Raw genomic sequence first — 56,445 nt, forward strand, 5'->3', positions numbered from 1 at the left:
CTACGGAGCCGTGGGGACCACTACTTGGCCACCAGCGGCGACACGCACTTGGCCGTTGACAGCATCGGCAGGTGGGTGGTGATGAAGTTCTCCACCGGATCCGAGTATCCCGCCCAGCCGTCGTACTTCCACCCCGCCTGTTGAGCTTCAGCGTCGATCTGGCGTAATGCCGCCGCCAGACGCCGGTCGTCACCGGAGAAGATCACCTGGCGCATGCTCGGTTCGTGCAGGAGCAACTCGGTCACCGGGCGCGTGCGCCAGGTCTCGAACGGGGCGAAGTTCGGGTAGTAACCAGCGCGCAGGTGGCATCCCACCAGGCAGGCCAGGAAGTCGAACTGGGTCAGGCTCGTCAGGATTCGTTCGTCTTCACCCGGGAGGTCGGGGTGCAGGCAGGTCAGCTGGCGTACCACGGCGCGGGCGCGGCTGAGCAGGAACACTGCGCCTTCGGTCTGGTCTTTCAGCAGCTCGGCGCGATTGATCATGACCCCGGTGTGGTGAATCCAGGTGCGCTGGCTGGTGTCGCTGATGGGGATGCGATGCGCGGCCAGGACCGCTACCGCCGGCCAGTTCCTCAGGCGCACCGCCAGGGAACCCAGCGCGAGAACGCGTTCACACACCATCAGCCAGAAGGCCGCGATCGGCGAAGGGACGTAGCTGCGCCCGATGCCCACCGCCTCCAGCGGCAGATCATAGATCGAGGCCAGCGTTGCGATGGCGCGCTCGAACCATTGCGGGCGCTCCAGCGTGAGGAAGGTCGCCGCCAGGCACGTCACCCGGTCCACCAGCCCGGTCAGCGCGGCCACATCGCCCTGGGCCAGCAGGTGGCGCGCCTGGGTGCGGGCGTCGTTGAGCAGCAGCCGCAGCGGGATGTCATCACCCGCGCGCAGCAGCTCGATCGCCGCGGCGGTGAGTACATCGACCTCCAACGTCAAGTTGAAGGCCGCCGCGGGTGCGCGGGTAATCTGCTGGCCGGCGCCGCCGGTGGTCAGTTCGTGGGCCAGGCGGCGAAACTCGGCCGCGTGCTCGGCTTCCCACCGGGCCCGTTCGCGCTGCACGCGCTGGGCGATGACCTGCTCCAAGCCCTGCTGGGACAATCGGCGGCTTTCGGTGCCCTCTCGGTAGAACACCTCCCCCTGGCGAAAGATCGTCTTGCTGTCCTTGCCCTGGCCGTATTGGCCGTCAGCGCGGAAGAAGGCGCACCCGGCCGGGTTGGGCGCGATATAGATCACAACGACGTGCTGCCCGTGAACCTCGTGAGACTGCGTGCGGATCTCCAACGTCTCGGGCAGCCAGCGCAGCAGCACCGGCCGTAACTGCGCTTCGTCGAAGGCCGCAGCGTGCGCGGGCGTCATCTCCCCCGTGGGCACACCGTGCCCATCGACGCCGCCCACGATGAACCCGCCGCGCACCGACATCGCGCCGACATCCTTGGCCAGCTCCACCTGGTTTCGCTGGCGGTCAGGGCATTGCTTGCGCAGATCACAGGAGGCCTTGTAGTCCAGCGTCGGGTACTCGGTCTGCAAGGCCAGCAGGTGCAGGAGCTTCTCCCGGTTGACCACCGGCTCAATCACAACAGGCTCGATCATTTCTGGCTCGACCACGCGCTCACCGTAGTCGAGAAGCAGGTGCCGGTGAGTGATGATGTCGATGGCGCCGAGGTGGGCGCCACGCAGGGTAGTGGCGCCCACCCCCCGGGCGATGCTGAGAACATCATGTTCTCTTCCCGGATCGGAACGCTGCGACTTCGCAGGCGCGCTCTGGAGGGGCCTGGGGCGCCCCGCGGGAAGGGACACATGATGCCCAGGCGCTGGGGGTCAGGTGTGCGGGAGAATGGCCGCGTCCGCCGCGATGAGCGAGCCGTCTGCGATCATCGCGGCGATCTGCCGGGGCCAAGGCCTCGCGTTCGCTGCCGGGCCAGGTCACCTCGCAGTCGGGAGCGAGCGGGTGGCGGTGTTCGAACAGCCATGGGGTGGCAGGCCGAAGAGCGGCGGGGAGGGCCATAGGTGGGTGGCGGCGCTGTCTCAGCGCATTGCGGTGGGTGAGGTCATGCCCAGCGGCGTTGGAGCCATGCGATCGTCGCCCGCCGGGAGTACTCGCGGCGGTCGCGCAGATGCGGGGCGTGCGCCAGTCCCGGAAGGGCGGCCGTGTGGGTCCAGTAACTGGCCAGCGCGACAAGGAACCCGTCGACGTGCCCGGGGTCGGCGGCTTGGCCGGCCGGGTGAGCGGCGAAGATCTCTTCGGGGTCGGCGTCGCCGAGATCGGACTGCAGCAGCAGGCAGACCAGGTCGCTCCAGGCCGGGCCGGTGCAGGCGCGTCCCCAGTCGACCAGCTGCGCGGTACCGCCGGGGCTGATGAGGATGTTGTCGAAGCGGGGATCGAAGTGCAGGAGCGTCTCGCCGACCGCGAGCTCGACCCATGTCGCCTCCACCGCGGCGAGCCGGGACAGGTGAGCGCGTTCCCACGCGCCGATGCCGTCGACGGTGAGCCCGCCCCAGACACCGTGGCGTTCCAGCGCCCGCCACGTCTCACACCGTCCGGCCATCCGCCCGGCCAGCGTCGGCAGGCCGCCGATCGGTGACGGTGTCAGCTCCCGGGCGCACACGGCCAGCGCTTCCAGCGCGGCAGCCAGCTCGCCGGGCCACCACGGTTCGTGCGGCAGGTCGCCGGGCGCCAGGTCGAAGCAGAGCAGCAGCCATCCGGCTTGCTCGCAGGTGAATCGCAGCCGGGGCGTGGGCACCGTGTCCGGCAACGCCGCCGCGACGACCGCCTCGGTCCGGTAGTCGTGCGCGTTGGCCGTATCGTCGGTGACGGCCTTGATGAACACCTGCTCGCCGGTGGACAGCGTGGCGACACCGAGAACCCCGAAGGAGAACCCGCCCGGGCGCTCCTCTAAGCTCTGCACAGCGGCGCCCAGCCGGTGGTCGACGTCCTGTCTCACGACATCCGGCAACTCGATCCAAGGGCGCCGCTGGGTCCTCATGTGCTCCAGCCAACCAGGAGCCGCCGGCCGGCAGCCAGCCATTTACGGAGGGGCATAAGGCCGCTCGGTGAGCTCCGACCGTGTACCCGGTGCTGCGACGAGATTCCCGGAGGCTTGCGGGGCTCTATCACCGCTCATCTCGGTTCCGGTGTCGTCACCGCCGCCGCTCATGGGCGGCGGCTTCCCCCTCGGTGAACCAGCTCGGGTGATCGCCCGCCACCGAGGGTGATCCACTGCCCTTGGGCGCTGCCGATGATGCGGGGAAGACTCCCGACCATGAGTACCCCTGTTCCTTTCTCCCGGGTGAAGATCCGCGTCGGCGCCGTGGTCTTCTGCGGCGGCGATGTCGCCCTGATCCGCCGTGATCGATCGACCGGTCCGCACTACACCCTGCCGGGCGGCAACGTCGAGACCGGAGAGGACCTGCTCGGCGCGCTGCGGCGCGAACTCGCCGAGGAACTGCGCCTGAAGGCGGGCCAGGCCACCGAACCCGAGCTGTGCTGGATCCAGGACCAGATGGTCACCCGGCCCGGCCCCACCCCGCCGCCCCGAAAACTCCACCTGATCTTCCGGTGCCACCTCTTCCCGGGCGTGCGAGTCACGCTCGCCACCGTCGAGTACGACGAGGTGCCCGGCGGCGGCCACGAGCCTGGGGCCATCGAATGGGTCGGCTACCGCACCACCGCCGAGCTGCCGCTGTTCCCACTGGTCGGCGGAGTGCTGTCGGCGCTGCCCCACCCGCAGGCACCTGTCGGGAACCCGTGGCTGGCGCCGATCACGGATGCCACCTACACCTGGGTCTGACCGGCAACCGCCTGCCCGCGCATCCGCGGGCAGGCGGTTGCCGGTGCGGGTGTGCGGTGGCCAGACCGCCAAGGGGGGTTCCGCGCCGCTGGTCGTGTCCGAGTGCGAAGCTGCGCATCGGTCATCACCGCATGCCCGGCAAGTGAGCCCGAGACGATCGGCTCCATGCCCGCACCGGCCCTGTGCCAGGCCGTCCGCGTCATCACCCTCGACGAACACGACCGCGTCCTGTCGCTGCGCTACGACGGAGACGACGGAGTTCAACCGCCCCGCCAGGACGACATCGTCAGCGATCTAGGCCTTGGCCCAGCGCGGCCTGCGCGTCAGCGACACGGACGTTGCACGCCTGCGCGATGTCGGCCCAGGAGACCCCGTCTGCGCGCAGGGTCTGCACCGCGTGGCGCAGCGCCGTGTCGTAGCGCAGGCGCGCCATGGCGAGCTCGTCGAGTTCGGCGGACTGCGGGCGCACCTGCACGGGCGGGACCTCATGGGTGCCCAGACGCAGGGCCAGCGCCTGTTGCGCGCTGGCCTGGAGGCCGCGCAGGGTACGGCCGTGCACGACGATGCCATGGTCATCGGCTCGCGTGATCCATCGTCGTTCCCGCCGGACGGCCGACACCACGACGACGCTCCCGTCGGTCGCGAGCTCGTCGGCGCGTTCGTCGCCGGTCACGCGCCCGCTCCCAGGAGGGCGATGACCTCATCGGCCACCGCGGCCGGAAGCTCTCCACGAGGCAGGACGAGCCGGCGGCCCGCGACCTCGTACAGGAGATGGGTGTCGCTCTCCCGCACCGGTGTGAGCCGGATCCCGCGCTGGGCGGCGGCCGCGTTCACCCGCTCCCAGCCCGAGATTCTCCGCTCCCGCAGACGCGCGGTCACCAGCTGCGTCTCCCGCCACTCCCCCAGCGGCACGATCACCGGGTGGGCCGGCTCGCGAGACCACACCCAGTCGGCGATGGGGTTGCTCCGGCCACGGTTGGTGCGAGCTGCGCACCGGTTGAACACCTGATAGCCGGTGTATTTAGGCTGGGCGAGCATCCGCTGGACCCGGGCCCGCCGCCACAGCACCTGCCCCTCTGCCAGCGGATGCCGATCAAGGTCGGCGGCCAGCATTCGGAGGATCTCGCCGTCCCCCAGCCGTTCGACTCGGCGGAGCCGGAACACCTCCTGCACAGTTTCGACGCGACGCGAGTCCGGGTGCAACGTAAGACGCATCTTGGGCCGGCCCCCGCCGAACCGGTTGGCCGCCGGAGGCGCGTCCGGGTCCACCACGGCGATGTAGCCGTAGCAGGGTGGGCCGTGCCGGTACCCGTTGGCGGCGTGCTGGCGCTGGCCGCGCATGGACATCTCCAGCAGCTCGTGCCGGGTGATCTCGGCCCGGACCTGTTCTGCGCGGCGCAGCCCCAACTGCCCCGTGGTCATGCCGCCGCGGGGTTCATTCGCGCACTCCAGCGTCACCCCACGCGAGGCCAGGTGGTGTTCGACTTGAAGGCTGGGCAGCATGTCGCGGGCGACGCGGCCGATGCGTTCGCACACCACCCGGTCGATCTCGCCGCGCTCAACCCATTCCAGCAACTCGCGCAGTCCGCCGTCGCGGGGCACGGGCACGCCAAGGCGTGCGTAGTCGTCAGCGGAGCCCTGGCTGCGCTCGTCCAGGCCGAGCATGCCCGACTCCACGTCCCAGAAGTAAGCGGCGAACTCCTCATCGGGCGTCAGCAGCGCGGATGCTTCGGCGAGCTGCCCGGCGATTGAGGAGCGGGGGTCTTGGTTGTCTTTGGTGGAGCAGCGGCCGATGAACGCTGTCCTGGCCGGCCGCGTGCTGGCGGCGGTCTGGTAACCAGGCAGGTCACTGAGGTCGATCGGGGCATCGAACATGGGTGGGCCCGTCCTTGCGTGGTCGAGGGGACGCCGAGGAGAGCCATCGTTCGATGATGGCTCCACCCCCACATGCGTGGGGAGCATCCCCGCGACGGCGGGGCCGATCGGCGGCCGAGGCAGCGGCCGCCGGTGATGTCCGTGCATCATGCCCGGCATGCGGGGTGTGATCGCGAGCGGAACGAGCCTTACGGTGCCATGGGTGCCCCGCGCATGGCAAGCGCCGCAGGCACCCTGTGCCCTCTTTCCCAGTTGACGGCACTGGTCGTAAGGGTTGTGCCCTCAGCGCGCGATGCGTTCGGGCCGCCGCTGGAAGGTCATCGGCTGGAAGAACGGGAAGTCGATGACGCCTCATAGGTCGTCTCCGGTCCGCTGCGGTCGTTGGCCGGGTGTGCGGCGGGCAGCGATCAGGCGTCCCGGGCGTCACCGACAGGGCGCCCCTCGGTGGCCAGCCAGGAAAGCCACGCTTGGGGGTCCTGCCACGCGGAGACCGGTACGCCGGCCTGATTCAGCGCGCCGGGGTAGGCGCGGTCGTAGGCCGCGGCCCAGGTGATCGCGCAGTCCGGTGGAGCGAGCATCCACGAGGCCATGACCGCATCTGGATGCAGGACGCCGAAGATGGTGGTGTCGTCGAATCGGCCTGCTGCCAGGCCGCGTTCCAGCAGGCCGCGCCAGCAGATGGTCAGGGTCTCAGGCGCGATGTGTTCACCGTGGGGGGTCGCGTCGCCGAAGGTCACCTCCAGAGGGAGCACATCTTGGCGGATCTCCGCCCAGACGGCGGGCAGACCGAGCAGCCGCGCGGTATGCAGCCGGTGCGCGCCGTTGCTGCCCAGGTGATACAGCGGTCCTGCCGGGCCGGGGACGCGCACGATATCGATGGGATCGTCCAGCAGGCTCCAGACATTCAGCGCATGCTCCAGGTCACCGCTCAACAGTGCCTCGGTCATTGCTGGCACCGTTGCGGGGCGATGGTTGGCGAAGTCGTTCCACTGGCGGGAACCGGTGTGAGCTTGCTCCGCTTTGGCGGACACCTTCGGTGGTCACGTCCAGCGAAGTGGTGTATGAGCCGGCCTTCGCGTGATCCTGTTTCTGCAGGTTAAGCGGTAAGTGTCTGCGGCAGCGGATTCTGCCCCGGTGTGTCGCCCGCGATCAGGCGCAGCCGGACTTTGGCCAGCACGTCCAGCCCCATGTAGCGGCGGGCCTCGGTCCACTCATCGGTCTGCTCGGCCAGCACCGCACCCACCAGGCGCACGACCGCAGCCCGGTCCGGGAAGATGCCGACCACGTCGGTGCGGCGGCGGATCTCCTTGTTCAACCGCTCCTGCGGGTTGTTCGACCACACCTGCCGCCAGACCTCGCGCGGGAAGGCGGCGAAGGCCAGCAACTCCTCCCGGGCCGCGTCCAGATGCGTCGCCGCGGCCGGATACTTCGCCTCCAGCGCCTCGACGACCCAGGCATGCTGGGAGCGCACGGCCTCAGCCGCAGGCTGGTCGAAGATCGTGCGCACCAGGGTCGCCACCCACGGCTGCGCCGACTTGGGCACGCTCGTGAGCAAATTCCGCAGGTAGTGCGTTCGACAGCGCTGCCAGGCCGCACCCGCCAGCACCGCACCGACCGCCTCCACCAGACCGGCGTGGGCATCGGAGACCACCAGCTGCACCCCCGACAGGCCCCGCGCCACCAGACTGCGCAGGAAGCCCAGCCAGCCCGCGCCGTCCTCGGCCGAGGTCACCTCCAGCCCCAGGATCTCCCGGCGGCCGTCGGCGTTCACGGCGGTGGCGACCAGCACGTGCACGTTCACCGTGCGCCCGTCCTCGCGGACCTTCTGCGTCAGCGCGTCCAGCCACACGAACGCATACGGGCCACCGTCCAGCGGCCGGGTCCGGAAGGCTTCCACCTGCCCGTCGAGCACCTTGGCCATCTCCGAGACCTGGCTCTTGGAGATGTGCTGCACCCCGAGTTGCTCGATGAGCTTGTCGACCCGGCGGGTGGAGACGCCCAGCAGGTAGCTGGTGGCCACCACGCTGATCAGGGCCTGTTCGGCCCGGCGGCGGCGCTGCAGCAGCCAGTCCGGGAAGTAGGTGCCCGAGCGCAGCTTGGGGATGGCGAGCTCGACGGTGCCGGCGCGGGTGTCCCAGCCGCGGCTGCGGTAGCCGTTGCGCCGGTTGACGCGGTCTTCGCGGCGCTCGCCGTACGCGGCGCCGCACAGGCTGTCGGCCTCGGCCGACATCAACGCCTCGGCCATGGTCTTCACCATGGAGCGCAACAGATCCGGGTCGCTGGTCTGAATCTGCTCCGCCAGCCAGGCGGCAGGGTCCACACTGTTGGGCACGGCCATCGCTTTCTTCCTTCGATCTTGATGTCGCAATCACGAAGGATCACGCGATGGCCGTCTTCATGTCCGGCGGCACGCCTGTGTGCTGGGGAAACTCTTACACCACTTCCATGGACGCAACCCGGGTGGCCGACTGCACGGTCAACGACCGCGACCTGGCCGCAGCGCTGTATGTCGTGCCGCCCTACCGGCCTCAGGACGCCGACGCCAACGCCGCGGCGCTGGCCGCCTTCTGTGATGGGCTGGGTGCGCACTTCGGCACCGCGCGGCGGGGACTGGTCCTGGGCGAGATCAAGGAGATCAGCGTCACCGCCTACGGTCGGCAGATCAAGCTGTGTCACCTGCGGACGCCGCTCTACCTGCGCAGCGAGCTGATGGAGCGCATCCGCGCCTCTTACCGGCCGGTGTTTTCCGCGGCCGCCGGGACGCGGGCCCGCCAGGTGGTGCTGGCCGCGGTCGAGCGCACCCCCAAGGGCGCGCTGAAGGTGGTGGACATGGCCGCGATGCTCACCACGGCGGCCTACGTTCCCGTCGAGTCCTCTCACGAGCTGCGCATGGCCGAGGCGCTGGACGCCGCGCGCCGCTGCTACCTCAAGCCGTTGCGCTACGGCGGCCAGGAGGTGTTCCCGGACTTCGTGCTGACCGACGTCGCCCCGCGGGTGTATGTGGAGGTGTACGGGGTGCGCGGCCGCGAATCCTATGAGGTGCGCAAGCGTGTCAAGCAGGAGCACTACCGCACTGCCGGCGTCAATGTGATCGAGTGGGAGGTCGCCGAGCCCCTGCCGGATCTGTCTCGCCGGTAGGCCGGGTGCGATCTGCAGGGGTGGCCAAGCGTTCGGATCGCGCTTGGAGCGCGAAGGGCGTCAGGGATGCGGCCGTTGGGTCAAGATGGCGTCGACCTGGCTGTAGCGGCGCACCCAGTCGGCCAGCTCGACATCGATGTAGCCGAGCAGGACGAGGATCGCCTCGTGGTCGGCCTGCAGGTGCCGGTGGTGGATCGGGCCGTGGTGGGCGATCTTGTTGCGCAGCACCCGCAGGTAGTCCAGCTGCCGGTGCAGGTCTCTGCGGCCGCCCCGGTAGCCGGGAAAGGCCCGATACAGTCCCGTGCGCCACAGCCGCTGGTCGTAGTTGTTGCCCGGGCCCAGCAGGGAGACCCAGAACCCGAACGACAGCTCGCTGACGATCTGCTGGGCGGTGGCGGGGACACCCTGGCGGCGCAGCTGGGCCTTGAGGTCGCGGATCTTCTGCTGGGCGCCGAAGTGCAGGTTGGCGGCGGGTTCATCCCACCAGGCGTCCGTACCGAACAGGGCGTGCATCTCCCGGTCCAGCACGCTGCGCACCGCGAGCTCGAGGTACTGCAGGCTCGGATAGAAGGCTGCGCTGATCTGGGTGTTCCAGCAGTGCAGCCGCAGCGCCGCGATGGTCTGCCCGCCGCACAGGGCCTCGTACTCGCCGAGGCGTCCCTGCGACAAGATCCCTCGCAGTCGCTGGGCTTCGGCGTCCTTCACTCCGTTGACCTCTCCCCCACCGATCGTCGTCCGGGTGCTACCATGGCCGCATAAGCCCCGGTCTTGCCTCTGCGAAAGCACGCAGCCGGGGCACAGCCATTTCTGGGCGGTCCGATCCCATCACGCACGGCCCCGGTGTGTCGGCACAACCGGTGAAATTCCCGGCTGGACCGACCACGCTGTGCAGGAGCGGCCGCCCTGGCGTCGCGCACGTCCATCGGGGATGAAGCCGGTCAGGGACGGACCGGCTTCTTTTGCTCTGCGGGGCCGTTGACGCGGGCGCGGTGGCCACGCGGGCCCGCGGAAGGTCATAGGCGTATGGCCGGTGGCTCGGTGGAGGCGGCCGGATGGCCGGCGTCGGGCGGCTCATAGGCGGGTTGAACGACGGAGTGAACGTGGTGCGGCTGGCGGGCGGTCAGGGTGGCGAGTTCCCGGGCGGCCACGGCGAGCATTTGGCGGGTGTCCAGGCCGGGGCGGGCGAGGGTGTCGGTGATCCGGATGACGGCGGTGGTGGCGCAGGCGAGGGCGGAGGCTTCTTGGATCTGCTGGACCAGTTCCAGGTACCAGGGGACTGCGCCGCCGGGGTCGGCAAAACGCTGCCGGAACTCGGTGACTGCTTGCCGGTCGGGGGTGAGCAGGCCGGCGTGCTGGGCCTGGTTCATCACGGTGACCAGGTCGATGGCCTCACCGTGGTCGGCCATCGTGGTCAGCAGCGCGAACAGCCGGGCGCGGCCAGGATCGGTGAAGTCCTCGGGGTCCAGCAGCGTGCGGACTTCGGGGATGCGGCGCGGGTCGGCGATCAGGGCGGTCAGCAGCTGGTCTTGCTGATTGAGGTGAGCGGGAGCCACGGGGAGCGGGGCGGCGAGGTCGGTGCCGTCCGGCAGCGGGACGGCGGCCAGGTCGGGGACGTTGAGCCGGGCGGCGAGGTTGGTGATGACGGTTTTGACGTTCTCGGTGACGGCGAGCAGGGAGGCGGCGTCTTCGCTGTCGATCTTCTCGCCGCGCAGGTGCGCATCGGCCAGGCCGGCCAGGCGGGCGGTGTGCAAGGCGAGGGCGCGCCGGGTGTCGGCTTCGACGACCAGCAGGGCGTAGCTGGTGGCGTGGCCGGGGACCGGGCAGGCCTGCATGAGGTCGTGCAGGTAGGAGGCGGTCAGGCCCGGCACGTGCTGCACGCGCTCGAAGACCGCCATCGCAAGCGGTTCGGCCGGGTCGGCGTGTCCAGCGGCTTGGGGACCGGCCTGGGCGTCGGCATGGGTCAGCAGTGCGGTGTAGAGCTCCTGGTGGGCGGGGCGGGCGAAGTCGGCGGCCTCCAGCCAAGAGCGCACCTGGCCGAGCTGCTCCGGCTCCAGCAGCAGCGCGCCCAGCAGGGCTTGTTCGATGTGGATGTCCAGCCCGGTCGGTGAATACAGCGCGCCGACCTGGTCGGTCAGGGTGGTCATGGTGGTCTCATCCCTGCCGGAGCGCTCACATGGACGCCTTGGCCTCGGGTGGTCCGCTCACCGCCGCGCGATCGGGCGGGGGCGGGACGTAGGCCATGCTGTCACTGACGGTCACTTTTCGTGAGTCGGCCAAGCGCGCGAGCGGCCCCTCCAGGCGCTGCAGAGTGGCCAGGGCGGTACCGATAGCGGCTGAGGGAGTGGCGGTGCGGGTGGTCACCGCGGTGATGACCTTCTGGGTCTGGGCGCTGACGTAGGCGGCGGCGTCGGCGGCGACCAGATCCCGGGCCAAGGGGATGGCGTGGCCGGGTTCGGCTTTCGCGCAGCGGGCCATGAACCGGTCGGCCTGGCGGGCGCTGATGGCCACCTGCCGGTTGGCCTCGAACAGCACCGTGGGCGCGTCGATCGGCTGGCCGCGGTCGCTCAGGACCACCAGGGCGGTGTAGATCTCGGCGCGGCCGGGCGCGGTGAAGTCCTGCGGATCCAGCCAGTCGCGCACTTCGGCGACCTGTCCCGGGTCGGCGACCAGGGAGGCCAGCAGCCGGTCCTCGGTGCGGGCGGTACCGTCCAGGAAGGCCAGCGGCGCGCGCAGCGCGGCCAGGCCGCGCTGCAGCAGGGACGGGGCCTGCCGAGCATCCAGGACGTCGTCGGCTCCGTCCTCGGCGGCTGCTTCAGTCAGGATCTCCGGATCCAGCCTCCAACGCTCGGCCAGCTGGGTGAGGACCTGACGGGTGGCGGTGATCTGCGCATCAGCCTGCTCTGCGGGCACGTGGCTGTCCATGGCGGCGGCGATGCGCTGAGCATGGTGGGCGATGACGCGCCGCGTTTCACCCTCCAGCACCATGACGGCGTACTCGGCGGATTGGGAGGGCGTAATGGGGGTGGCGGCGATCTGGCCTACCCAAGCGCTGCTGCGACCGGTGGCGATGGCGGCGTCTTCCACGGCGCGGCGCAGGGCGTTCCAGCCGTCGATGACGGTCAGATCCAGTCCGTCATCGCGGCTGGCGTCGATGATGGCCTGCATGAGCTCTTGGTGACCGGGGTCGCCGAAGTCGGCTGCTTTGACGCCGGTGAGGGCCAGGGTCGCGCGGATCCGGCGGGGGTCGCGCAGCAGGGAGGCGAGCAGGGCGCGTTCGGCGTACAGGTCCGGGGTCATCGCGCGGCCTCGCCGTCGACCGGGACGCTCGCCAGCGGCATGCCGGCCTGCTGGCGGGCGACGGCGGCCTGAGCGGTGGTGTATTTGGCCAGGCGGCGATCGAGGTCGGCGGTCAGCTGGGGGTCGGGGACGCGCACGTAGATGCCGGCGCTTTCGTCACCGAGCCACCAGGTGCCGTCAATGCGTACCGCGGGTGTGCGGCCCAGACGCTCGGCGTGGCCGGCCTCGACCAGGGCGGTGATGTCGGCGGTGGGCAGGATGTCCGGCTGCGGTTCAGCCGGAGCGGTCGGGGTGGGCATGGGCGTCTCCGGTTCGATGAGGAAGGTGATCGGCAGTGCCGGGGCGGTCGCCCAGGCCGAGGTGAGGATCCAGGTGGCGAAGTCCATCCCGGGCAGGGTGCCGCGCTGGTCGTCGTGGCTGCCGCGCAGGCATTTGCCGGGATAGCCCAGGGCGGGGGCGTGGCGGGCCAGCGCGTCGTAGAACGAGATCAGCGGCAGGTCGCTGGCGGGAGCGTGGGTGCGGATCCACTCGGCGTACAGCGTGGTCAGGATGTCGAGCGGGCCGGGATGCAGGTACCAGCAGGCGGGGATCTTGTCTTTCAAATCGAGCGGGGGTTCGCTGTGGCGCTCGCGCAGCCAGTCGACCCAGGCGGCCATCTGCGTCATGTGCGCCCGCCGCTGGTCGGGCTCCATGGCCTCCCACATCCACCGCGGCGCGACCGGTACGGCCGGCTCGGGGATCCCGCCGGGCTGGTCTGCGAGATCCGGGGATGCGGCGGGCAGGCGATGGGCGGGCGGGGTGGGCACGAACGCCGACGCGGGCTGACTCATGGGGTTTCTCCTTTGGCCAGGGCCTTGAGCGCAGGCTCGCCGAAGCAGGTGCGCATGCGCACGCGCATCGGCGGCAGGTTGGCGTACTGCATGACCGCGTGCCATTCGGGCAGCTGCTGCAGCAGGTGCACGGGGGCGAGCTCGTCTTTTTGCGGCTGGGTGGAGACGCCGAACCGGCCGTCGTTGCCGGTGCTGTGGCTGGGGCGCTCAGCCACCTCGTTGCCGATCATCTGGGAGAAGTACTGCAGCGTGGACATGTCGCCCATGCCGGGCAGCAGCAGCCGCAGCTTGGACTGGGACAAGATGGTGCGGGCCGAGTCGTTGCCGTAGCGGGTCTGCAGCTGGGCCAGGTCGTGCCAGACGGTGATGAGCTGGATGCCCATGCCGCGCGCGGTGGTCAGCAGCGTCGGCAGGCCGGAGTAGCGGAACACGTTGCCCGCCTCATCGAGCGCCAGCAGCAGCCGCGGCTGGAGCGGGCCGGTGCGCTCATAGGTCTGCTCGGCCTCGTGGATGATGGAGGCGACCAGCGCGGTGAACATCGGCGCGAGCGCGTCGGCCTGGGAGGGCGGCGCCACGATGCACACCGTGCCCTTTTCGCGCAGGAGTTGTTCGGCGGTGAAGTCGCTGGTGGTGGCGCTGTCGCGGATGCGCGGGCGGGCGTAGGCGTCGACGACGGCCGCGGCGGTGAACAGCACCGAGCCCACCCCGTCGGGGTGCAGCCGCCAGGTGGCCTCGTAGTTGTCGGCCATCTGCTCGTAGCCGTGCTCCATCAAGATGCTGCGCACATCACGCCGCGAATCCTGGCCGTCCAGGCACCAGCGGTAGAACTTGTCGACGCCGCCGTCGGACAGCTGGGCGGCCATCAGCACGGGCCCGACCAGGGAGCGGGCCTTGAGCACCCAGGGGCGGGTACGCGGGTCGTCGGTGATGGCCGAGGCGTCGCACAGCCAGCGGGCCATGCGGTCGGCGGCTTCCTCGTCGGTGGCGTAGGTGGTGGGTGACCAGCGGGCCGGTCGCATGAACGACAGGCCTTCGGGGGCCACCACCCAGACGGGCCCGTGCTTGCGCCGCGCTTTGATGATCCATTTCAGGTCGGGGCCTTTGGCGGTGGAGACCACGCACGGGCCGTTCCACTCCAAAACGTTGGGAATGATCAATCCCAGCGTTTTTCCTGATCCGTTGGGGCCGAACACGGTGGCGGAGATGCAGTCGTCTCCGGCGAGCAGACTGCGGGTGCGCATGCTGCGCCCGGCGACGATGCGGCCGGGCCGCTCGGCGGGATCCTCGGGCACGGTGATGCGCTGCTCGTGCTTGGGCGTGGCCCAGGCGGCGCCGCGGTTGCCGCGCTGGGCCAGGTGCTCGCGCAGGGCGCTTGCGGCCAGGTAGACGGCGGCGCCGGTCACGGTCAGCAGCAGCGTCAGCAGACCCCAGAACACGCCGGCCTCCAGCGGCGGCTGGCCGGTGGCGCGCTGCCAGGAGGCGGCCGCATCGGCCGATGTCGCCAGGAACACCACGAACGCCAGGGCGTCGTCGAAGTCGCCGGTGCTGCCGGCGGCGGCCGCGGCGGCGAGCCCGGCCAGCCACACCAGCAGCACCAGGCCGACCAATGCGGCGAAGAACGCGAACGCCAGGTAGTAGGGGTCGTTGCCGGTGCTGGAGGGCGCCGGGGCCGGGGAGGTGGTCATGGGCGCGCCCCGCTTGCTCCGTTCGCCCCGCGCGAGGCCCGGCGACCGGTCCGCCGCCCGGAAGCGGGAGCGGCCGGTTCGGCAGGCGGGTCGGTGCCGACCGGCAGGGTCAGCTGCTCCCCCGGCCCGGGCGGGCCCGCGGAAGCGGGCGGCTGGTAGTCGGTGTGGGTGAAGCGCGCCTCGGCCGAGGAGCGCACGTGCTGGATGAGGAAGGAGCGCCGCCCGGCGACCTTCCACAGGCCGATACCAGGCCGCAGGTCGGTGACGATCTGCTCCTCGGTGGCGTTCAGTCCGAAGTAGCGGGTGCACAGCGGCACCTGGCCGCTCTTTTGCTGATACAGCACCACGGTGCCGGTGTCGGCGATCAGTCCCAGGGCCAGGGATTCGCGTTCGCTTCCGGCGTCGCCGGCGGCGTGCAGGTCGGCGGGCTGGTGGAAGACCAGCACGTTGGATACCAGGTTCTGGCGGGCGAGCTTGCGCATCGACTGATACCAGCGCAGCGTGCCCAACGTCAGGTCCGCCCAGGCCTCGTCGGAGACGACGAAGCGGCGCCGCCCGTCGCGCTGGCCGAGCGCCGACTGCAGCCAGGAGGTGGCGCAGATGCGCACCAGCGGCAGCGCCGAGCGGCGCTGGGCGAGGATCCGCGACAGGTTGATGACGATGAGCCGTGAGTGGGGTCCGGCGTCGATGTTGGTTTCGGCGTCGAACATGCCGCGCAGGTCGCCGTCGACGAGCCGCTGCATGCCCATGATCAGGTCGGCGGTCTTGTCGCGCAGCTCGGCGCGGGTGATGGGCAGCTGGTCGACCAGGCGCTGGGCGGGGTCCATCATGGCGTTGATGACGTCGCCCAGGACCGGCACGCGGGGCCGGTCGGCGGCCGCCACGGCGGCGACCGGACCGCCATGGGGATCGAGGCTGGGACGCAGGTGCAGGGCGCCGTCGGTGACCTCGGCCATGGCGATCTTGCACAGGGTGTGCTCCGCCTGACTCAAGGGCCGGTCCAGCACCGCGGTGCCCAGCGCCACCAGCATGGCCAACTGCCGCTCAGCCACCAGATCCGGATCGCTCGAGCCGAGCGGCCCGGCATCGAACGGGTTGAGCCGGGCCGGCAGACCCGGCCCGAGGAAGACCGGAGATGCGCCGACGAAGTCGGCCAGGTCGGAGTACTCGTCCTTGACGTCGGTGATGTAGGCGTCGCGCCCGAACTCATACCCCCGGGCGATCATGCATTTGACCAGCGTGGATTTGCGGGAGCCGATCTCACCGAGCACCATCAGGTTGGGGTTGGTGACCAGCCCGGCGTCGTAGTACTCCCACGGGTCGTAACACCAGGTGCCGCCGCCGAGCAGGTTGTGGCCGACCAATGGGCCGAGCGCGCCGGCCCCGGCGTCGGCCATCCACGGGTAGACGGCCTGCAGCACGTCGGTGGTGGCCCGGTGCGGCGGCAGGTGCAGGCGGCGCAGCTGGCGGCCGGACATCGGGCGCAGCGCGCCGTCGCCGAGCACGCCGGGCACGGTTTCGGCGGCCCAGGTGGGGCCGGGCCGGGCGGCGGTCGCAGCCCTGGTGCGGCGCACCCGCGGGACCTGGACGTCGACCTTGGCCAGCGGCCCGTCAGGGCGGGAACGGCGCTTCAGCCACATGCGATCCTCCGGGAGGTGGAAGGGGCGGCCGCAAGACGGCGGAGCCCGGGAAAGGCCGGGCGCGCCGCAAGCGACCGGCAGGGGAGACCTCGCCCGCGAAGCCGAGGAAGGCCGGTCATCGCATCAGCCCGTAGCGCAGGCCCCGCCCGAGCGGGAGCGTGGCGGCGAACGCGGCATCCTGCTCCATGTACAGCCGGCGCAGCTTCAGGCCCCGGGCGTTGATCTCGATGTCACCGCAGGCCCGATCGAGGTCTTTGAGGGTGGGGGCGGAGACGCGTACCAGGCCCAGGAACCGGTAGGGGGCGTGTCCGGCGGCCAGGGCGTCGTCTTGGCGGCGGCGGGTGGCGCGCTCGTGCCGCTCGCGCGCCGAGGTGCGAAACCCCCAGCGCTGGCGGATCCCGGCGTCGGAGTCCTTGGTGGTCTCCGCGCGCGCCAGCTCGTCTTCGGCCTTGCGGGCATCGCGCGGCTCCAGCAGCACGCTGACGGTGCGCTCGCAGTGGGTGTGCAGCAGCAGCTGCTCCAAAAAGGCGCTGGTGACCGGGCGGCGCGGCCATTCACTGATCCAGTAGACGGCGTGGTAGCTGCCGTCGGTGCGGTAGTAGGCGGCGTGGTTGCCGTCGCAGCCCATCGGCCCGGCCTCGGCCACCGCGATGCCGCCGCCGCGCTGGGCGTCCGGTCCGGCGGCCTCGATCGCCCAGCGCGAGCCGGGGTCGTAGGCGGTGCGCAGCAGCGCGGCGATCTGGCGGGGCGCCAGCGCGCCGTCGACGTCGACTCCGGCGCCGAGCAGGTCGCGCTGGATGGCCTGGGCCTGGGTGATCAGGTGGGCGCAGGCGCCGGCGTCACCGCCGCCCAGGGTGCGGATCTGGCGGCGGATGCGGGCCGGGTGGATGGTCAGGCCGATGTAGGTCTCGTGGCGCTGGGTGACGGGGCGGGCGGCTTCCAGCAGTTCCCGGTAGGAGTCGCGGGTGGCGGTGCTGCCGCGGCCGCCGCCGCCCAGCCAGTAGCGGGCCAGCGCGTCGCCTGAATCGGGGACGGCGGCGTCCAGCAGTTGCACGCGCACGATGCCGGTTCCGGGCGCGGCCAGCGCCGCGAGCGTCTCGCCCCAGCGCAGCAGCCGTTGGTCTTGTTCGGCCGGGGTGAGCAGGTGGAAGGCGCTGCCGCGGGTGGCCAGGAGGAGGGTGTAGAGGCCGCGCCGCCGGTCTTTGACCACGCCGACCTTGCGCGGGCCGTGACGGGTGTGCACGTGCGCGGTGATGATCGCCAGTCCGGCCAGCTCGCCGGGCAGCTCCAAGGGCTCGGCGGCCGGCGGACGGCCGCTGTTCTTGCCGGTGCCGCGGCGCTGCTCGCGCGCGGTGCTGGGATGTTCGGCGGCGGGCCCGCCGCGGAACTGGCTGTAGCCCAGGGCGCGGCGGAGCGCGAAGGCGGCCGCGATCGGCAGCCAGTGCGCGATCGGCCGCTCGGCGATCGGCACCCAGACCGCCACCACGGTGGCCGCCACGAGCACCAGCCCGGCCACCAGCCCCCAGGGTCCGGCGGCGGCCAGGCGGATCAGCAGGAACAGGGCGGCGAACAGGGCCAGGATCGAGCCCATGCCCAACCCGAGCACCACGCCGGTGCTCTCCCTCGGGCCGAAGGTGTAGGTGAAGCGCTGGTAGGGCGAGGCGTCAGGGGTCATGGCTGCTCTTTCGGCGGGGGCGGCGGCGGGTCAGGCGCAGGCGGAGACGACGGCGGGGGCGGCGGTGCAGGGACCGGTTCGGCGCCCTCGTAGCCGCGCAGTTCCCGCACCGTGCGGGGCGGGAGCGGCGGCGGGGGCGGGGTGGCCGTCCGTCCAGGTCCAGGGGGTGGGGGAGGTCCGCCCAGTGGTGGCTGCACCGCCGCAGGGACGGGGGTATAGGTGCGCTGCACCGGCGGCGGCAAAGGCGCGGTGGGTGGCGGTGCGCCGGAGCCGGGTTCGGTGGAGGCCGGTGGGGTGCCGTTGGGAGTGGAGGCAGGGGGTGGGGCGCCGTTAGGGGTGGAGGTAGCTGGTGGGGCGCCGGGAGAAGCCGGGACCGGATTGCCGTTGCCCGTGCCCTCAGGCGAGGCCTGAGGTGTGGCCGGTTGCGGGCGGGCGTGGCGTCCCGGCCCAGAGCCGGGTGAGCTGCCTGCCGGAGGCGAATTGCCTGCCCCGGTGTGCGGGATGTGCACCGGGTGGCCCATGCGGCGCAGCACCTCGGCGTCGATCGGTTTGACCGCGCCGTTGCCGCGCTCGGCAGGGGTGTTCTGCTCCCCACCGGGCGGGGTGGTCTCCTGCTGACCGGGTTCGCCCAACTGCGGCATCGGGGTACGGCCGCCGCCCATCATCGCTCCCCCGGCGGCGCCCGCGCCCTTGGCGGCCAGGCGTGAGACCATGCCCACCGCCTTGCCCGCGGCCGCCATCGTGGCGCCGGCGGCCGCCTGGCGCAGGCCTTCCCCGGTGCCGCCGGGGCTGAGGGCGCCGTTCACCAGGCCGATGAGCTTCATGACCATGAACGGGGAGAAGGCGCCCAGCCAGAAGAAACCGACGGCCACCAGCAGGTCGTCGGGAGAATCGGCCGATTCCAGCTGACCGGCCGCCATGCGCAGCACCACGATGATGACCGGCTTGGTCACCAGCAGGCAGATGATGGTGTCGCGCAGCCGGACCGTCCACACCCGGGCGCCGCTCCACACGCTGCCCGCGGCGGCCAGCGGCCACATCATCACGCACAGGTCGACCAGCATGCGGCGGATGACCATCTCGACCCAGATGACCGCGAGCGCGAACAGCATCGCCAAGCTGATCAGCACCATCAGCACGAACGGCTGCTCGGGCGAAGGGTTGGCCGATAGCTTCCACAGGTAGCCGACGGGGGTCAAGATGCGGCGGGTGATCGCATCCCAGCCGCCCTCGCCGAGGAAGAGCACGCAGAATTCATCGATCAGCCGGTGGGCCAGCATCACGATCGCCACGATCAGCCCGGTGGTGACGCCTGCCGACAGCACGCGGACCAGGGTGCGGCCGAGTTCGGCGCCGTCGCGGCTGAGCGCGGCGAACAGCACCGATACCAGCAGGGCGATGAGGGCGACCATCGCGGCCAGCGCGCGGGTGGTGCCGTACAGGTCGGTGAACCACTGCGTGCGCAGGTCGAGCCTGCCGTGTTCTTCGATGGCGGTGGTGATCTTTTGGGCCAGCCAGATGGTGGTCTCGCTGATCAGCGTCAAAAGGGAGGTCTGGACGTCTTTGACCAGGCAGTTCGGGTCGATGTTCCCGGCGAGCTGGTCGCACCAGAAATCAACGTCGCGCGTGAACACGCTGGGGGACGGACTGGGGGCCGGGGCCGTGGCAGGAGCAGATGGCGAGCGGGTGCCCGGCGGCGAGGTCGACGGGCGCGCCGACGGACGCGCCGACGGGCGCGCTGAGGGGGGCTGCGTGGCCGGGGCCGGGCTGCGCGCACCCGTGGGAGCGGGCTGCGGGACCGGCTGCGGGGTCGCGCCGGCGGACGGGGCGCCCACGAGCCCAGCGATCACCAGGACCAGCACGTGCACGGCCACGATGGCGGCGCGCCGGACCCACCGCCCGCCGGCCGCGCGAGCGACCGGCAGACGGCATGCGCTCGCGCGCCGTCTAGGAAGGGGCATAGTCCGGCGCCACCGAATCCGACAGCAGCTCCCGTAGCTGCTCGCTGAGCAAGATGACGTTGTCGCCGTTGACCGGCTGCCAGCCGCCGTCGGGCGGGGTGTATCCGGCCGGGATGGGGCCGATGGCGGCGCTGCTGCGGTAGCTGCGGACCTGCCAGCCGACCGCGGTCCAGGTCAGCTCCACCCGGGCCAGGCCGTGGCCCAGCGTGGCGGGCTGGGCGGAGCCGGCCAGATACAGGGCGGCGAACACGGTCACGGTCGCGCGGCGGGCCTCGAGGCGCTCGGCGCGCAGCGCGACCGGTACGGCGCGCAGCCCGTAGCGGACCCCGCGCTCGGCGTCGTCGCGCAGCGCGACCATGGACGGGGCCGCGGCCTCGCGTTCCAGCAGGGCGCGCAGCTGCGGGCGGTGGGCGGGCGCGGCCAGCACCTGCACCAGCCAGGCCCGGCCGTCAGCCGACAGCAGATGAGGGGAGCCGATCAGCGCCACCGCGCGCGCGGCCGCCGCCAGCGCGCTCTTGCGATGGTCGGCCGTGCTCGCCGGTGTCGCGGTGGCCGGTACGGCAGGCGGTGGCGCGCCGGTCACGGAAGGGGCGCTCGTCGATGCGGCCGCCGCGGGCACCGGAGCGCTGCTGAGGCGCCCGGCCCACCAGGCCACCAGGACGGCCAGCAGGGCGGCGACGGCGGCCATGAGCCGGATCCGCCCGGCCGGTGACACCTAGAACTCCCGGCCGATGTTGTACATCCAGATCACCAGCTGCGGTCCGGCGCCCAGCAGCAGTCCGGCGATCAAGGAGGAGAAGATGCCGGTACGGCCGACTGAGCTGGCGTAGGGATTGCCGAACCAGCGACCCGCAGCGATGATCATCAGGGAGATCACCAGCCCGACCAGTGATCCGATCAGCGCATACGAGATCAGGCCGCCCACCATCTCCTCGAAGGCGCTCATGCCGGGCAGTGTCCGGTTCGGGGCGATGTCGAGGTTGACCCCGGACGGACTGGACGGACGCGGTGGTGCGGGTGATGGCGTGAGCGCCTGCCCGAGCTGCGCGTGCAGCTGGAGCCCGTGGGTGCGGGCCGTCGCCAGCAGCCGGTGCGCGTGCTCGCTCAGGTATGTCGCGTCCATGTGACCTCATCCGGTGCAGTAGCGGTCCGCTGACGTTGACAGCGCCACTTTACAAATTTTACGGACGGTGGGCTATTTTTACGGACACGATTGGTGAAAGGCAATGGATCACCGGCAGAAGGCGGAACCTGCGAATGCGAAACTCGATGTGTGGACGCCCTTTCCCGGGGCCGCGGCCGCCCGCCCCGCGGCCAGGCCCCCGCCGACCTGCTGCCCGCCGACGGACCGGTGTGGACGACGACCCATGTGGCCGCCTTCCAGGGCGTCGACGAGCGCACCGTGCGCCGCGCGGCGGCCCGGGGCGACCTGCACCACCTGCGCCTGACCTCACGGGTGCTGCGCTTTTCCCGCCCGTGCCTCATGGAGCACCTGCACGGCCGCTCGTGCGCCGACCTCGTCTACGACGAGGAGATCCTGGACGCCGAGCAGGCGGCCGCCCTGCTGGGCGTCGGCATGACCACGCTGCTGCGCGCCGCCGCCGCCGGCGTCATCCCGAGCCGGCACCTGGCCGGTACCTGGCGCTTTTCCCGCGCCGCGCTGCTGCGCTGCCTGTGCCCGGAGCCGCCCGCCACCGGATAGACCGCTTGGTCGCGCGGGCTCCCGCACTGCGGGTCACCCTGCTGGTACTCACGCTCATCACGCTCCTGGGCGGATGCACCAGCGACCCGTCCTCCCCTGCGGCGGCCGCGCCGAGCGCCTCCCCGCCGCAGGGGAGCCTGCCCGCCTCCAGCGCCGGGCCCGGACCGGCCTCGGCCGCCCAGCAGCGCGCCGCGGTGGCCGCCGCACGCCGCTTCACCCGCCGCCTGCTCACCTACAGCCACCTGTCCCCCGCCGAGTTGGCGCCCTCGGTGCGGCTGCGCGGCCTGATCACCCACCGCTACGCCGCCGCCCTGGCCCCTCGCGACCGCGTCGACCCCGCCCTGGCCACCACCCTGCGCGAGGTCTCGGCCACGCGCATCACCAGCGCCCGCACCGCCGCCGACGCCCCCGGCGACGCCGGTACCCAGTACGTGCTGCTCACCTGCATCCAGACGCTCACCGCCGACGGCCGCACCGACCGCATCGAGATGGTGTGGAGCCTGCGCCTGCTGCGCTACGGCGAGACCTGGCGCGTCGATGAGGTGAGCCAGGCCGGATGAGCGCCGCCCGGCCGGTCATCACCGCGGTGGTGGCCCTCGTCGCGGCGCTCGCCGCGGTGCTGTTCCTCATCAGTCAGGGCTCCTCCTTCGACCTGGACGACTACGCCGACGAGCAGGACTGCCGCCTGCCGCCTGCCGCCTCCGGCGGCGACGCCGCCGCCGCGGCGGCGGCGCTCAGCGCCGAGCAGATGGCCAACGCCCGCCGTATCGTCGCCGTCATCACCGAACGCCTGCCGACCGTCCAGGCCCGGGCGGCGGCGCCGATCGCGCTGATGACCGCGCTGGCCGAATCCTCCCTGCGCAACCTGTCCCACGGTGACCGCGACAGCCTGGGACTGTTCCAGCAGCGCGCCGGATGGGGCAGCGCCGCCCAGCGCCGCGACGTGCGCTACGCCACGCTGGCGTTCCTCGGCGGGCCCGCTCCCCCGGCCAACCCCGGCCTGCTGGATATCCCCGGCTGGCAGCACCTGCCGCCCTGGAGCGCGGCCCAGGCCGTGCAGCGCTCGGCCTTCCCCGACGGCTCCAACTACCGCCGCTGGGCCAAAGCCGCCACCGCCCTGGCGAACCGGCTCCTGGCGGCCGGACCGGCGGAGCCCGCACTGGACTGTACGCCGGATCCGGCCGTGCCCAGCCCGGGCCCGCAGGCCGCGCCGCGCCTGCCCGGCGCGGTGCCCCAAGCGGTGCGCACCGCCATCGCCTGGGCCATGCGCGCGCTGGGCACCCCGTACCAGTGGGGCGGCCACTGCCAGGCCCCCCAGCGCCGCCCGGCCAACCCCGTCCAGCAGAACTGCGACTGCTCCAGCCTGCTGCAGGCCGCCTACCGCAGCGCGGGCGTCACCCTGCCGCGCACCACCTACGAGCAGGTCAAGGTCGGCCGCAAGGTGAGCATCGGTGAGATCGCCCCGGGTGATCTGGTGTTCACCACCGGCAGCGGCGGCACCGCCGCCCGGCCCGGGCACGTGGCCATGTACATCGGCGGCGGCAAGGTCATCCAGGCGCCGCGCACCGGGGACGTGGTCAAGCTGACCGACTGGACCGCCTACAGGCGCGGTGTCGTGGCGGTGGTGCGCATCGTGCCCTGACGTCACCCTCCCTTCTTTCCGACTACGGCAGTCAGAATGGATGACAAGCAATGTCACGAAACGGCCACAATCGCGCCTTTCCGAGGTATCGCCATGGAGTTCCGCTCAAGATCCCCCTTAGTTTTGACAATCGTCCTGACTCACTAGTCATGTCGTTCGGGTTCCGGAAGGTGGGCACATGATCGACCAACCGCCGCACCACACCACCCCCGAACCACCCCTCACCCCCGAGCACCTGTGCGACCGCTACGGCGCCGCCCTGCTCGACTACACCAGCCTGTGGCTGAACGACGCCGACCGCGCCACCGAAACCGTCCGCACCACCCTGACCCTGGCCCACCACAACGCCCACCGCCTGACCGCCCCCGGCCACCTGCGCGCCTGGCTGTACGCCCTGGCCCGCCACCAGGCCGCCCACCCCGACGACGGCCACGCCTTCTCCACCGGCCCCCTGCCCGCCGTACCCGGCCACGTGACCCCTCCGCCCGCCGAACCGGCCACCGAGCCCTCCATCACCGGAGCGCGCCTGGCCTACGACGCCCTCTCGGCGCTGGACCGCCGCGACCGCGAACTGCTGGAGCTGCACCTGCGCCACCGCCTGGAGGCCGGTGAGCTCGCCGCGCTCTTCGGCCAGGACCCGGCCGCGATCACCACCACGCTCACCACCGCCGCCGACCTGGTGGAGGCCTGGGCCAGCGCGATCCGCCAAGCCGGCCGCCAGCACCCCACCTGCCCCGGCGCCGCCGCCCTGGCCCGCGACTGGATCACCGCGCCCAGCCGCGGCACCCGCACCAAGATCCGCTCCCACGTCGGCCGCTGCCCCACCTGCGCCAAAGCGGCCAACCTCACCGTGGACGCCACCGCCCTGCTGCAGCACCTGCCGATCGCTCCGCTCACCCCCCGCGCCCGCGCCCGCATCCTGCAGCCCGCCGCACCCACCGACCCCGCCCCGGCACCGATCCCCTGGACCGCCACCGGCTTCCCGCACCAGATCGACCAGCTCGAACCCGAGCCCGCCGGTCCGGCCGACCCCGCGCTCGAGGGGTTCCGCGCCAACATCGGCACCGACTTTTGGGCCGACACCGACCGCGCCGACCGCGCCTTCTGGACCGAGGACCCCATACGCCCCCCTGCGGCCGCACCGTCCCGCCCGGCCGAGCCCGGCCCCGACGCCGCGATCGCATCCCCCGCCGCGGCCGAACCCCGGGACAGAACACTGCGCGACGTACTGATCGCCCTGAGCGCGCGCCCCCTGCGCGCCGCCCGCTCAGCGGCCCTGACCGCCGCCGCCCTGGTCATCTGCGTGGTCATCGGCGTCCACCTCAGCCAGCCCGCCCCGGTGCAGACCACCAGCGCCCGCTACCCCGAACCCATCGCCGTCCCCAGCCAGGACCCGCTGCCGATGGAGACCGCCCCGCCGCCCCCACCGGCGGCCCGCACCACGGCGCCCCCCACCGCCGATCCGACCACCAGCACGCCACCGGCCCCGCCCGCGCGCCCGCGCACCACCCCCCGCGCCCCTTCCCCTCGCGCGACCTCCTCCCCCGCTGTCCCGCGCCGCGAGATCAACCCGGCCTCGCCCCGGCCGCGCCGCTCCACCGCGCTGCCCGAGGGCGGCCCCGGCCGACCTCCGCCACCGCCGAGCTCCGGCCCCGGCTCGGGGTTCGGTGCCGCGGCCACATTGACCGCTTCGGCCACCGCGGTGGACCTGGACGCCTCCGGCACCGCCACCGTCACCCTGACCGCCAGCGCAACGCTCACCTGGAGCGCGCACAGCTCCGCTCTGCAGGTGCTGCCCGCCGGCGGCACCTTAGGCGCCGGCCAGAGCACCACGCTGCAGATCCTCGCCCCCGCCGCCGACCCCGGCCGCTTCGGCTACGGCGCCTGCACCGCCGCCTCCGCCCAGCACCTCACCGTGACCTGGTCGGCCCCCGGCGCGACCGGCGACGGCCAGCTGACTATCACCGTCCGCACCCCCGCGTGCGGCTGACCCTCCGGAAAGGCCCCTCGTGACCCCACCCGAACCCACCTCCTCACCGCCACCCCGCAGACGCCCCTGGCGCACCATCGCGCTGATCGTGGTCGTCCTGCTGGGCATCTGGGGCGGCTTCGCCGTCGCCGACACCGAGCAGGCCCCCGCCTCCCAGGCGTGCACCAGCCTGTACGCGCCCGGCACCCGCGAGTACGCCACCTGCGCCGCCGCCATGGACAACGGCATCGTCGCCGACATCTCCGTCTCCCAGCACCCCCGGACCCCTCAGCAAACGGCGATCAACACCGTCGACGGCTTCACCACCGGAGCCGGGACCGGATCCGAGTCCGGATCCGAGACGCTCCTCTACTGCGTCACCGCCGACGGCACCGCCACCCTCACCGACCCGGGCGGCCGCAACACCTGCACCCGCACCATCACCTGCACCCGCCAGGTCAGCACCGGCGGCTACCGCTGCGTCGACCACCACGGGGACGTGGTCGACCCACCCGCCGCCCTATGCCAGCCCTCGACCACCAGGAACTGCACCGCGGCCACCCCTTTCTCCACCACCGACCAGATCCCCTCTCCCCCACCGACCACCCCACCAGATCCCGCGCTGATCAGCCCCTCGCCCACAAGCACCTCGCAGAGCACTCCCGCGGCCACCGCCACCAGCTCACCGACCCCCGCGCCGACCACGGCCGCACCGGCTCCGGCCGATGACCCCCTCAGCCAGGCCATCGACCGCGCCCACCGCCAAGGCCTGCGCATCTGGCTGGAAGCCGACCTCACCACCACCTGGCTGGACACCAGCCGACGCGGCACCAGCGACCAGTTCAAGGCCGCCGTCGACCACCTGGCCCAGCACGCCGCCAAACCCGGCGTCGCCGGCATCAAAATCGCCTACGACCTCGGCATCCGCGGCTTCAGCAGCGCCGAGGAGATCCAACGCTTCATCAGCGAGACCTCCACCGCCCTGCGCACCGCGCTCCGCACTACCGTGCCCGAGGGCCGCCGCCAGCTCGCCGTCGACGTCGTCGTCCCCGAGCTCGGCTGCGGCACCAACACCGCCTGCCAGAAGGGCCTGCAGGCCAAGTACCCGCTCCTGACGCTGGAGCGAGTCGAAAAATACGTGCTGACCGGCGGCGTGGACGTCGTCAACGTCTCCTCCGGCCTGTTCGCCACCGACTACCAGACCTACAAGATCCCCCTGGAACGCGCCCTGACCAACCAGTGGCTGCGCCTACGCATGCGCGGCTGGGACACCCGCGTCCTGCTCGGCGCCCGCGAGATCGGCCTGGCCCACCGCGGCGACGCCCCCACCACGGTCACCAAGGCCGTCACCAAGACCGCCGAAGCCGCCGTCGCCGCCCGCGTCGACCAGCCGGTCACCACCGGCGGCGTGCGCAGCGTCGTGCTGTGGACCCACCGCCAGGTCTGGGACGGCGCCACCTGGCGCCTGACCGACCCCGGCCTGGCCCCCAACCCCGTGTGGACCTCACTCATGCGCCGCAAGAACCTCGGCCGCATCGCGATCACCTTCAACCCGCACGAGCCGGAAAAGAGCATCGCCGAAGACCTGGCGGTGATCGGTCAGGTCGCCGCCGAGGTCTACCTGCACGCCCAATAACCCGACCAGCCGCCGAGCCGCTTGCTCGTGGCGTACGGCCCGCAGACTGTGCGCCACGAGGAACACCACCCCGTCGCTACGCCACTCTCGGCCGGGTGACTAGGAAACCCGGCCGACCACCAGACCCCGCCCACTCAGCGCCCCGGTCAGGAGAGACCCTTGATGCCTGTCCCGACGAATCCCCGCAACGATTGGGCCTCCGCTACCGCGTGTGCAACGATAGGCCGCCGTATGACCATCACCGTAGGCGACATCAAGACTCTTCTGCGTGAAAGAACACCGCGCAGGGGCACTGGAGGCTTTCCCTGTCCAGGCGTGGGTCACCGCTGCCAAGGCTTCACCGACACCAGCACGGCCGGTACCCACCATCTCGTGCCGACGGCCGAGACACCGTTCTCACGCATCTGCAGCCCCTGGTCCTGGGCAAAGAACGAGTTTCGGTCACCGCTGCGGCCAGCGAGTTTCCGGCATGCAGGAGGAAAACGGTCATCCTCCTGCGGCAAAACGCAACACGCCCTTGTGAGTGCATCACTCACGCTCGTGATCTGTGGAATGATCGCCCCTATGGCACGTAGACACGGAACCAAAGGCGGTGGAGGAGCGGTAGTTGGTGGCGGGGGTTCCAAGCCCGGCGAGCGCAGGCGCCAGCCTTCTCGCGAGCTGCCGGCGGTCCCGCGGATCAACGCCAGCTTTCGCGATGAACGGGACTTCCCGATCCTCAAGGACTTCAAGGAGATCGCCGCACAGCGGAACATCAGCGAGGCCGAACTGCTCCGCATAGCCATTCGCGAGCTCGTCGAGAGGCAGCGGCCGACCGCTTGCGGATCTGAACCCTGCTCGGAATCGACGGCCGGGGCCATCCCCGGCAAGAAGAAGGAGATGCCGATCGCGAGCTAGATAAGGCATAAGCCCCCGGAACGCATCGTCCGGGGGGTGCCACCAACACCTCCTGAGAGATTCTCCAGCTCGGTTTCCTAGGCCAAGTCGCTGAAGGTCTCTCGCATCACCCAGTCCGGACGGCGTAGCCGCCACGGGCCGGTCTTTTATTGCTCGGGAACATGTCCCTTGGAGGGATCATAACTGATGGTTCCCGGGTTGGCACCGCCATGCTCGCAGTCGGCGTGTCATCACGTCAGACCGTGGCGATCGGGGCCAATCCCGGTACAACGTGCGCTGAATCCGCATCTGCGCAGGTCAACGCCACCGCAGACGGGTTCGGCGAGCCCCCCTCGAGCGCCTCCGGGCTCCCGGAAATCGCTCGACAACAGTGGGCTCAATTTGCGCCTGCCCTCAGTCAGGACGGGCAGATGCGCATCTCGCGCGACGGCGGCCGCAGCTATCCCAAGCGCTGGCGCCGACGCGTCACATCCGCGCATCCGCACCAGCCGGCCACCATCTCGGTCTACAACCCCGAGGCAGGAACCGGCCGTCTGCTCGCCCTGGACTTCGACCTCGGTAAGGCCCGCCAGTCCCCCCGCGTCGCCGATGCCGCCGCCCAGGTGCGCGCCGACGCCGCCGACTGCGGCGCGCTCATCGCCCGCTGCGGCGGACGCGTCATCGCCGACGTCGCCCCACTGGGCGGCCGCCACCTGTACGTGCTGTGGGAGACCGCGCTGCCCTGGCAGGATCTCTACCTGCTGGCCTTGGCGCTGCAGCGCCGCTACCCCCTCACGCTCGACCCCACCCCGCACGCCAGCCCGCACGGCCAGATCCGCCCGCCGGGCTCGCGCTACAAGTCCATCGCGGCCCGCAGTCCCGGCTTCCAGCAGCTGACCACCCCCCTCGATGAGGCACTGGCCGCGCTCGCCCACCCCAACGACGCCTCCGTCTGGGCCCGCCTGCATGAGGAACTCGCCGGCGAGCTGCAGCAGACCGCCTCGGTCCAGCTGGTGCCCGACAACCTGCCCCGCGGCGATGCCCTTCTCGCCGACGAGGACGGACCTCGCGACGCGGACGGTGATCTGTGGCTGCCCCGCGACGGCGGCCCCGCTCCGCTGCGGCCGGACCTGGCCGACATCGCCTTCACCGGGCAGTACGACCCGGCCCGCTACGACGCCGGCACCGGCACCGCCGGGCACGCCGCCCGCCAGGCCGTCATCACCTCCCTGGCCGCGCGCGGCTGGCGGCTGAGCGAAGTCCGCCGACGGATCCATGACGGCACGTGGCCGGGCCTGACCCGGCTGTATGCCCGATACGGCCTGCGCCACCGGGATGCGGCCCTGGCCCGGGACTGGAAAAAAGCGATCACCTACATTCAGCGGAAGGAATCTCTCCGTAACTCCGACACTTGGGGGTCAGACTCACCCGGCGCCCTGGCCAGTGGGGGGAGCCGGGTGGTCTCTTCCCTGCCCTGGCCACTGGAGGTGAGTTCTGCAGAGAAAAGAACTTTACTTTGTAGATCAAAGAAGGCGAGGGACCTGCCCCACCTGACCCCCTACCAGCAGGCCCGATGCTGGTGGAACGCAGTCCTGCTGGCCGAGCGCGACCCCGACCGCCGACAGAGCTGGGGGCGGGCATCGATCTCGATCCGGCTGGTCCTGCGCGCACTGGGAGCAGCGGCCCAGATGAGCGGCATGATGACGGTGGAGTTCGGCGTGCGGTCCCTGAGCCTGATGACCGGGCTGCACTACGACACCGTGGCGCAGATCCTGACCATCCTGCGGGAGGAGCCCGACCCGTTCATCGAGCGGCTGGAGGCCGAGCGCGGCGAGCGAGCCGACCTGTACCTGCTGCAGATCCCGGACGCCTACCGGCAGATGGCACTGTGGCAGCGCTGGCGAGCCGGCACCATCCAGGCCCTGCACCCGGCATTCCGGCTTCTGGGCGGCGGCACCACCGCCCTGGTGTACGAGCACCTCACCAGCGCCCCGACGAGCCGCAACGACCTGATCCGGCTGGCGGCGCTGGCCCCCAGCACCGTCAGCGAGGCGCTGGCCGTCCTGCTGCAGTACGGCCTGGCCGAACGGACCCCCGAGGGCTGGATCCGCGGCCCCGAAGACCTCGACATCCTGGCCGACTATCTCGGGGCGACCCTGCAGGTGCAGGCCCTGCGCGACCTCTACCGCGAGCACCGCAAGGAGTGGCGCGCGCTGCTGGCCTCCTGGCGGCTGACGGTCGACGACATCGTCCGGCAGGACCCGGGCGACGGCCCGATCCCCGCCGAGCCCTCCTGGAGCGAGCGCACCGCGCCGCAGCACCCCGCCGACGCACGACCGGCGCCGGCACCACCCGATGACGATCTTCAACGGGTGGCCGACGCCGAGGTGCCCGTCTGGTTGGACGACCACCTCGGTGCGGACACGCTCCCGCCGCGTATCCCGGCCCGGGATCCGGTCTGGGAGGAGATCTGGGGCACCGAGGTCGAGGCGGGCCGTAACCCGCTGAGAAGCGTGCGCCCACCCCGTCGGCCGAGGGCGCGAGCCGATGGCCCGAGCCCGTGACCGGGACCCTGCCTGCGGACTCGCGCGGTCGACTGCGCCGAGGCGCACGGTGGCACCCGCGGCGCGATCGCCGTCCCCGGAGCCGAGGGCCGCGTTGCGGCCCGCGCCGTCGCGGGTCCTGCGCCGACCTGCCAGGCCCTGGATGAAGAGGAGGCGCCTGCGTGCCTGTTGACGGGCATGTCGCTGTTGCCATGGCGAAGCCCTGCGTGACAGCCTGCTCCGTCGTCGGCTCCCCACGATGGATCTGGCCACCCCACCTGAGCCGCTGCACGGACGACTGGTCGACGCGCTCCTGCAGCGCGGCAGCATCAGCACCGCTCCGGTCGCCGCGGCGATGCGCACGATCCCCCGTCACCGCTTCCTGCCCGGCGTCGGCCTCGAGGACGCCTACGCCAACCAGGTCGTGATCAGCCGCCGCGATGCATGCGGAGCCGCGCTCAGCTCCGCCTCCCAGCCCTCCACCGTCGCCATGATGCTGGAACAGCTCGCCCCCGTCCCGGGGCAGCGGATCCTGGAGATCTGCGCGGGCACCGGATACAACGCGGCCCTGCTGGCCGAGCTCGCCGGACCGGCCGGGCAGGTCACCACGATCGACATCGACCCGCAGAGGGCCGCCGAAGCGCGCGAGCGGCTGACCGCCATCGGGTACGACACGGTGGCGGTGCTCACCGGTGACGGCGCGCTCGGTGCGGCCGACCAAGCCCCTTCGACCGGATCGCGATCACCGCAGGAGCCTGGGACCTTCCCGCACCGTGGTGGCAGCAGCTGGCCCCGGGCGGCCCCTTGGTTGTGCCGCTGCGCTGGCGCGGAACGACTCGCTCGATCGCTCTCGACGATCGCGGAGGACGCCTGGCCAGTGCAGCGGCGCACCTGTGCGGATTCATCCCGCTGCAGACCCGGGACGGGGAACACCGCATGCTCCTCACCACAGAGGAAGATGTCGCCGTCGTCTATGACGCTCAGGGCATCGACCCCGCGGGCTTGGACGGTGTGCTGGACCGGCCGACGGCGGAGGTCTGGAGGGGGGGTAGACCAAGTAAGCCGGAAAGGGGCCAACCGCAGGTCAGAGGCTACGACGGGGCTCTGATAGCTCTGATCAGTACCGACGCCGCGGCGGAGCCAGATGCTCGGTGACGGCGGCGATGGCCTCAGCGCCGGGTTTGACGTAGCGCAGGGCGGTGCGGGGGTTCTTGTGGCGGGTCTTGCCCATGATGAGCTGCAGCGGGATCTCCGCCTCGCCCAGGTGGGTGGCGGCGCTGTGGCGCAGCTGGTGCAGGTCGAGCCCGGCGTAGGTGTCCAGCAGGACGCGGGCGCGGTCGTAGCCGAGGCGGGCGCGGCCGGTGTGCGGGCAGATGTCGGCGGCCGCGGGCCGGCGGGCCGGGACGGGGCGGCGTTCGGACAGGAACAGCGGGCCGCGGGTCCGCGACGTGCCGTCCGGGAGCCGGAGCAGGCGGGGCAGCAGGTGGGCGGTGCCGGACTCCCAATACACCCATTCGATCGCGCCGCCCTTGGAGCGGACCGGGGCGCGGCGGTGTTCCAGGTCGAGGTCCTCGACGTTCAGGGCGAGGATCTCGGCGGCGCGGGCCGCGGTCTCATACAGCATCCGCCACAGCGTCTTCTCCCGCAGCGGGATGTCGCGGCGGGACAGCAGCCGGTGGATCGCGCTCTTGGCCACGGCGCGGGTCTCGTCCGCCCTCTCGCGGCGCCGTTCGGCCTCGGCCGGCACCGAGGGGGCAGCCCAGTGCTTCTTGGTCTGGCACCAGGTCAGCCAGGAGGCGACGGCGGCGCGGTTGCGGTTCCAGGTCGCTGGCGCGCGTTCGCCCCACAGCTCGGCCAGCGCGGTGCCGATCTCGGCGTCGGTGACGTCGGCCAGCGGCCGGCCCGGGCCGAGCAGGGCGATGACGCGGTCGATGGCCGAGGCGTAGGCGCGGTGGGTGTTGGGGTTGGCCGTGCGCGCCGTGGCCAGGAAGGCGTCGGCGGCCGCGGCGAGGGTGACGTGCCCGCCGCGCAGCGCGGCGATCTTCGGCGCGGCGCTCATGCCGGCCGCCGGGCGGCGGTCGCGGCGCGGGTCTGGGAGATGTACCGGATAACGTGCGCCAGCCGCGCACCGCGGCGGCGAGGGCTTGTCCTGGTCGCCGCGCCGCCGTGATCGCTCATGTACGTGATAATAAGCCTTATCACGTACATCCAGGATCCCGTGGGGAAGGCAAGAGGCTTCCGCCGTCCTCGTTCATCGAATATCGTCGATTGACGATGAATGAGGACACACAGCCCGTGCCTCGGGCGCAGGCCGAGGAGTACGCGAGCTGGTTCAAGGCTCTGGCCGACGCCACCCGCATCCAGCTCGTCTCGCTACTGGCCCGGCGGCGCGCGCCGATGAGCGTCGGCGAGATCGTGGCCGCGTCCGGGGTGGGCCAGTCCACCGTCTCCCACCACCTGAAGATCCTGGCCGAGGTCCGCTTCGTGCTGGTCGAGCGGCGCGGCACCACGAGCCTGTACCGGATCAACGAGGCCTGCGTGCGCTGCTTTCCCACCGCGGCCGACGTGGTGATGGGCGCTCCCGCCCCGGCCGTCCCCGCCGACGAGAAGGACCCCGCGCCATGACCCGTGACCTCGCCGACGACCCGCACCCCGAGGCCGCCCGGTCGACCGGGGCCGCCGGTCTGGTCGTGCGGCCGATGGAGGCCGGTGACGCCGAGCAGGTGCTGGCGGTCTACCAGGCCGGGCTGGACGGCGGGCAGGCCAGCTTCGAGACGACCGCACCGAGCTGGCAGGACTTCACCGCGGGCAAACTCCCTCACCTGTGCTTCGTCGCCGTCGACGCCGGAAGCGGTGCGGTGGCCGGCTGGGCGGCGGCCTCACCGGTGTCGTCGCGGTGCGTCTACGCCGGGGTGGTCGAGCACAGCGTCTACGTCTACCCCGGCCACCGGGGCCACGGCGTCGGCCGCCTGCTGCTGGGCGCGCTCGTCGCGGCCTGCGAGGAGGCCGGGATCTGGACGATCCAGTCCGGCGTCTTCCCGGAGAACGCCGCCAGCCTGAGACTGCATGAGGCGTTCGGTTTCCGCGTGGTGGGCGTGCGCGAGCGCCTCGGCTGCCACCGCGGCGTCTGGCGGGACGTGGTGCTGCTGGAGCGGCGCAGCACCACCGTCGGCACCTGAGTCCGCCGGGAGACGGCCGGGAGGTGTTCATCCGCTGTTTGCCGAACCCGGAATCGACACCTGCCAATATCGGTGTCCATCGACATAGACACCAGTCGATCCATGCGGCTGCACGCGCCGACCCGATGGAGGCACACGATGACCGACACCGACAACCCAGGCGACCTGACCATCGACCAGCACCTGGCCGTTGCCACCGCGGCCCGGCGCCTCGGCGAGGAGTTCGCCGGGACCTTCTCCGCTGAGACCATCGAGCGTTTCCTGCACACCAGCTACGACCAGTTCGCCTCCAAGGCCGCCATCGCCGCCTTCCTGCCGCTGCTGGCCGAGCGCTTTGCCCGCCAGCGGCTGCACGCCCTGGCCCGGGTGGAGGGCCACGGCGACGGCCGGCCGATCGTGCTGTTCTTGTGCGTGCACAACGCCGGCCGCTCCCAGATGGCACTCGGCCTGTTCCATCACCTGGCCGGCGAGCATGCCCTGGCCTGGTCGGGCGGCTCGGAGTTCGCGAGTGAGATCAACCCGGCCGCGGTGGCGTCCATGGCCGAGATCGGCATCGACATCTCGAAGGAGTTCCCCAAGCCGTGGACCGAGGAGATCGTCCGCGCCGCCGACGTGGTGGTCACCATGGGCTGCGGGGACGCCTGCCCGATCTTCCCCGGCAAGCGCTATGAGGACTGGGAGCTGGACGACCCGGCGGGCAAGGGCGTGGAGCAGGTCCGCCCGATCCGGGAGGAGATCGAGCGTCGCGTGCGCGCCCTGCTCGCCGAACTCGGTGTTCCTGTCGCGTAATCCACCCCACCGCACCTGCACTCATAGACGCCTGTCAATATAGATATCGGCAGAAACCGCTGTTGGTCGGCACAACCAAGGGGAGACGATGGAGCCACTGCAGATCGCCGAGTGCAGCTCACCGCTGGCCCGCGAACCGCTCGGCGCCGACCGGGCGGCCGCCCTGGCCCGGGTGTTCAAGGCCCTCGGCGACCCGGTTCGGCTGCGCATCCTGTCGATCGTGGCCAGCCACGCCGACGGCGAGGCCTGCGTGTGCGATCTGACGGGAGCGTTCGAGCTGTCCCAGCCGACCATCTCCCACCACCTGAAGGTCCTGAAAGACGTCGGCCTGCTCACCTCCGAACGCCGCGCCTCCTGGGTGTACTACCGGGTCGTGCCCGAGCGGCTGGCGGAGCTGTCGGACCTGCTCGGCGTCCCAGCCCTGACCTGACCAAACGACCTGAACGAAACGAAGGACTCCCATGTCATCGCCTTCCGCCCCGTCACCGGCTCCCGCGCCGGCCCCTGACCCGGCCGTACTCCAAGGGCTGTCGACGCTGGACCGGTTCCTGCCGGTGTGGATCGGCGTGGCCATGGCCGCCGGCCTGGTGCTGGGCCGCGGGGTGCCGGGCCTGAACGAGGCGCTGGACGCGGTGCAGATCGGCGGCATCTCACTGCCGATCGCGCTCGGCCTGCTGCTGATGATGTACCCGGTGCTGGCCAAGGTCCGCTACGACCGCCTGGGCACCGTCACCGGAGACCGGCGCCTGCTGATCAGCTCCCTGGTGCTGAACTGGGTGCTCGGCCCGGCGCTGATGTTCGCCCTGGCCTGGACCTTCCTGCCGGACCTGCCCGCCTACCGGACGGGGCTGATCATCGTCGGGCTGGCCCGGTGCATCGCCATGGTGCTCATCTGGAACGACCTGGCCTGCGGCGACCGCGAGGCCGCCGCCGTGCTGGTCGCGATCAACTCGGTCTTCCAGGTCGTCGCCTTCGCCGCGCTCGGCTGGTTCTACCTGGAGGTCCTGCCCGGCTGGCTCGGCCTCGGCGAAGGGACCGCGCTGGAGGTCTCCGCCTGGGACATCGCGCAGAGCGTGCTGGTCTTCCTCGGCATCCCCCTGCTGGCCGGCTACCTGTCGCGCAGGCTCGGCGAGCGCGCCCGCGGCCGCGACTGGTACGAGGGCAGCTTCCTGCCGAAGGTCGGCCCGATCGCCCTGTACGGGCTGCTGTTCACCATCGTCATCCTGTTCGCCCTGCAGGGCGACACCATCACCTCCCGGCCCGGGGACGTCGCCCGCATCGCATGGCCGCTGCTGGCCTACTTCCTCCTCATGTGGGGCGGCTCCTTCCTGGCGGGGCGGGCGATCGGCCTGCCGTACGACCGCACCGCGACCTTGGCGTTCACCGCGGCGGGCAACAACTTCGAGCTGGCCATCGCGGTGGCGGTCGGCGTGTTCGGGGTGACCTCGGGCCAGGCGCTGGCCGGGGTGGTCGGCCCGCTCATCGAGGTGCCCGTCCTGGTCGCCCTGGTCTACGTCAGCCTGGCCGGCCGCCGCCTGTTTTCCACCGCCCCGAAGGGAAGCGTTCATGTCTGACACGCCCGCCAAGCCCAGCGTGCTGTTCGTGTGCGTGCACAACGCCGGCCGCTCCCAGATGGCCGCCGGCTGGCTCGCCCACCTGGCACAGGGGCGCATCGAGGTCCGCTCCGCGGGCTCCGCGCCCGCCGAGACCATCAACCCCGTCGCGGTCGAGGCGATGCGCGAGGTCGGCGTCGACCTCACCGGCGCGACCCCGAAGATCCTCACCACCGAGGCGGTGCAGGACTCCGACGTCGTCATCACCATGGGCTGCGGCGACGCCTGCCCCATCTTCCCCGGCAAGCGGTATGAGGACTGGAAGCTGGAGGACCCAGCCGGGCAGGGCATCGAGGCCGTCCGGCCGATCCGCGATGAGATCCGCGCCCGGATCGAGACGCTCATCGCCGAGCTGCTGCCCGCCTGATCTCCTGTCGGGAATGTGGCAGTCACCCCATATCCTCCGAGGCCGGGGCGGCTGCCACTTTCTGTACTGGTTCGCTGACAATTCGTCGCATGTCTCCTCTACCGTGATCACACCAGGGGCTGCTTCGAGGCCCTTGCCCGGTCAAAGGAGACCTCACCGCTCATGCTCTACAGCCCCCGCCGTCTGGAAGCTCTGCTCGGCAACCCGCTGCATCTGGTCACCTACCAGCAGATCGCCGGCCTGGTCGGTAACGCTGAGGCCCGCGAGGCCGAGGACCTGGACTACAAGCGCCTGTATCCGGCCGGTGAGGAGGGCAACGACGCCCTCGCCATCGATATCGCCACCTTCGCCAACCACCTCGGCGGGCTGATCATCGTCGGCATGGCCGAAGTCCGTGACATCCCCTCGGCTCCGCTCGGAGTCGCTTTTGCCGGGCTGGAAAATCGCATCCGCAACGTAGTCGCCGACCGTGTGCACCCGATGCCCCGCTTCGCCACTCGCCCCGTGGAGAACCCCGCTGATCCAGGCAAGGGATTCCTGCTGGTCGCGATCCCGCCCAGCGTGCTGGCCCCGCACGCGGTGTCCATCCCCTCGCAAGAAGGCAAAGGGCTGCGCTGGCCACGCCGGCACGGCGCCGACAAGGTGTGGCTGAGCGAGTCGGAGATCGCCGCCGCCTACCGGCGCCGGGTGATGGCCGCCACCGACCAGGCCAGCCGGATGGCCGAGGTGGAAAACAACGCGATCACCACGACGGCGGCGACCAGCGCCCACAGCCGCTATCCGCTGCCGCTGCTGGTCGTCACCCTCGTGCCCGACCTGCCCGGAGACGTGCTCATGGATGCCGCCACCGTGCGGGCTTTCCGGGAGCACATCGCAGAGCACGTCGCGATGATCGGCGCTTTCACCCCGACCTTCCACGAGGTCGGTGTGGCGCATCGGCGGCTGATCGCCGAGGCCGGCACCGAGACTCCGCTGGCGGTGCGCGCCGAGCTGTACACCGACGGCGCGGGCACCTTCAGCGTGCACCCGGCCCGGCGGGATTCTCCGCAGCAGGAGACCTTCCGGGTGCGGGTGCTGGATGCCGAGCTGGTGGTACGCACCGCCAGCGCACTGCGATATCTGGCCCGCCACGCACGGGACCGGGCCGGAGCCAACGGGGCGGCGCTGGTGCGGGTGATGCTGGTGGCCGACACTCACCTGCACCCGGCCGTGCTGCCCGCCGAACCGACCACCCGCTGGCCCTACAACGACCCCGAGCTCGTGCGCTATCGGCTGACGTTGAATACCCCCACCGCCGATGGGGATCAACCGCTGGGCACGCGCCTGTGCCGCCTGGCCTATGGCGAGTCGGTGGCGTGGCTGGATGACCTGGCCGATGACGGCCCGCCGCTGGCCCGGGCCACCGCTCATCTGACCGCCGATCTGCTGCAGAGCTTCGGCGTGCCGGAGAACCGGCAGATCCGCCGGGATGGGAGCCTGAACGCCCAGGCGTGGGGCCCGCACTGGGAGCCGATCAAGAGATGGGCCCAGGAGGCCGGCATCGCGCTGGCCACCGACGACGATCCCCAGTGATCCGGGATCGCGGCCGGACGGCCATACCGGTCACAACCGCTCGATGATCTCGGCCACAGCCGCCTTGGCGCTGCGTCCGGCGCCGAGGCGGGTCCAGTCCAGTCGCCGTAGCCGAGCAGGTGCAGGCGCGCCTCGCTGAGCGCGCGGGTGCCGTCGGTCGGGATCGTCCCGCCGGGGCCACGCAGGCGCAACGGGGCAAGGTGGGTCAGGGCGGGCCGGAAGCCGGTGCACCAGATGATGGCGTCGCAGTCCAGGGTGGTGCCGTCGGCCCACGCCACCCCCGTCTGCGTGAGGCGGGTGAACATCGGCTCGGCCTTCAGGGCGCCGCGGTCGCGGGCCTCGCGCACCGGCGGGACGGCGACGATGTCGCCCAGGTCGCCGATGCCGGGGGCGTCGGGAAAGCGGGCGCGGCGAGTGGCCAGGTCGAACAGGGCGCGGCCGTCGATCTCGTCGGGCAGCAGCCGGGGCGGGCGCAGCGTGACCCACGTGGCGTCGGCGACGGTGGAGACCTCCGCGAGGATCTGCGCGGCGGAGTTGCCGCCGCCCACGACGACCACGCGCATGCCCCGGAACGGCTCCGGGCCGGGGTAGGTGGCGGTGTGCGACTGCCACCCGCGGAAGACGTCGCGGCCGGGGTAGTACGGCACGTACGGCCGCCACCAGGTACCGGTCGCGCTGATGACGATCCGCGTCTGCCAGGTGCCGGCGTCGGTCTCGACGGCCAGGCGCTCCCCGGCGTCGCGCACCGCCCGCACCGCCGCCGGCCGGACGATCGGCAGCGCGTAGCGGTGCTCGTAGTCGGCCAGGTAGGCGACCACGTCGGCGGCGCTCGGGTAGCCGCCGCCGTCGGGGGCGGGCATCATCCGCCCGGGCAGGGAGCTGTAGGGCGCGGGCGAGAACAGGCGCAGGGACGGCCAGGCGTGCCGCCATGCGCCGGCCGGCGCGTCTTGGGCGTCCAGGATGACGAAGTCGGCCCCGGCCCGGCGCAGGTGGTACCCGGCGGCCAGGCCCGCCTGCCCGCCGCCGATGACGACGACGTCGACCGGCCGCGGAACACCGGTCATCGGCGCGGTCATGCGGTGATGAGCCCGACGTCCACCGGGCCGGCGGGCGCGGGTGCGGCCAGCGGCGCGAACAGGGCGCCGAGCCGGTTCACCGCCGCGGGGACGATCCAGTAGTAGACCCAGGTGCCGCGCCGCTCGCAGTCGATCAGCCCGGCCGTACGGAGGACCTTCAGGTGGTGGGAGATGGTGGGCGCGGTCAACTCGAAGGCATCGGTCAGGTCGCACACGCACGCCTCGCCGCCGGCGTGGGAGCCGATCATCGACAGCAGGCGCAGCCGGACCGGGTCGGCGACCGCCTTGAGCAGCACCGCCAGCTCGGCGGCCTCGGCCTCGCCCAGCGGCTCGCGGGCGATCGGGGCGCAGCAGGCGGTGGCGGGGGCGGTCATGAGCAGGCTCCTTACTTCGACGCTGGTCTAAATGGTATGCGGTGGTAGGCGGTCAGCGCGAACGCGGCGACCGCGCAGGCGGCGGCCACCGCCGCCATGGCCCCGCCGTAGCCGGCGACCTGGGCCAGGGCGAGCGCGCCCAGCGGGGCCGACGCCTTGGCCGCGACGGAGAACAGCGCGATCCGCCCCGACAGGGTCGCGTAGGCGGCGGTGCCGTACCGGTCCACGAGCAGGTGCGGCAGGGTGATGGAGGCGATGCCGAAGCCGAGCCCGAACCCCAGCACGCAGCCGACCGCTCCGGGCACGGTCCGCCCCGCCAGCGGCAGGAGCGCCGCGGCCACCCCCTGCAGAGCGAAGATCACCGCGGCGATGAGCGCGGCGGGCAGGCGGGCCTGCAGGCCGGTGGTGAGCAGGCGCCCGGTCACCGACAGCACGCCCAAAAGCCCCGCCAGCGTGGCGGCCAGCACAGGGGGATGGCCGAGGTGGACCAGGTAGGCAATCAGCAGGACCGCCATCACGGCCGCGGCACCGCCGCTGGCGGTGAAGGCGACCACCAGCAGCCAGAACGGGCGCCGGCGGACGGCCTCGTGGGCGATCGCGGCCCGCTGCGCGGCCGCGGCGGGCGCCTGGGCGGCACGGGTACGGCGGCGCAGCACGAGCGCGTGCAGCGGGATCGCCGCCGCGCCGTAGACCAGGGCCAGGACCACCAGGGCCTGCCGCCAGCCGAACCGCTCCACCAGCAGACCGGACAGCGGCAGGAAGACGGTGGAGGCGAACCCGGCCACGACGGTCAGCGCCAGCAGCGCGCCGGCCCGGCCGCGCTCGTCACCGTCGAACCAGGCCACGATCACGGCGAAGGCGCTCTGGTAGAGCACCATCGCGCTCGCGACGCCGATGGCGGCGAACACCGCATACAGCTGCGGCAGGTTCTCCACCCGTGACCAGGCCAGCACCGCGAGCGCGCCGAGGACCGATCCGGCGGTCATCAGGCCGCGGCCGCCGCGGGCGTCCAGCCGGCGGCCCACCACCGGTGCGCACAGCGCCGAGACCAGCACCGAGCAGGTCAGGGCGGCGGCGACCTGGGCGGTGGAGGCGCGCAGGTCGGCCGCCATGGGCAGCAGGAAGACCGAAAAGGCGTAGTAGAGCACGCCATAGCCGATGGTCTGGGTGACGGCCAGGGCGGCGACGATCCGCGCGCCCTGGCGCCGGGAACGCACCCGGCCGCCGCCCCCGGCATCAGGGGCGGCGGCCTCGGCGGCGGTGGACCTCACGCGCGCTCACCGGAGCAGGAGATCACGCGGCGGCCGGCGGCCGTCGTGCTCCAGGCGCCGCCGGCGGGCCGGGCGCGGGGCAGATGCCAGCCGAGCCGGTCGGTATCCAGCGGGCCGCGGGTGCAGATCAGGCGCAGGGCCTCTTTCCGCGGTGCGGTGGGACAGCCGTCGGACATGGCCGCATCTCGCCTTTCTTCGACTGGTCGTGGTGCGGGGCCGGTAGGTGCGGCTTCAGCCGCAGCAGCCGCCGCCATCGGTGGTGGCGGACACCCCGGCCAGGGGCAGCGGGGTGGCCAGCAGGCCGCCGCTGATCCCGGTGGCCAGCCCGACCCGCGCCTCCTGGGCCTCGGCCAGGTTCGAGGAGCACACGCCCGTCTCGGGAAGGTCGAGCTGCACCTGCCGGGCGGCCGCCCAGTCCCCGGCCAAGGCCGCGACCACCGAGCGGACCTGCTCATATCCGGTGGCCATCAGGAACGTCGGGGCGCGGCCGTAGCTCTTGACGCCGACGGCGTAGTAGCCGGCCTCCGGGTGGGCGAGCTCGGCGGCGCCGTGCGCAGGCACGGTGCCGCACGAGTGGTGGTTGGGGTCGATCAGCGGCGCCAGGGCCCGGGTGGAGCCCAGGATCGCATCCAGGTCCAGGCGCAGCTCGCTCGCGATGGCGTGGTCGGGACGGTAGCCGGTGGCGGCCACGATCCGGTCCGCGACGACCTTCTGCTCGACGCCCGACGGGTCGCGGCTGATCACCGTCACGCTCTCGCCGTCCACGCTCACCTCGTGGGTGAAGAAGGCGGTCAGCAGCGTGATCCGGCCGGACTCGACCAGGGCGCGCAGGCGGGTGCCGAGCGCGCCGCGGGCCGGCAGCGCGTCGGCCGCACCGCCGCCGTAGGTGCGGGCCGCCGATCCGGCGCGGATGGCCCAGGTGATGCGGGTGCCGGGGACCTCCTCGGCCAGCTGCGCCAGGGCCAGCAGCGTGGTGGCGGCCGAATGCCCGGCGCCCACCACCAGGGTGTGCTTGCCGGCGTAGGCGTCGCGGTCGGCGCCGAGCACGTCCGGCAGCGCGTGGTCGACGAACCCGCCCGCGGCGTGCTCGCCGCGGGCGGGCAGGCCGGAGGCACCCAGCACGTTCGGGGTCCTCCAGGTGCCGGAGGCGTCCACCACGGCGCGGGCGGCGATCTCCCCACCGGTCTCCAGGCGGATCAAAAACGGGGCGTGCTCGCGGCCGAGGCTGCGGACCCGGTCGAACCCGGCCCGGCTGATCCCGGTCACCTGCGCGTTCAGACGCAGGTACGGGGCGATCACCGGGTGGGCGGCCAGCGGGTCCAGATACCGCTCGACGAGTTCGGCGCCGGTGGGCAGCCAGTCGGGGTCCGGAGCGTCCCAGCCGTGGGCGTTCAGCAGGCGGCGGGCGGCGGGGTCGATGTCGTACTTCCACGGGCTGAAGGTCCGCACGTGCCCCCACTGACTGATCGAGGCGCCCACCCGGGATCCGGCCTCCAGCACGAGGAAGGCCAGGCCACGCTCGGCCAGATGGGCAGCGGCGGCCAGGCCGACCGGCCCGGCACCGATCACCACGACGGGCAGATGGCCCAGCTGCGGTGAGAGCACGACCTGCTCGTCGCGGGCGGCCTGCTCGGCCGCGATGACCTGGGCGGCCGGTACGGCCTGCGCGCTCTGCTCGGCGGGGGTGGCCGGGCCGCAGCATCCACTGCTCATGATCGTTCCTTTCGGGTTCGGGTGGTCGTCGGGATTCAGCGAGCGAGCCAGGCGGCGGTGCGGGCGCGCTCGATGACGGTCTCGGCCCGGCAGGCGCGATCGCAGACAGTGCCGGTGGCCTCGTCGAAGGAGACGGTCGCGGACGTCGCGGGAGCCGGGCGGCGGCGCAGCAGGGGGCGCATCTCACACCTCGTGTTTCGAAGGTTGTCTAAGCAGTGTTCAGCCTGCCACTCTGATTAGAGAGATGTCAAATTAGGTGGCGGCCAAAGCAGGCAGGTCCCCGGTGCATCCATTTCCGGAGTGCACCGTCTACCTCAGTGACGTTGTTCACCCGAAGAACAGGACGATCCGCCATGACCAGCACCGAGACCACCCCGGCCAGCCCCGCGACCGAGACGCCCGCCGCGGCCTGCTGCTCGACTGCCGCGCTGCAGACCTGCTGCGCGCCCGAGGACAAGGGCGCCTGCTGCGGCACCCCGGCCGACGCCGCTTCGGCCGCCGAGGCGCCCGGCAGCTGCGGCTGCCGATAACCCCGCACACCCGCCCGGGGCCGACCGGCTCGGCCCCGGGCGGGGCAGGAAGGACACGACCGTGACGACACCCACCCGACCGGCCGCCGACGCCGCCACGGCGGCGAGCGCGCAGCTGCGCACCCGGCTGGTCGCCTTCGTCGCCGCCCGCATCGACCGGCCCGCCGACGCCGAGGACATCGTCCAGGAGGTCCTGCTGCGCATCAGCCGCGCCGCCGCCGGCCCGCGCGAGGCCGGGCGGCTGGAGGCCTGGGTCTACCAGATCACCCGCAACGCGATCATCGACCACCACCGCGCGGCCGCCGCGGCCGGCCGGGCCCAGCATCGGGCCGCCTTCGACCGCAGCCTGACCGCCGAGGCGGCCGACCCCGGCGCCCTGAGCGCGCTGGCCGGATGCCTGGCGCCGATGCTGGAGCGGCTGTCCGAGCGCGACCGCCAGGCCATCGCCCTCGTCGACTACGAAGGCGTCACCCAGGCCGAGGCCGCCCGGCGGCTCGGCATCTCGGTGCCCGGGATGAAGTCCCGCGTCCAGCGGGCCCGCGCCCGGCTGCGCACCCTGCTGACGGCCTGCTGCCGGGTGGAGACGGACGCCCGCGGCGACGTGCGTGAGGTGCGGCCCGCGGGAGCGTGCCCGTGCAGCGGCTGACCGGCCAGGATCGCACCGGTGCACGGGCAGGCCAGTGCACGAGTGGGCTGGTCTCACCCGCAGGCGCCGGATGAGCAGTCGGCCGGAGGGCAGCACGCCCGCAGGCAGGCCTGCAGGTCGGCCAATGCCTGGCCGATCCGGGCCGGGTCGGCGCGGTAGTAGACGGTCTTCCACTCGCGGCGCGAGGCCAGCACGCCGCCGTCGCGCAGGGTCGCCAGGTGGGTGGAGGTGGCCGACTGGGCGAGCTCCATGCGCTCGGCGACCTGGCCCACGGTCAGCTCGATCCCGCCGGCGAACAGCAGGAGGATCTGCTGGCGGGTGTCGCTGGCCAGGGCCTTGAGGAAGCCGCGGGCCGCATCCGTCAACTCGATGTCGCTTCCCATCTCCATGGGACGATCCTACCCCATCATATTGTCATTTATAGATTTAACGATATGATGCGCGGCATGGACACCATCGTCATCGGCAGCGGCCAATCCGGCCTGGCCGCCGCCCGAGCCCTGCGCAACGCCGGCCTCATCCCCGTCGTCCTGGAGGCGGGCGAGCAGCCCACCGGCTCCTGGGCCCGCTATTACGACAGCCTCACCCTGTTCTCCCCGGCCCGCTACAGCGCCCTGCCCGGCGCGCCCTTCGACGGCGATGCGGACCGCTATCCGCATCGCGACGAGGTCGTCGCCTACCTGCAGCGCTACGCCGCCCGCCTGGACGCCGACATCCGCACCGGCGCCCGCGTCACCGCCGTACGCGCCGACAGCGGCGGCTTCATCGTGGAGCTCACCGACGGCACCGCCCTGTCGGCGCCGTCGGTGATCGCGGCCAGCGGCTCCTTCGGCAACCCGCACCTGCCGCTCCTGCCCGGCCAGGAGACCTTCACCGGGCAGATCCTGCACGCCGCCGCCTATCGCAACCCGGCCCCGCATGCGGGCAAGCGCGTCGTGGTGGTCGGCGCCGGCAACTCCGCCGTCCAGATCGCCCACGATCTGGCGGATGTCGCCGCGGTCACCCTGGCCACCCGGGCACCGATCCGCTTCGTCGACCAGCGCCCCCTCGGCCGCGACCTGCACTTCTGGTTCGCGATCACCGGCTTCGACCGGCTGCCCGCCCGCCGGGCCGACGCCCCGCCGGCCGTGCCGGTGCTCGATGACGGCCGCTACCGCCGCGCCCTGGCCGACGGCCGCATCACCCGGCGGGCGATGTTCACCGGCTTCGCCGACGACGCCGTGGTGTGGGCCGACGGGACCCGCGAGCACGTCGACGCGGTCGTCTTCGCCACCGGCTACCGGCCTCACCTGCCCTACCTGCACGCCCTCGGCGGCGTCCTGGACTCCTCCGGCCGGCCCCGCCAGCGCGGCGGGATGTCCACCGTTCATCCCGGGCTCGGCTTCCTCGGCCTGGAATGGCAGCGCACCCCCGCCTCCAACACCCTGCGCGGCGTCGGCCGCGACGCCGCGCACCTGGCCCGGCACCTGGCCCGCCATCTGCGAGCCCGCCGCAGCACACGCGCCCGGGCTGGGGCGTAGCGCCGGTGAGCGACTCGATGCCGGTCACCGGCGGGCTGGTGGTGCTGCTGGCGGCGACCATGCTGACCATCGGCACCGGCCTGACCCGCGAGGCCTTCACCCGCCTGGTGCGCCGCCCCGGCGCGCTGGCCGCCGCGCTGATCGTCAACGTCGTCGTGATCCCGGCCGTCGCGCTGCTCATCGTGACCGTCCTGGGCCTGCAGGGCCCCATCGGCTACGGGATCGTCCTGGCCGCCGCCGCACCCGGAGGCGGAACCGGAGCCCTGCTGGCCGCCCACGCCCGCGGTGATCTGGCGCTGGCCGTCGGCCTCCAGGGCGCCCTGGCCGTGCTCGGCCTGGCCGCGGTGCCCGCCTGGAGCGCGCTCACCTCCTACGGCGGCGCCCCCGCCGCCACGACCGGCGGCCCGCAGGTGCTGGGCATGCTCGCCGGGCAGCTGATCCCCCTGGCCCTCGGGATGGCCTTGCGCTCCCGTCACCCGACCGCAGCCGACCGGGCCGCAGCGATCAGCCGCCGTATCGCCGATGTACTACTGGTGGCCATGGTGGCCTACCTGCTGGCCACCACTGCCGATGAGCTCAGCGCCCTGCCGGTAACGGCGTTCGCCGCGTTCACCGCGCTGACGACCGTGTGCCTGGCTGCCTATGCCACCCCTGGCCTGCCCGATCGACCGGCCCGGCGGACGGTGGCGATGACCACCGCCGTCCGAAACCTGTCCCTGGCCCTGCTGATCGCCAACCTGACCACCCACCCCGCCGAAGTCGGCCTCACCGTGCTGGCCTACGGCCTGGTCATGTATGCCGCCTGCGGCCTGGCCCTTGTGGCCTTCCGGGCTGTCGACCGTCGCCTCGTCTCCATCACGTGACCCCCCGGTAGGAAGAAGGTCCAGCACCCCTCGAAGTCACTGACAGTCATTCCGCGTGGGCACCTTTACGGCGGCCGACGGCGAGCGGCCGGGTGACGATCATGCCCAGGAGGAGCAGTGTGATCACGCGGCCAGGCCGACCGCAGCGAAATCGATCTCTTTGAGCTCGGGGTTGAACGCCGCCGGCTCGCATGCGATCTCGTCGGTGGCGTACGCGCCGAAGCGGCGGATGTGGGCGCGCAGGTACGGCGAGATCGCGCCGAGCTCGGCGGCGGTGATGGGCCAGCCCTCGGCGACCAGCGTGCGCGCCACGTCCATCAGGTCCAGGGCGTTGTGGAAGATCACCAGGTTCGCCAGCAGGGTGTTCATCTTGATCAGCTTCTCCTGCTCGTCGGGGTCGTTGTGGGCGATCACCCCGTTGTTGCCGAAGGAGAGCCACTGGGAGAACGCGTTGTAGGACTCGACCTTGTTGGTCGCCGCCGTCACCCGGGAGCGCAGTGCCGGATCGGCGAGATAGCGCAGCAGCGCCACCGTGCGCACGCTGCGGCCGACCTCCCGAAACGCCTTGTAGATGCGGTTCTTGCGGGAGTTGGAGCGCAGCCGCCGCATCAGCGTCGCCGAGCTCAGCCGGTTTTCGCTGATGGAGATCGCCACCTGCATCAGATCCCGCCAGCGCCGCTCGATCAGCTCCCAGTCGACCACGTTGCGGCCGCGGTCGCCGAACAGCGCGTCGATGTGCGGGTAGGTCAGCCGGGAGTCGGCGCGGAAGAAGATCAGGTCCTTGAAGTTGCGGATGCGCGGCATCAGGTCGAACCCGAAGAGCGTGGCCAGCGCGAAGACCGGGAACGACTGGCCTTGCGTGTCGGCGTGCACGGTCCTCGGCTGGACGTCGGAGTGGTTGGCGAGCAGGCCCTCGATCAGGTGGACGGCCTCCCACACCCCGCACGGGATGAACCGGGAGAACAAGGCCACGTAGGTGTCGGCGACGTAGTGGTAGGCGATGCCGCCCACTCCTCCGTAGCGGATCGAGGTCTCCGCCAGCAGGTTGTCGATGTAGGTCTCCACATGCGTGCCGTCGGCCGCCACCGCGGTCCCGTCGCCCCACGCCTTGACCACGTCGAGTTCGGCGAAGGCGTTGACGACGGAGGCGATGGCGGCGTTCAGCTTGGCGATGGTGATGTGCCGGTTGCGGACCATCGACAACTCCCGCGCCGAGATTCCGGACAGGTGCCTGGCCGCCTCGTACGGGCCCAGGTTGATCCCGCCGGTGAAGATCGCCAATGCGTACCGGAACAACGGGTCGGAGATCTTCGGGTCCGATCCCGAGGCCGGCCCGAAGTGGTGGTGCCAGCCCAGCCAGTGCGCGGTGCGCGCCACGATTCCCAGCAGCGAACGCTCGGGCATGCGCCGCTCGATCGCCGCCTGAAGGTTCTCCGCGGCCTTCAGCGTCTCCTGGCCGCGCCGCCGCTTGACGGTCGGGGTGCCGTCCTCGGCGATGACCAGATCGGTGTTGTCGGTGTACCCGGCGTCCAGGCGCGCGGCCGCGGCCAGATGCGCCCCGCGCAGCTGAGCGACGAACCCGGCCGCCGTATCCGGCAGGCCCACCTGCGCGCAGAAACCCTCCAGCAGCGGCTCGCACTGCTCCCAGGGCAACAGGTTGGCGCTCCAGTCGGCGTACTCGCCCGCGCCGGCCACCGCGATGTCACCGGTGCGCAGGTCCTCGGCCAGGTAGGTGAAGACCATCGCCTCGAAATGCCGGCGCGCCACCATGCCCGGACGGCGCCGGTCAGTGACCGCGCGCCGCCAGTTGCCGGAGGCGAACATGATCCCCGACTCCGGGTCACCGGCCGCATCGACCGGTGGCGGCATCGAGATGAAGTCGCGCCGCAAGCCCTCATGGGCGCACGCGTGCTCCAGCGCCACCAGCACCGAGTCGTCGGCCGAGGTGGCCTTGAACTCCAGCTTCGCGACCAGGTCGAACATGACGGATCGGTCCTTGGCGAAGAACCGGTGCGCCAGCACCTCGTAGTTGTCGCCGTGGAAGGCCGCCACCGCCTCGATGTCGGCCAGTTGCGCGCCGAAGCCGCCGGCCTGCTGTACCGCGGCCACCGCTCGCTCCACCCCTCCGGCGGCCTCGGGGCCGTCGGGGTCCAGGTGCTCCAGCACGGTGCGGTAGGTGCCGATCAGTTTCTCGCTGACCGTGCGCTGGCGCTCGCGGATGTCTTCCAGCGCTGCCCGGGCCCGCTTCAGGTTGCCCGCCACCCGCTTGCACAACATCTCCGCCAGGTCGTCGCGGGCCCGCATCCGCGCGATGTGCGCCAAGCACGCCAGCAGCGCCAGAGCCTTGACCGGGTCGTAACGCGACAGGGTGTCGGCGTCCTGGGCGTCGGCCTCCCCGGCGAAATCAGCGATCTTCGACGGCGCGATGCCCTCCAGCCATGTCCCGGTGTCACCGAGGGCGTCGATCTCGTCCAGATAGTCGGCCTGCCTGCGAAAGCGCGTCCAGCTCGCCCGCTGCGCCGGCTTCTTCAGCCGGTTGAACAGCGTCCGCCCGTCCGGGCCGGCCGTGGTCAGCAGAGCTCCGATGCGCTCACGGCCCTCGGGACCCATCCGCCCGACCACGCGGGCGAAGATCTCGGCGTTGACCCGCGCCCGGATCCGGGTGGCCATCTCATCCAGCGTGGTGAAGCCCGGCAGCTCCAGCGACTCCTCGATCAAGCGCTCCAGCGCGACATTGATCAGATCCGGCGGGTTGTTCTTCGCCAGCGCCGCCTTGCCCATGGCCTCGGCGGCAATCACCCGGGCCCGCCCCTGGTCGTAGGCCACCCCCTGACGGGCCCGGATCTGGCTGCGGTGCCGTTTGGCGGTGCGCCCGGCCCCCAGATCCGGCTCCACCTCCTCAGCCAAGCCCAGACAGCGCCGCACGTGGTCGACAACGACCTCGGGAACCTCCTGCCGAGAGGGGAAACGCGCCATCTTCTGGAAGCACTTCAGCGCCACGACCACGGCCAGCAGCGCCTGCGGCTCGGCGGCCCGCTCTCGTGCCCAGTCGACCTCCTCGGCGGTCGGGGTGAAGAACACGTGCAGTACCCGCGCCGAAGTCAGGCGCTTGAACTGCGGGTAGGCGGTCCGCTCGATCGACGTCACCGGCGAGTCCTTTCCGGCTTGATCGTCTCCAGAACCCGCACACCATAGCGACAGGTGATCACGGTGCGTCCCAGTGTTCGCCGAACCGTAATCAAGTCAGCGCAAACAGTTACACCTCAGGCATTGATAGGACTGCTGACCTGCAGCTGGCCCCTTTCCGGCTTACTTGGTCTGCCCCCCTGGAGCGGGGTGGAGGCCGGCCAGCAGGATCCACGGGGTATGGCTGCACCTGGCCGCCGCCGAGCCCGGCACCTGCCGCCTCACCGCTGAGCCCTCCGCCATGGAGGCCGGCCGCGTCAGGCCGGGTATCCCGGCCAAGAGCCCGGCGCTGATCGAACGCGACTCCCCGGCCTACTTCGCCTGGCACCGCCTGCCCGATGCGGCCGATGACGCCCCTGCCCGGCTCGAGCTCGGTGCGATCGGCCACGGACCCGGCGGCCGCACCCTTGCCGCGCGGCTCGCCGCGCAGATCCACGCCGAGGACCACGACCGGACCGCTCGCCCCACCCTCACTGTCTACCCCGCAGGTACCCCGGCCGATGAGCTGCCCGCCGGACACGTCATCGTCAAACGCGCGACACAGATGATCATGTCGTGGCCCGAGCGGTCCGGCGCCCGCTCGCTGCCTGGCAAGGGCTGAACCGGATCGAACCCAACGAGAGCTGACGGGCCTGCGGGAAAAACGATCGACACCCCACGAGATCGAATGTGTGTGCGATATGAGGCGATACGGTCGGACGCGTGCATGACACTGAGCCGCTCCCGGTGCCGCCACTGGTGCTCTACGGGACCAACCCGGTCTTCCTGACGGGCCGCTGGTGGGCCGAGGGCCGCCGGTGGGCGCACATCAGCTGGATCGTCACGGGTGAGCAGGAACCACCGCAGCCCTTCCTCACCGACAAGCACCTGCCGTATGAGGACATCAGCGAGCTGGCCACCGAGTCCTACCAGCAACTCCGCGATGACCCGGCGGTCAGGTTGGTCCTGCCGCCCTTGGTCATCTGCCGCGGGCACGTGGCGTTCCTGCGCCGGTGGCGCCGAGGCGGCAACACCTGGTGGGCCTTGACCTCCCGCGTGATCTGCGACCCCGCCCCCGGGCCGCGCCACCCGCGTCTCATCGAGGATCGGGCGGCCGCCATGGACGTCCGCCCGATCGAGGGTGAGGACTACCGGCGCGTCCCCAGGATCTATGCCGGGCCGTGAACCGGTGGCAACCGCCTAACGGCGACGCGGCCCTCCCCCAGGCTTGTCAGGCTGGCAGCAGCGCGGCCGGCGATGGGCGAGACGGTCAACGGCACGCCAGGCTTTGCGCCCCGGGCGGCCGCGATGGTGCGCGCCGGTTACGAAGCGGTGAGTTCGCTCAGCAGCGCCGCGGCGGCCGCCGCCCGGGCGGCCGCTTTGCTCGCCCCCGTCCCGGTCGCAGACACACTCCGGTCATCGGTGATGATCCGCGTGCTGACGGTGGCGGTGAACGCCGGGGCATGCGACGGTCCTGTGGAGGTCACCTGCCACTCCAACGGGCTGATACGGCCCTGCTGCTCCTGCTCGTTCAGCACACTGATCGGATGGTGCTCGACCGTCAACGGCTCCCCCGCCGACACCGCGGTGGTGGCCACCGCGATGCGGGCCGCCTCCTGCGCGGCGGCGGCCTGGTCGATGCGGATGCCCGCCTCCTTCAGCCACGTCCTCAGCGTGAACGTCGGTACCTTGAGGGAGTCGGCGGCCTGGCGGACGCTCATCCCGTCGCTCAAGAGGGTCTGGGCCACATCGACGACCCGCTGCCGCTCCCGGCGCCGATCCTCCTCACTCGGCAGGCTCATGCGCTGGGCGTGCGCGGCGGCGCCCTCCTCCAGCATCTGGCCGGCCTGGATCAGGCAGGTGACGCTGCAGTACAGCCCGAGCCGCAGGTGTCGACCGCGGCCGCCGGGCGCGCGTTCCAGCAGGTACCAGCCGGCGGGCACCCAGATGCCGCGCTCGGAACGCTGGCAGATCCGGCAGAAGAAGCTCCGCTCGTTCTCCTGGTGACCGGAGCGGGTGGCGGCCAGGGCGCCGCGGCGGCGCGACGGCGGAGGCTGCTCGGACCGCTGCCGTGGTTCGTCGATGCTCATGGGGATCCACTGTGCCAGGGCGCACAGTCATCGGTCGCGTCGTGCCCGTTGCTGTCGATTATCCCTGGCGGGGGGTGCAGCCGCCGCCGGGGACGGTGTCGGTGACCGACAGGTAGGAGTGCCAGTCCCCCAGGACCGTGGCGCGGCCGTTCGCCGTCGAGGAAGAGCTCGCTGGGGGAATGGCGGCGACGTACCAGCCGGCCGCCTTCGCCATGGCCTGCTCGTGGAAGAGTCGGCCCTTGCTGAGCGCTGCGGTGCTCGGCCGGTTGAAGGAGATCGGTTGACGATTGGTCAAGGAGCAGAGAATCATTCGTTCCCGCAGGGCATACCAGACCACCGCGCCTCCATCGTGCGTACGCAGTGCATACAGCGTCGGTGCGACGTCGACGTCGATCGCCATCGTCCACTGGCCCCGAAGAGCCCGCTGTTCAGCACGGGTATCGGCGGCGGCCTGCGTCGTGTAAGCCGCAGGCCCGATGATCCGCGCGAGTTTCCCGTCGTCCTGGGCGCTGGTAGCCCTGGGGTCGAGGCTGAGGATTGAGGCGTGGGCGCGGGCTACGCGGCGCGGCGACACCGACAACCCAGCTGCGTCCGCGGTGATGGAGGTGGCCAGGCCGTGGGAGTCGAGCGCGATCCGGGGTAGGGAAGTCGTGCGCATGGTGGTACCGGCGATCACCCGCCAGCCGCTGCGGGTCAGGGCATAGACCATCTGGGTACGGCCTCCGCCCGCGCGCCGCAGATCCGAGACGAACCAAGGCGAACCGCCAGTTCCGGGGGTGATGCGCGGGATGTAGAAGCGGACGCCGGTCACCCGTCGGGGTCGGGCAACGGGAGCGCCCTGGAGCGCTTGGATGCGGTAGTGGGCGCGGGTGAGCTGCAGCGCCAGCCCCGCCTCGGCATCGCTGAGACCGGTGCCACCAGTCGCGGCCGATCGCGTGATCAGCCGCCAGTACCGGTCGTGGATCCGGCGGGCCATTTTCTCCGTCACCGCCGCGGTGAGCTGCGGCACGGGAGCTGCCGTCGGCGGCGACGCGCGTGAGGACGTCGCTGGCGGAGGCGGCGGCGTGGCTGTCGCGGTCGTGCAGGCGACCGCCATGGTGAGCATGCCGCCCGCTGCGATCCAGCGGTGCCAGTTGCGGTGCCATCTGCGACGGTTCATCGCTATCTCCTCGCCGCGAGTCCTTGATGTCCGGTCACAAGACGGCCATGGGGAGAGTGAGCGCTGCGGAAGCTCGGATGTGGACTCATCCCCATGACCGCTATCTGACAAGATTAGTCAGAAAATTTGACATAGCGATAGAGGGCGAAAGAAAGATCGTCACGAACGGGCTGTCGTTTCCCTCCAGGGTGTGCAGAGCGGTCCAACGGAAGAGGAAAGAGTCAGGTGTACCGGATCAGGTCCTCGTGCTCAGTGATCAAGGGGATGAGGTCCTGCAACAGCGGATCGAACGGACTGCGTAGATCGCTGTAGTCGGGGTGAGCCAGCTCGCGCATCAGTACGCGCAGGCGGGCGGCGATGACGCGTAGCTGCGGTAGATCAGCAGCAGCTATCTCCGAGGAGTCAGTTGTGGTCGTGACCGGAGAAAGCAACGCGATGCTTTCACCAAGCTCGTAGAGGCTGTCGGCGAGATCCTCGTCATCGACATGCTCGGCGTACGGCGGTAGGCGGACGGCGAGCGAGAGCAAGCGTTTGGCGTTGGTGGTGAGCCACGCATCACCACGGCGCTGCGCGAACCAGGCTTTTTCGTTGGAAGGAAGGCCGGCAGCCACAGCTCGACCGCGCATCAACCGGGTGTGTACCGTCGTCTTGCTCAACCGCCCCAAGACGCGGCCCATCTCAGTTAGGGACAGGCCCATCTCGATGCCCAGCTCCAGCAGCCGATGCTCGAGCCGGTCGAGCGCACCAGGGACAGCCGGTACACGCGGGCGAGCCCATTCAAGGAGAACCAGCGCATCAAGAACGTCCGCCCGAACCTGACGGCGGGAGATCCGATGATGCGTCAGAACATACGTGACCAGGGCAATCGGGTCCGACGAGGCTTGTTCCAGATCGGGATCCTCAGCCCGGCGACGGCGGTCAAGGATCGCATCTGTCGCGAGACGACAAGTGCGATCGGAGACTAGGTGAACCTTCCGAGGCGGCATGCGTACGTATGATACGTACACCATCGAGATTCGTATCGCTCCTCGGTGATCGCGAGCTGTCCCTTCTCACTTGAAGTGAGCCATTCTCACTGGACCTGAGCTACGGAGCTGGGTTGCTCAGCGACCTGAGCCAAGAGGACAGCCACTCTCTCGAAGCAGAGCGCCGATGGCGTAAGAGGGGTCTGCTCTGGCCGCTGGGTGCCTGCCGTGGGGCGTGACCGCGCTCGTGCCCGGACCGTACCCGGCAACTGTGGAGACCGGCTGCTGGGGTTTCACGAGTGGCCCTGACCTGCGGACGAGTCAGGGAATCATTGATCGCTTCCCAAGATGAAGATGATCGTTTCCCTAGTCGGCCGTGCATTCAAGGCCTGGGTGGGCGCCAGGAGGGGTCGCTGATGCGCGAATGCCGCGCTTGGAACCAGTCGGTGGCGATGTCGGTTTCGGTGATCCGTCCGATCAGCGCCAAGGCGGAGCTGACGCTCTCGTCTGCTTCCACGGGGTCGACGTCATCATCGGTGATCTGGAAGCGCAGTCCGTCCATCAGGTGGTCGAGCGCGTGCGGATCGTCACCGAACCTCCGATCAGGCCAGTTAGGCTCGAAGGAGACGATCATGCGCCCGTCACGGGCGTACTTGAAGTACTCCCTGCCGTGGATGTCCATGCTGAAGCTGAGGGCCTGACGGCCGCCCTGGGTGACGGACATCAGGGACGCGTCGTCGTCGAAAAGTGTCGGCACGATCCCGATCCAGCCGTTGACCTCGGCCACCCAGCGGGAGCCGTCGTCGAGGTGGTGGTCGAGGATCTCGCTCAGGTGGCAGGGGGTGCGGGTGGCGAGGTCCAGATGGAAGGCCGGGGCGAGGGTGCCGAGGTCCGCCCCCTTGATCCACAGGGCGCAGAATCCCAGCGCCCACAGGTCCATCTCGGCATCGAGCTCTTCGGTGAAGATGGTCGAGACCAGAAGGTCGTACAGGTGGGTCCGTGACTGCATGGCTGCCTCTCGATGAGGGGCGTTCCGCAAGACGCTCCCTCCGGATGGCGGGTTACGGAGCGTCTTCGATGGTCGTGATCGTTTCCCGACTGCGCGTCCGGGGGTTCAGCGTGCTGCGTCGGGCATGCGGACCGTCACGTAGGGATGCGGCTGCTCCAGCCACTCGTCAGTCAACCGCGCCCCGGTGGTGTCGTCGATGACCGCGAGGAAGGCGGCCCTCCAGTCGTAGTCGACGCGGCCACCGAGGTCGTCGTCATCCTCGTCCTCGTCGAGGTCCTCGGGCGCCGGCTCGACGAAGAAGTCCGTCATCGCCTGCAGTTCGGGCCACCGGGCCAGGCCGGCATGGTCTTCCTGCTGCCCGGGGAACATCCCGTCGATCGCCAGGAGGTGCTCGCCTCCGGCCGCGAAGCTCAGCTGATTGTTGGCGTTGACGTTCCACCAAGCGCTGTAGACGCGCGCTCCCACACTGAGCCGCCGCAGCACGACGGGCTCCGTCCCGAGGTAGTCCCACTCGAAGAGAACGGTGGTCGAACCGTACCAGCCGACGAACACGGGATAGGCGTCGCGTTCGGGCGGCCCGACGGCCTCGAGCGACGCCGGTTCGTGCAGCCGGTAGGGCGTGTTCCCGGCGAGCCGGGCGGCGACCTGGTCCAGGGTGAGCGCCCGTCCGTCATCGGGGACCACCGCCGTCCAGCACATGCCCTCACTGAGCCACTGCACGCTGCTCATCAGTCGCCGGTAGTACTCGCGCAGGTCAGCGGTCGGCGGCTGTCCGGTGGTCACGCAGGGCCCCTTCGCTCGGCGGAACGGATCGTCGAGATCATCTCAGAGGCGCGGCGGAACCGGCCAGGCCGTCCGCACCCCTAGCTTTCTGCTGACTCTGCAGGGCTCAGCAAATGATCTTTACGCGCACGCTTCACCCGCTGATCACCCCGTCTGCGCTCGCAGTGACCGCACACCGCCGGCACCCTTCTCCACGGCCGCCACACCCGCTCGGAAGAGCCCGCCGACGGTCACACCATCCGGAGAAACAACGAGATCCCGTCCGATCGGAGTGATCGGACGGGATCTCGTCAACGTGCTTCAGGCCATTTCAAGAACGGCCCTGCTGTGATGGGTGGATGTTCTTGTTGGGGATCCGTCCGCGCCGCGGGAGGGTGACTTCTCGCGGGTGGCAGGAGGCGGTATGCAGATTCCCGAGCCGGTGACGTGCCGCTCGTGCTCCCGGGTGATGATGGCGGGTGATGCGGCCGCCTACACGCCGCTCCGGGGCCGGTTGATCGTCGAGCGCGGGTACTGCCTGTGCCCGGCCAAGCAGGAGGCGCCTGCTCCTGCGGGTGAGCGGCAAGCGGGTCCGCAGGACGTTCTCAGCCTGCTGGACCTTGCTCCGACCGCGGACCTTCGGGCGGTGAGCCTGGCCGCTGCCCCGGTGCCTGAACGGGTACAGCCAACCGCGACGCGGTGATCTTCCCTGCGGTGCCGCGGGTCGGCAGGCCAGTCTCTGCGCTCCCCGCACATCATCGCTCACTCCACGCCCCCATTGATCACTTTAAGTAATCAATTGGACGCGAAAGCGATAGGTTGAGGGTGGACGGCCGCGTCGGCTGCGGCATCGGTCAACCGAGGGGACGCAATGCCGATAAGCGTGCAGCGGGAGCTGGCATTGGTCTCACTGATCGATGACATCACCGCGGTGGCCAGCGCCACCGATGACCTGGAAGAAGCCGCGTGCGCAACATTATCGGCGGTGTGCGAGGGACCGGCTGGCCGCTGGGGCATCTGAGCGTGCCGGCCGCCGACGGTGAGGCATTCGTCTCGGCCAGCATCTGGATTGGGCCGATCGAGGACTTCCCGGTGCTGCGCGAGATCGCCGCCACCACCCGCTTCACGGCCGGGACCGGTGTCATCGGCCAGCTCGCGGCCACCGGCGAGCCGGTCTGGTCACGCGATATGATCACCGATCCGCTGGTGGTGCGCCTGCTGGGCAGCCGCGACCCGGGCGTGCGGGCGGTCTTCGCCTTCCCGGTCATCGCAGTCGACGGCGTGGTGGCGGTGCTGCAGTTCTTCTCCGAGCAGGTGATCCCCCGGGACGAGCTGCTGCTGCGGGTGATGGCGGCCATCGACTACCAGCTGGGCCGGATGGCCGACCGCCGCAAGGTCCGCGACACCGCTCAGGCCGGCCGGGATCGGCTGCAGCAGATCGTCGACGCCTCCGTGGAGGGCTTCATCTCCACTGACGCGGCCGGGCACATCACCGAGTGGAACAGCGCGGCCGCGCGCATGTTCGGCCG

The 56,445-nt window shown here is 71.3% G+C and carries 53 protein-coding genes and 2 pseudogenes (1 of these 55 only partly in view); 25 read left to right on the forward strand and 30 right to left on the reverse strand.

Annotation, left to right across the window (positions count from 1 at the left end; genetic code table 11):
• Nucleotides 1-20: 20 nt before the first annotated feature.
• Both IEZ06_RS29050 and IEZ06_RS29055 read right to left on the reverse strand, forming a co-directional pair.
• The gene (locus IEZ06_RS29050) at nt 21-1,688 is read right to left on the reverse strand and encodes a hypothetical protein (RefSeq protein WP_189239872.1); all 1,668 of its coding nucleotides are present in this window, start codon (nt 1,686-1,688) and stop codon (nt 21-23) included.
• Between the two features lie 356 nt (nt 1,689-2,044).
• Nucleotides 2,045-2,938 (reverse strand): phosphotransferase, encoded by an 894-nt coding sequence (locus tag IEZ06_RS29055; protein WP_189239873.1) that lies wholly within the window; start codon nt 2,936-2,938, stop codon nt 2,045-2,047.
• A 318-nt stretch (nt 2,939-3,256) separates the two neighbouring features.
• Here IEZ06_RS29055 and IEZ06_RS29060 point away from each other — a divergent pair, with 318 nt between their 5' ends.
• Nucleotides 3,257-3,784, forward strand: coding sequence for an NUDIX hydrolase (locus IEZ06_RS29060; protein WP_229798847.1), 528 nt, complete (start codon nt 3,257-3,259; stop codon nt 3,782-3,784).
• A gap of 286 nt (nt 3,785-4,070) precedes the next feature.
• Here the strand turns inward: IEZ06_RS29060 and IEZ06_RS29065 are convergent, their stop codons facing one another.
• The 4 genes from IEZ06_RS29065 to IEZ06_RS29080 all read right to left on the reverse strand — a co-directional run bounded on the left by IEZ06_RS29065 (nt 4,071) and on the right by IEZ06_RS29080 (nt 7,997).
• A complete protein-coding gene (locus IEZ06_RS29065; RefSeq protein WP_189239874.1) occupies nt 4,071-4,457 on the reverse strand; it encodes a hypothetical protein in 387 nt (128 codons plus the stop codon).
• A complete protein-coding gene (locus IEZ06_RS29070) occupies nt 4,454-5,659 on the reverse strand; it encodes a recombinase family protein (RefSeq protein ID WP_189239875.1) in 1,206 nt (401 codons plus the stop codon). The genes IEZ06_RS29065 and IEZ06_RS29070 overlap by 4 nt, the downstream gene beginning before the upstream one ends.
• A 407-nt stretch (nt 5,660-6,066) precedes the next feature.
• On the reverse strand, nt 6,067-6,606 hold the full coding sequence (locus tag IEZ06_RS29075) for a hypothetical protein (RefSeq protein ID WP_189239876.1): 540 nt from the start codon (nt 6,604-6,606) through the stop codon (nt 6,067-6,069).
• Nucleotides 6,607-6,755: 149 nt separating this feature from the next.
• Entirely contained in the window at nt 6,756-7,997 is a 1,242-nt protein-coding gene (locus IEZ06_RS29080; RefSeq protein ID WP_189239877.1) for an IS256 family transposase, read from the reverse strand.
• Between the two features lie 107 nt (nt 7,998-8,104).
• On the opposite strand from IEZ06_RS29080, the gene IEZ06_RS29085 reads away from it, so the two are divergent.
• The gene (locus IEZ06_RS29085) at nt 8,105-8,797 is read left to right on the forward strand and encodes a DUF1173 family protein (protein WP_189239878.1); all 693 of its coding nucleotides are present in this window, start codon (nt 8,105-8,107) and stop codon (nt 8,795-8,797) included.
• A gap of 60 nt (nt 8,798-8,857) precedes the next feature.
• Here the strand turns inward: IEZ06_RS29085 and IEZ06_RS29090 are convergent, their stop codons facing one another.
• The 10 genes from IEZ06_RS29090 to IEZ06_RS29135 all read right to left on the reverse strand — a co-directional run bounded on the left by IEZ06_RS29090 (nt 8,858) and on the right by IEZ06_RS29135 (nt 21,008).
• Entirely contained in the window at nt 8,858-9,502 is a 645-nt protein-coding gene (locus IEZ06_RS29090; protein ID WP_189239879.1) for a hypothetical protein, read from the reverse strand.
• Between the two features lie 308 nt (nt 9,503-9,810).
• Nucleotides 9,811-10,941, reverse strand: a complete 1,131-nt coding sequence (locus IEZ06_RS29095) for a DnaB-like helicase N-terminal domain-containing protein (RefSeq protein WP_189239880.1) — start codon at nt 10,939-10,941, stop codon at nt 9,811-9,813.
• Between the two features lie 25 nt (nt 10,942-10,966).
• Complete coding sequence (locus IEZ06_RS29100) at nt 10,967-12,094, reverse strand: DnaB-like helicase N-terminal domain-containing protein (protein WP_189239881.1); 1,128 nt, start codon at nt 12,092-12,094, stop codon at nt 10,967-10,969.
• Complete coding sequence (locus tag IEZ06_RS29105; protein ID WP_189239882.1) at nt 12,091-12,924, reverse strand: hypothetical protein; 834 nt, start codon at nt 12,922-12,924, stop codon at nt 12,091-12,093. The genes IEZ06_RS29100 and IEZ06_RS29105 overlap by 4 nt, the downstream gene beginning before the upstream one ends.
• Nucleotides 12,921-14,609 (reverse strand): type IV secretory system conjugative DNA transfer family protein, encoded by a 1,689-nt coding sequence (locus IEZ06_RS29110; protein ID WP_189239883.1) that lies wholly within the window; start codon nt 14,607-14,609, stop codon nt 12,921-12,923. The genes IEZ06_RS29105 and IEZ06_RS29110 overlap by 4 nt, the downstream gene beginning before the upstream one ends.
• Complete coding sequence (locus IEZ06_RS29115) at nt 14,606-16,249, reverse strand: TraG/VirB4 family ATPase (protein WP_189239884.1); 1,644 nt, start codon at nt 16,247-16,249, stop codon at nt 14,606-14,608. The genes IEZ06_RS29110 and IEZ06_RS29115 overlap by 4 nt, the downstream gene beginning before the upstream one ends.
• Nucleotides 16,250-16,364: 115 nt before the next feature.
• Nucleotides 16,365-17,924: an SCO6880 family protein gene (locus IEZ06_RS29120; protein WP_189239885.1), complete on the reverse strand. Its 1,560-nt coding sequence runs from the start codon at nt 17,922-17,924 to the stop codon at nt 16,365-16,367.
• A complete protein-coding gene (locus IEZ06_RS29125; RefSeq protein ID WP_189239886.1) occupies nt 17,921-19,558 on the reverse strand; it encodes a hypothetical protein in 1,638 nt (545 codons plus the stop codon). Before IEZ06_RS29125 ends, IEZ06_RS29120 begins: the two co-directional genes overlap by 4 nt.
• Before the next feature lie 313 nt (nt 19,559-19,871).
• Nucleotides 19,872-20,573: a hypothetical protein gene (locus IEZ06_RS29130; RefSeq protein WP_189239887.1), complete on the reverse strand. Its 702-nt coding sequence runs from the start codon at nt 20,571-20,573 to the stop codon at nt 19,872-19,874.
• A gap of 27 nt (nt 20,574-20,600) precedes the next feature.
• Nucleotides 20,601-21,008: a DUF6112 family protein gene (locus IEZ06_RS29135; protein ID WP_068899945.1), complete on the reverse strand. Its 408-nt coding sequence runs from the start codon at nt 21,006-21,008 to the stop codon at nt 20,601-20,603.
• A 150-nt stretch (nt 21,009-21,158) separates the two neighbouring features.
• Between IEZ06_RS29135 and IEZ06_RS29140 the strand changes: the two genes are divergently transcribed.
• The 8 genes and pseudogenes from IEZ06_RS29140 (at nt 21,159) to IEZ06_RS29175 (ending at nt 31,408) form a co-directional block, all read left to right on the forward strand.
• Entirely contained in the window at nt 21,159-21,587 is a 429-nt protein-coding gene (locus tag IEZ06_RS29140; RefSeq protein ID WP_189239888.1) for a helix-turn-helix domain-containing protein, read from the forward strand.
• A 5-nt stretch (nt 21,588-21,592) separates the two neighbouring features.
• On the forward strand, nt 21,593-22,147 hold the full coding sequence (locus IEZ06_RS29145) for a hypothetical protein (protein ID WP_189239889.1): 555 nt from the start codon (nt 21,593-21,595) through the stop codon (nt 22,145-22,147).
• Nucleotides 22,144-23,229 carry a C40 family peptidase gene (locus tag IEZ06_RS29150; RefSeq protein WP_189239890.1) on the forward strand — a complete coding sequence of 362 codons (1,086 nt, stop codon included), beginning with the start codon at nt 22,144-22,146 and terminating at the stop codon, nt 23,227-23,229. The genes IEZ06_RS29145 and IEZ06_RS29150 overlap by 4 nt, the downstream gene beginning before the upstream one ends.
• A 178-nt stretch (nt 23,230-23,407) precedes the next feature.
• Nucleotides 23,408-25,219 (forward strand): hypothetical protein, encoded by a 1,812-nt coding sequence (locus tag IEZ06_RS29155; protein WP_189239891.1) that lies wholly within the window; start codon nt 23,408-23,410, stop codon nt 25,217-25,219.
• Between the two features lie 19 nt (nt 25,220-25,238).
• Complete coding sequence (locus IEZ06_RS29160; RefSeq protein ID WP_189239892.1) at nt 25,239-26,834, forward strand: hypothetical protein; 1,596 nt, start codon at nt 25,239-25,241, stop codon at nt 26,832-26,834.
• 564 nt (nt 26,835-27,398) lie between these two features.
• Nucleotides 27,399-27,731, forward strand: a complete 333-nt coding sequence (locus tag IEZ06_RS29165) for a hypothetical protein (protein WP_189239893.1) — start codon at nt 27,399-27,401, stop codon at nt 27,729-27,731.
• Nucleotides 27,732-28,141: 410 nt separating this feature from the next.
• A complete protein-coding gene (locus IEZ06_RS29170) occupies nt 28,142-30,274 on the forward strand; it encodes a hypothetical protein (protein ID WP_189239894.1) in 2,133 nt (710 codons plus the stop codon).
• 334 nt (nt 30,275-30,608) lie between these two features.
• Nucleotides 30,609-31,408 (forward strand): annotated as a pseudogene (locus IEZ06_RS29175) (methyltransferase domain-containing protein).
• Here the strand turns inward: IEZ06_RS29175 and IEZ06_RS29180 are convergent.
• Nucleotides 31,371-32,312: a tyrosine-type recombinase/integrase gene (locus IEZ06_RS29180; protein ID WP_189239895.1), complete on the reverse strand. Its 942-nt coding sequence runs from the start codon at nt 32,310-32,312 to the stop codon at nt 31,371-31,373. The pseudogene IEZ06_RS29175 and the gene IEZ06_RS29180 overlap by 38 nt on opposite strands.
• Nucleotides 32,313-32,527: 215 nt before the next feature.
• Between IEZ06_RS29180 and IEZ06_RS29185 the strand changes: the two genes are divergently transcribed.
• From IEZ06_RS29185 to IEZ06_RS29215, 7 genes are all read left to right on the forward strand, one after another.
• Nucleotides 32,528-32,878, forward strand: a complete 351-nt coding sequence (locus tag IEZ06_RS29185; RefSeq protein ID WP_189239896.1) for an ArsR/SmtB family transcription factor — start codon at nt 32,528-32,530, stop codon at nt 32,876-32,878.
• Nucleotides 32,875-33,432, forward strand: coding sequence for a GNAT family N-acetyltransferase (locus IEZ06_RS29190; protein ID WP_189239897.1), 558 nt, complete (start codon nt 32,875-32,877; stop codon nt 33,430-33,432). Before IEZ06_RS29185 ends, IEZ06_RS29190 begins: the two co-directional genes overlap by 4 nt.
• Nucleotides 33,433-33,570: 138 nt before the next feature.
• A complete protein-coding gene (locus tag IEZ06_RS37535) occupies nt 33,571-34,221 on the forward strand; it encodes an arsenate reductase ArsC (RefSeq protein WP_189239898.1) in 651 nt (216 codons plus the stop codon).
• 88 nt (nt 34,222-34,309) lie between these two features.
• Nucleotides 34,310-34,651 carry an ArsR/SmtB family transcription factor gene (locus IEZ06_RS29200; protein WP_189239899.1) on the forward strand — a complete coding sequence of 114 codons (342 nt, stop codon included), beginning with the start codon at nt 34,310-34,312 and terminating at the stop codon, nt 34,649-34,651.
• Between the two features lie 31 nt (nt 34,652-34,682).
• On the forward strand, nt 34,683-35,795 hold the full coding sequence (gene arsB, locus IEZ06_RS29205) for an ACR3 family arsenite efflux transporter (protein ID WP_189239900.1): 1,113 nt from the start codon (nt 34,683-34,685) through the stop codon (nt 35,793-35,795).
• The gene (locus tag IEZ06_RS29210) at nt 35,788-36,201 is read left to right on the forward strand and encodes an arsenate reductase ArsC (RefSeq protein WP_189239901.1); all 414 of its coding nucleotides are present in this window, start codon (nt 35,788-35,790) and stop codon (nt 36,199-36,201) included. Before arsB ends, IEZ06_RS29210 begins: the two co-directional genes overlap by 8 nt.
• Before the next feature lie 162 nt (nt 36,202-36,363).
• Nucleotides 36,364-37,773: an AlbA family DNA-binding domain-containing protein gene (locus tag IEZ06_RS29215; protein ID WP_189239902.1), complete on the forward strand. Its 1,410-nt coding sequence runs from the start codon at nt 36,364-36,366 to the stop codon at nt 37,771-37,773.
• A gap of 30 nt (nt 37,774-37,803) precedes the next feature.
• On the opposite strand, the pseudogene IEZ06_RS29220 reads toward IEZ06_RS29215, so the two are convergent.
• The 6 genes and pseudogenes from IEZ06_RS29220 to IEZ06_RS29245 form a co-directional block, all read right to left on the reverse strand.
• Nucleotides 37,804-38,837: pseudogene (locus IEZ06_RS29220) on the reverse strand (ArsO family NAD(P)H-dependent flavin-containing monooxygenase).
• Nucleotides 38,838-38,845: 8 nt separating this feature from the next.
• Entirely contained in the window at nt 38,846-39,223 is a 378-nt protein-coding gene (locus IEZ06_RS29225; RefSeq protein WP_189239903.1) for an ArsR/SmtB family transcription factor, read from the reverse strand.
• 11 nt (nt 39,224-39,234) lie between these two features.
• Entirely contained in the window at nt 39,235-40,494 is a 1,260-nt protein-coding gene (locus IEZ06_RS29230) for an MFS transporter (protein WP_229798850.1), read from the reverse strand.
• Nucleotides 40,491-40,670 carry a hypothetical protein gene (locus tag IEZ06_RS29235; RefSeq protein ID WP_189239904.1) on the reverse strand — a complete coding sequence of 60 codons (180 nt, stop codon included), beginning with the start codon at nt 40,668-40,670 and terminating at the stop codon, nt 40,491-40,493. Before IEZ06_RS29235 ends, IEZ06_RS29230 begins: the two co-directional genes overlap by 4 nt.
• Before the next feature lie 55 nt (nt 40,671-40,725).
• Nucleotides 40,726-42,207, reverse strand: coding sequence for an FAD-dependent oxidoreductase (locus IEZ06_RS29240; RefSeq protein ID WP_189239905.1), 1,482 nt, complete (start codon nt 42,205-42,207; stop codon nt 40,726-40,728).
• A gap of 35 nt (nt 42,208-42,242) precedes the next feature.
• Nucleotides 42,243-42,389, reverse strand: a complete 147-nt coding sequence (locus tag IEZ06_RS29245; RefSeq protein ID WP_189239906.1) for a hypothetical protein — start codon at nt 42,387-42,389, stop codon at nt 42,243-42,245.
• Between the two features lie 171 nt (nt 42,390-42,560).
• Between IEZ06_RS29245 and IEZ06_RS29250 the strand changes: the two genes are divergently transcribed.
• Both IEZ06_RS29250 and IEZ06_RS29255 read left to right on the forward strand, forming a co-directional pair.
• Nucleotides 42,561-42,737: a hypothetical protein gene (locus IEZ06_RS29250; RefSeq protein ID WP_189239907.1), complete on the forward strand. Its 177-nt coding sequence runs from the start codon at nt 42,561-42,563 to the stop codon at nt 42,735-42,737.
• 61 nt (nt 42,738-42,798) lie between these two features.
• The gene (locus tag IEZ06_RS29255) at nt 42,799-43,383 is read left to right on the forward strand and encodes a sigma-70 family RNA polymerase sigma factor (RefSeq protein ID WP_189239908.1); all 585 of its coding nucleotides are present in this window, start codon (nt 42,799-42,801) and stop codon (nt 43,381-43,383) included.
• 53 nt (nt 43,384-43,436) lie between these two features.
• Here IEZ06_RS29255 and IEZ06_RS29260 read toward each other — a convergent pair whose 3' ends face one another.
• Nucleotides 43,437-43,772, reverse strand: coding sequence for an ArsR/SmtB family transcription factor (locus IEZ06_RS29260; protein WP_189239909.1), 336 nt, complete (start codon nt 43,770-43,772; stop codon nt 43,437-43,439).
• A 57-nt stretch (nt 43,773-43,829) separates the two neighbouring features.
• Here IEZ06_RS29260 and IEZ06_RS29265 point away from each other — a divergent pair, with 57 nt between their 5' ends.
• Together IEZ06_RS29265 and IEZ06_RS29270 are read left to right on the forward strand one after the other, a co-directional pair.
• On the forward strand, nt 43,830-44,903 hold the full coding sequence (locus IEZ06_RS29265) for a flavin-containing monooxygenase (protein ID WP_229798852.1): 1,074 nt from the start codon (nt 43,830-43,832) through the stop codon (nt 44,901-44,903).
• A 5-nt stretch (nt 44,904-44,908) separates the two neighbouring features.
• Complete coding sequence (locus IEZ06_RS29270; protein WP_189239910.1) at nt 44,909-45,766, forward strand: bile acid:sodium symporter family protein; 858 nt, start codon at nt 44,909-44,911, stop codon at nt 45,764-45,766.
• Between the two features lie 123 nt (nt 45,767-45,889).
• Here the strand turns inward: IEZ06_RS29270 and IEZ06_RS29275 are convergent, their stop codons facing one another.
• Nucleotides 45,890-48,913: a Tn3 family transposase gene (locus IEZ06_RS29275; protein ID WP_189239911.1), complete on the reverse strand. Its 3,024-nt coding sequence runs from the start codon at nt 48,911-48,913 to the stop codon at nt 45,890-45,892.
• Between the two features lie 166 nt (nt 48,914-49,079).
• Here IEZ06_RS29275 and IEZ06_RS29280 point away from each other — a divergent pair, with 166 nt between their 5' ends.
• Both IEZ06_RS29280 and IEZ06_RS29285 read left to right on the forward strand, forming a co-directional pair.
• Nucleotides 49,080-49,553, forward strand: a complete 474-nt coding sequence (locus IEZ06_RS29280; protein WP_189239912.1) for a hypothetical protein — start codon at nt 49,080-49,082, stop codon at nt 49,551-49,553.
• A 101-nt stretch (nt 49,554-49,654) separates the two neighbouring features.
• Entirely contained in the window at nt 49,655-50,116 is a 462-nt protein-coding gene (locus IEZ06_RS29285) for a hypothetical protein (RefSeq protein WP_189239913.1), read from the forward strand.
• A gap of 137 nt (nt 50,117-50,253) precedes the next feature.
• Here IEZ06_RS29285 and IEZ06_RS29290 read toward each other — a convergent pair whose 3' ends face one another.
• The 5 genes from IEZ06_RS29290 to IEZ06_RS29310 form a co-directional block, all read right to left on the reverse strand.
• Complete coding sequence (locus IEZ06_RS29290; protein WP_189239914.1) at nt 50,254-51,021, reverse strand: putative dsRNA-binding protein; 768 nt, start codon at nt 51,019-51,021, stop codon at nt 50,254-50,256.
• Nucleotides 51,022-51,079: 58 nt separating this feature from the next.
• Entirely contained in the window at nt 51,080-52,180 is a 1,101-nt protein-coding gene (locus IEZ06_RS29295; RefSeq protein ID WP_189239915.1) for a DUF8094 domain-containing protein, read from the reverse strand.
• A gap of 221 nt (nt 52,181-52,401) precedes the next feature.
• Nucleotides 52,402-53,166: a hypothetical protein gene (locus IEZ06_RS29300; RefSeq protein WP_189239916.1), complete on the reverse strand. Its 765-nt coding sequence runs from the start codon at nt 53,164-53,166 to the stop codon at nt 52,402-52,404.
• Between the two features lie 361 nt (nt 53,167-53,527).
• Nucleotides 53,528-54,154 (reverse strand): DUF6461 domain-containing protein, encoded by a 627-nt coding sequence (locus IEZ06_RS29305; protein ID WP_189239917.1) that lies wholly within the window; start codon nt 54,152-54,154, stop codon nt 53,528-53,530.
• A gap of 105 nt (nt 54,155-54,259) precedes the next feature.
• Nucleotides 54,260-54,937: a DUF6461 domain-containing protein gene (locus tag IEZ06_RS29310; protein WP_189239918.1), complete on the reverse strand. Its 678-nt coding sequence runs from the start codon at nt 54,935-54,937 to the stop codon at nt 54,260-54,262.
• A gap of 403 nt (nt 54,938-55,340) precedes the next feature.
• On the opposite strand from IEZ06_RS29310, the gene IEZ06_RS29315 reads away from it, so the two are divergent.
• Together IEZ06_RS29315 and IEZ06_RS37350 are read left to right on the forward strand one after the other, a co-directional pair.
• The gene (locus tag IEZ06_RS29315; RefSeq protein ID WP_189239919.1) at nt 55,341-55,619 is read left to right on the forward strand and encodes a hypothetical protein; all 279 of its coding nucleotides are present in this window, start codon (nt 55,341-55,343) and stop codon (nt 55,617-55,619) included.
• A 263-nt stretch (nt 55,620-55,882) separates the two neighbouring features.
• Nucleotides 55,883-56,445, forward strand: the 5' portion of a protein-coding gene (locus IEZ06_RS37350; RefSeq protein WP_189239920.1) for a PAS domain-containing protein. Its footprint extends 85 nt past the window's final position; only the first 563 of its 648 coding nucleotides appear in the window; it begins with the start codon at nt 55,883-55,885; the stop codon falls past the right edge of the window.

Source organism: Planomonospora antibiotica, assembly GCF_014647955.1.
Classification (GTDB): Bacteria; Actinomycetota; Actinomycetes; order Streptosporangiales; family Streptosporangiaceae; genus Planomonospora; species Planomonospora parontospora.

Coding starts and splice junctions, on each gene's coding strand:
- IEZ06_RS29060 (WP_229798847.1), top strand. CDS start 3,257: ATGAGTACCCCTGTTCCTTTCTCCCGGGTGAAGATCCGCGTCGGCGCC.
- IEZ06_RS29070 (WP_189239875.1), bottom strand. CDS start 5,659: ATGTTCGATGCCCCGATCGACCTCAGTGACCTGCCTGGTTACCAGACC.
- IEZ06_RS29075 (WP_189239876.1), bottom strand. CDS start 6,606: ATGACCGAGGCACTGTTGAGCGGTGACCTGGAGCATGCGCTGAATGTC.
- IEZ06_RS29080 (WP_189239877.1), bottom strand. CDS start 7,997: ATGGCCGTGCCCAACAGTGTGGACCCTGCCGCCTGGCTGGCGGAGCAG.
- IEZ06_RS29085 (WP_189239878.1), top strand. CDS start 8,105: ATGGACGCAACCCGGGTGGCCGACTGCACGGTCAACGACCGCGACCTG.
- IEZ06_RS29095 (WP_189239880.1), bottom strand. CDS start 10,941: ATGACCACCCTGACCGACCAGGTCGGCGCGCTGTATTCACCGACCGGG.
- IEZ06_RS29100 (WP_189239881.1), bottom strand. CDS start 12,094: ATGACCCCGGACCTGTACGCCGAACGCGCCCTGCTCGCCTCCCTGCTG.
- IEZ06_RS29105 (WP_189239882.1), bottom strand. CDS start 12,924: ATGAGTCAGCCCGCGTCGGCGTTCGTGCCCACCCCGCCCGCCCATCGC.
- IEZ06_RS29110 (WP_189239883.1), bottom strand. CDS start 14,609: ATGACCACCTCCCCGGCCCCGGCGCCCTCCAGCACCGGCAACGACCCC.
- IEZ06_RS29115 (WP_189239884.1), bottom strand. CDS start 16,249: ATGTGGCTGAAGCGCCGTTCCCGCCCTGACGGGCCGCTGGCCAAGGTC.
- IEZ06_RS29120 (WP_189239885.1), bottom strand. CDS start 17,924: ATGACCCCTGACGCCTCGCCCTACCAGCGCTTCACCTACACCTTCGGC.
- IEZ06_RS29130 (WP_189239887.1), bottom strand. CDS start 20,573: ATGGCCGCCGTCGCCGCCCTGCTGGCCGTCCTGGTGGCCTGGTGGGCC.
- IEZ06_RS29135 (WP_068899945.1), bottom strand. CDS start 21,008: ATGGACGCGACATACCTGAGCGAGCACGCGCACCGGCTGCTGGCGACG.
- IEZ06_RS29150 (WP_189239890.1), top strand. CDS start 22,144: ATGAGCGCCGCCCGGCCGGTCATCACCGCGGTGGTGGCCCTCGTCGCG.
- IEZ06_RS29155 (WP_189239891.1), top strand. CDS start 23,408: ATGATCGACCAACCGCCGCACCACACCACCCCCGAACCACCCCTCACC.
- IEZ06_RS29165 (WP_189239893.1), top strand. CDS start 27,399: ATGGCACGTAGACACGGAACCAAAGGCGGTGGAGGAGCGGTAGTTGGT.
- IEZ06_RS29170 (WP_189239894.1), top strand. CDS start 28,142: ATGCGCATCTCGCGCGACGGCGGCCGCAGCTATCCCAAGCGCTGGCGC.
- IEZ06_RS29180 (WP_189239895.1), bottom strand. CDS start 32,312: ATGAGCGCCGCGCCGAAGATCGCCGCGCTGCGCGGCGGGCACGTCACC.
- IEZ06_RS29185 (WP_189239896.1), top strand. CDS start 32,528: ATGAATGAGGACACACAGCCCGTGCCTCGGGCGCAGGCCGAGGAGTAC.
- IEZ06_RS29190 (WP_189239897.1), top strand. CDS start 32,875: ATGACCCGTGACCTCGCCGACGACCCGCACCCCGAGGCCGCCCGGTCG.
- IEZ06_RS37535 (WP_189239898.1), top strand. CDS start 33,571: ATGACCGACACCGACAACCCAGGCGACCTGACCATCGACCAGCACCTG.
- IEZ06_RS29200 (WP_189239899.1), top strand. CDS start 34,310: ATGGAGCCACTGCAGATCGCCGAGTGCAGCTCACCGCTGGCCCGCGAA.
- arsB (WP_189239900.1), top strand. CDS start 34,683: ATGTCATCGCCTTCCGCCCCGTCACCGGCTCCCGCGCCGGCCCCTGAC.
- IEZ06_RS29210 (WP_189239901.1), top strand. CDS start 35,788: ATGTCTGACACGCCCGCCAAGCCCAGCGTGCTGTTCGTGTGCGTGCAC.
- IEZ06_RS29215 (WP_189239902.1), top strand. CDS start 36,364: ATGCTCTACAGCCCCCGCCGTCTGGAAGCTCTGCTCGGCAACCCGCTG.
- IEZ06_RS29225 (WP_189239903.1), bottom strand. CDS start 39,223: ATGACCGCCCCCGCCACCGCCTGCTGCGCCCCGATCGCCCGCGAGCCG.
- IEZ06_RS29235 (WP_189239904.1), bottom strand. CDS start 40,670: ATGTCCGACGGCTGTCCCACCGCACCGCGGAAAGAGGCCCTGCGCCTG.
- IEZ06_RS29240 (WP_189239905.1), bottom strand. CDS start 42,207: ATGAGCAGTGGATGCTGCGGCCCGGCCACCCCCGCCGAGCAGAGCGCG.
- IEZ06_RS29245 (WP_189239906.1), bottom strand. CDS start 42,389: ATGCGCCCCCTGCTGCGCCGCCGCCCGGCTCCCGCGACGTCCGCGACC.
- IEZ06_RS29250 (WP_189239907.1), top strand. CDS start 42,561: ATGACCAGCACCGAGACCACCCCGGCCAGCCCCGCGACCGAGACGCCC.
- IEZ06_RS29260 (WP_189239909.1), bottom strand. CDS start 43,772: ATGGAGATGGGAAGCGACATCGAGTTGACGGATGCGGCCCGCGGCTTC.
- IEZ06_RS29265 (WP_229798852.1), top strand. CDS start 43,830: ATGGACACCATCGTCATCGGCAGCGGCCAATCCGGCCTGGCCGCCGCC.
- IEZ06_RS29290 (WP_189239914.1), bottom strand. CDS start 51,021: ATGAGCATCGACGAACCACGGCAGCGGTCCGAGCAGCCTCCGCCGTCG.
- IEZ06_RS29295 (WP_189239915.1), bottom strand. CDS start 52,180: ATGAACCGTCGCAGATGGCACCGCAACTGGCACCGCTGGATCGCAGCG.
- IEZ06_RS29300 (WP_189239916.1), bottom strand. CDS start 53,166: ATGCCGCCTCGGAAGGTTCACCTAGTCTCCGATCGCACTTGTCGTCTC.
- IEZ06_RS29305 (WP_189239917.1), bottom strand. CDS start 54,154: ATGCAGTCACGGACCCACCTGTACGACCTTCTGGTCTCGACCATCTTC.
- IEZ06_RS29315 (WP_189239919.1), top strand. CDS start 55,341: ATGCAGATTCCCGAGCCGGTGACGTGCCGCTCGTGCTCCCGGGTGATG.